Annotated in this window: 50 protein-coding genes and 1 tRNA gene (2 of these 51 cut by a window edge); 26 read left to right on the top strand and 25 right to left on the bottom strand. The window is 70.0% G+C overall.

Going from position 1 to position 57,348, the window contains the following annotated elements:
* Positions 1-603: the 5' portion of a class E sortase gene (locus OPF83_RS10020; RefSeq protein WP_309297768.1), read on the bottom strand. Its footprint begins 252 nt before the window's first position; only the first 603 of its 855 coding nucleotides appear in the window; it begins with the start codon at positions 601-603; the stop codon falls past the left edge of the window.
* A 149-nt stretch (positions 604-752) separates the two neighbouring features.
* Between OPF83_RS10020 and OPF83_RS10015 the strand changes: the two genes are divergently transcribed.
* A complete protein-coding gene (locus tag OPF83_RS10015) occupies positions 753-1,613 on the top strand; it encodes a SurA N-terminal domain-containing protein (RefSeq protein ID WP_264887292.1) in 861 nt (286 codons plus the stop codon).
* 35 nt (positions 1,614-1,648) lie between these two features.
* Positions 1,649-3,430 (top strand): hypothetical protein, encoded by a 1,782-nt coding sequence (locus tag OPF83_RS10010; RefSeq protein WP_264887291.1) that lies wholly within the window; start codon positions 1,649-1,651, stop codon positions 3,428-3,430.
* Between the two features lie 329 nt (positions 3,431-3,759).
* Here OPF83_RS10010 and OPF83_RS10005 read toward each other — a convergent pair whose 3' ends face one another.
* Positions 3,760-4,638 (bottom strand): universal stress protein, encoded by an 879-nt coding sequence (locus OPF83_RS10005; protein ID WP_264887290.1) that lies wholly within the window; start codon positions 4,636-4,638, stop codon positions 3,760-3,762.
* A gap of 228 nt (positions 4,639-4,866) precedes the next feature.
* Between OPF83_RS10005 and OPF83_RS10000 the strand changes: the two genes are divergently transcribed.
* Both OPF83_RS10000 and OPF83_RS09995 read left to right on the top strand, forming a co-directional pair.
* Positions 4,867-5,313 carry a Fur family transcriptional regulator gene (locus OPF83_RS10000; protein ID WP_264887289.1) on the top strand — a complete coding sequence of 149 codons (447 nt, stop codon included), beginning with the start codon at positions 4,867-4,869 and terminating at the stop codon, positions 5,311-5,313.
* A 77-nt stretch (positions 5,314-5,390) separates the two neighbouring features.
* A complete protein-coding gene (locus OPF83_RS09995) occupies positions 5,391-6,917 on the top strand; it encodes a catalase (protein ID WP_264887288.1) in 1,527 nt (508 codons plus the stop codon).
* 143 nt (positions 6,918-7,060) lie between these two features.
* Here the strand turns inward: OPF83_RS09995 and mgtE are convergent, their stop codons facing one another.
* From mgtE to mbhE, 7 genes are read right to left on the bottom strand one after another with little or no spacing between them, the layout of a single operon-like run.
* Positions 7,061-8,425 carry a magnesium transporter gene (gene mgtE, locus OPF83_RS09990; RefSeq protein ID WP_375546245.1) on the bottom strand — a complete coding sequence of 455 codons (1,365 nt, stop codon included), beginning with the start codon at positions 8,423-8,425 and terminating at the stop codon, positions 7,061-7,063.
* Position 8,426: 1 nt separating this feature from the next.
* Positions 8,427-8,777, bottom strand: coding sequence for a monovalent cation/H(+) antiporter subunit G (locus OPF83_RS09985; RefSeq protein ID WP_264887286.1), 351 nt, complete (start codon positions 8,775-8,777; stop codon positions 8,427-8,429).
* Between the two features lie 5 nt (positions 8,778-8,782).
* Positions 8,783-9,055: a monovalent cation/H+ antiporter complex subunit F gene (locus tag OPF83_RS09980; protein ID WP_264887285.1), complete on the bottom strand. Its 273-nt coding sequence runs from the start codon at positions 9,053-9,055 to the stop codon at positions 8,783-8,785.
* Positions 9,052-9,378 (bottom strand): Na+/H+ antiporter subunit E, encoded by a 327-nt coding sequence (locus OPF83_RS09975; protein WP_264887335.1) that lies wholly within the window; start codon positions 9,376-9,378, stop codon positions 9,052-9,054. Before OPF83_RS09975 ends, OPF83_RS09980 begins: the two co-directional genes overlap by 4 nt.
* A 2-nt stretch (positions 9,379-9,380) precedes the next feature.
* Positions 9,381-10,973, bottom strand: a complete 1,593-nt coding sequence (locus tag OPF83_RS09970) for a proton-conducting transporter membrane subunit (protein WP_264887284.1) — start codon at positions 10,971-10,973, stop codon at positions 9,381-9,383.
* Positions 10,970-11,353, bottom strand: coding sequence for a sodium:proton antiporter (locus OPF83_RS09965; protein ID WP_264887283.1), 384 nt, complete (start codon positions 11,351-11,353; stop codon positions 10,970-10,972). The genes OPF83_RS09970 and OPF83_RS09965 overlap by 4 nt, the downstream gene beginning before the upstream one ends.
* Complete coding sequence (gene mbhE / locus OPF83_RS09960) at positions 11,350-14,409, bottom strand: hydrogen gas-evolving membrane-bound hydrogenase subunit E (protein WP_264887282.1); 3,060 nt, start codon at positions 14,407-14,409, stop codon at positions 11,350-11,352. The genes OPF83_RS09965 and mbhE overlap by 4 nt, the downstream gene beginning before the upstream one ends.
* Positions 14,410-14,615: 206 nt before the next feature.
* Here mbhE and OPF83_RS09955 point away from each other — a divergent pair, with 206 nt between their 5' ends.
* Positions 14,616-16,208 (top strand): hypothetical protein, encoded by a 1,593-nt coding sequence (locus OPF83_RS09955; RefSeq protein ID WP_264887281.1) that lies wholly within the window; start codon positions 14,616-14,618, stop codon positions 16,206-16,208.
* Positions 16,209-16,356: 148 nt separating this feature from the next.
* On the opposite strand, the gene OPF83_RS09950 is transcribed toward OPF83_RS09955, so the two are convergent.
* From OPF83_RS09950 to OPF83_RS09935, 4 genes are all read right to left on the bottom strand, one after another.
* Positions 16,357-18,441 (bottom strand): acyl-CoA dehydrogenase, encoded by a 2,085-nt coding sequence (locus tag OPF83_RS09950; RefSeq protein WP_264887280.1) that lies wholly within the window; start codon positions 18,439-18,441, stop codon positions 16,357-16,359.
* Between the two features lie 119 nt (positions 18,442-18,560).
* Positions 18,561-18,634: transfer RNA gene (locus OPF83_RS09945), tRNA-Pro, on the bottom strand.
* Between the two features lie 51 nt (positions 18,635-18,685).
* Entirely contained in the window at positions 18,686-19,678 is a 993-nt protein-coding gene (locus tag OPF83_RS09940; RefSeq protein WP_264887279.1) for a metallophosphoesterase, read from the bottom strand.
* A gap of 28 nt (positions 19,679-19,706) precedes the next feature.
* Positions 19,707-22,088: a transglycosylase domain-containing protein gene (locus tag OPF83_RS09935; RefSeq protein WP_264887334.1), complete on the bottom strand. Its 2,382-nt coding sequence runs from the start codon at positions 22,086-22,088 to the stop codon at positions 19,707-19,709.
* A gap of 269 nt (positions 22,089-22,357) precedes the next feature.
* Here OPF83_RS09935 and OPF83_RS09930 point away from each other — a divergent pair, with 269 nt between their 5' ends.
* A complete protein-coding gene (locus tag OPF83_RS09930; RefSeq protein WP_264887278.1) occupies positions 22,358-22,735 on the top strand; it encodes a WhiB family transcriptional regulator in 378 nt (125 codons plus the stop codon).
* Between the two features lie 257 nt (positions 22,736-22,992).
* On the opposite strand, the gene OPF83_RS09925 is transcribed toward OPF83_RS09930, so the two are convergent.
* Positions 22,993-24,102 (bottom strand): ArsA family ATPase, encoded by a 1,110-nt coding sequence (locus tag OPF83_RS09925; protein WP_264887277.1) that lies wholly within the window; start codon positions 24,100-24,102, stop codon positions 22,993-22,995.
* Between the two features lies 1 nt (position 24,103).
* Entirely contained in the window at positions 24,104-25,129 is a 1,026-nt protein-coding gene (locus tag OPF83_RS09920) for an ArsA-related P-loop ATPase (protein ID WP_375546247.1), read from the bottom strand.
* Positions 25,130-25,313: 184 nt separating this feature from the next.
* Here OPF83_RS09920 and OPF83_RS09915 point away from each other — a divergent pair, with 184 nt between their 5' ends.
* The 4 genes from OPF83_RS09915 to OPF83_RS09900 all read left to right on the top strand — a co-directional run bounded on the left by OPF83_RS09915 (position 25,314) and on the right by OPF83_RS09900 (position 28,213).
* Positions 25,314-25,484 (top strand): DUF4177 domain-containing protein, encoded by a 171-nt coding sequence (locus OPF83_RS09915; protein ID WP_264887275.1) that lies wholly within the window; start codon positions 25,314-25,316, stop codon positions 25,482-25,484.
* A complete protein-coding gene (locus OPF83_RS09910; RefSeq protein ID WP_264887274.1) occupies positions 25,484-25,963 on the top strand; it encodes a RidA family protein in 480 nt (159 codons plus the stop codon). The genes OPF83_RS09915 and OPF83_RS09910 overlap by 1 nt, the downstream gene beginning before the upstream one ends.
* Before the next feature lie 5 nt (positions 25,964-25,968).
* A complete protein-coding gene (locus tag OPF83_RS09905) occupies positions 25,969-26,802 on the top strand; it encodes an MBL fold metallo-hydrolase (RefSeq protein ID WP_264887273.1) in 834 nt (277 codons plus the stop codon).
* Positions 26,803-27,145: 343 nt separating this feature from the next.
* Positions 27,146-28,213 (top strand): type IV toxin-antitoxin system AbiEi family antitoxin, encoded by a 1,068-nt coding sequence (locus OPF83_RS09900; RefSeq protein WP_264887272.1) that lies wholly within the window; start codon positions 27,146-27,148, stop codon positions 28,211-28,213.
* A gap of 145 nt (positions 28,214-28,358) precedes the next feature.
* Here the strand turns inward: OPF83_RS09900 and OPF83_RS09895 are convergent, their stop codons facing one another.
* Positions 28,359-29,063: a Crp/Fnr family transcriptional regulator gene (locus tag OPF83_RS09895; protein WP_309297767.1), complete on the bottom strand. Its 705-nt coding sequence runs from the start codon at positions 29,061-29,063 to the stop codon at positions 28,359-28,361.
* A 397-nt stretch (positions 29,064-29,460) separates the two neighbouring features.
* Here OPF83_RS09895 and nth point away from each other — a divergent pair, with 397 nt between their 5' ends.
* The 4 genes from nth to OPF83_RS09875 are packed head-to-tail and all read left to right on the top strand — an operon-like array spanning position 29,461 to position 33,078.
* Entirely contained in the window at positions 29,461-30,255 is a 795-nt protein-coding gene (gene nth / locus OPF83_RS09890; protein ID WP_264887271.1) for an endonuclease III, read from the top strand.
* On the top strand, positions 30,252-30,941 hold the full coding sequence (locus tag OPF83_RS09885) for a TlpA disulfide reductase family protein (RefSeq protein ID WP_264887270.1): 690 nt from the start codon (positions 30,252-30,254) through the stop codon (positions 30,939-30,941). The genes nth and OPF83_RS09885 overlap by 4 nt, the downstream gene beginning before the upstream one ends.
* On the top strand, positions 30,938-31,885 hold the full coding sequence (locus OPF83_RS09880) for a CoA pyrophosphatase (protein ID WP_264887269.1): 948 nt from the start codon (positions 30,938-30,940) through the stop codon (positions 31,883-31,885). Before OPF83_RS09885 ends, OPF83_RS09880 begins: the two co-directional genes overlap by 4 nt.
* A complete protein-coding gene (locus OPF83_RS09875) occupies positions 31,882-33,078 on the top strand; it encodes a MarP family serine protease (protein WP_264887268.1) in 1,197 nt (398 codons plus the stop codon). The genes OPF83_RS09880 and OPF83_RS09875 overlap by 4 nt, the downstream gene beginning before the upstream one ends.
* 54 nt (positions 33,079-33,132) lie before the next feature.
* On the opposite strand, the gene OPF83_RS09870 is transcribed toward OPF83_RS09875, so the two are convergent.
* The 4 genes from OPF83_RS09870 to OPF83_RS09855 all read right to left on the bottom strand — a co-directional run bounded on the left by OPF83_RS09870 (position 33,133) and on the right by OPF83_RS09855 (position 37,756).
* Positions 33,133-33,945, bottom strand: coding sequence for an alpha/beta fold hydrolase (locus tag OPF83_RS09870; protein WP_264887332.1), 813 nt, complete (start codon positions 33,943-33,945; stop codon positions 33,133-33,135).
* 203 nt (positions 33,946-34,148) lie between these two features.
* Positions 34,149-34,664: a phage holin family protein gene (locus OPF83_RS09865; protein WP_264887267.1), complete on the bottom strand. Its 516-nt coding sequence runs from the start codon at positions 34,662-34,664 to the stop codon at positions 34,149-34,151.
* A 104-nt stretch (positions 34,665-34,768) separates the two neighbouring features.
* On the bottom strand, positions 34,769-36,739 hold the full coding sequence (gene acs, locus OPF83_RS09860; RefSeq protein WP_264887266.1) for an acetate--CoA ligase: 1,971 nt from the start codon (positions 36,737-36,739) through the stop codon (positions 34,769-34,771).
* Between the two features lie 156 nt (positions 36,740-36,895).
* Positions 36,896-37,756, bottom strand: coding sequence for a PRC-barrel domain-containing protein (locus OPF83_RS09855; RefSeq protein WP_264887265.1), 861 nt, complete (start codon positions 37,754-37,756; stop codon positions 36,896-36,898).
* Between the two features lie 173 nt (positions 37,757-37,929).
* Between OPF83_RS09855 and OPF83_RS09850 the strand changes: the two genes are divergently transcribed.
* Positions 37,930-38,688, top strand: a complete 759-nt coding sequence (locus tag OPF83_RS09850; RefSeq protein ID WP_264887264.1) for an oxidoreductase — start codon at positions 37,930-37,932, stop codon at positions 38,686-38,688.
* A 504-nt stretch (positions 38,689-39,192) separates the two neighbouring features.
* Here the strand turns inward: OPF83_RS09850 and OPF83_RS09845 are convergent.
* Positions 39,193-40,017 (bottom strand): HAD family phosphatase, encoded by an 825-nt coding sequence (locus OPF83_RS09845; protein WP_264887263.1) that lies wholly within the window; start codon positions 40,015-40,017, stop codon positions 39,193-39,195.
* A 333-nt stretch (positions 40,018-40,350) separates the two neighbouring features.
* Here OPF83_RS09845 and OPF83_RS09840 point away from each other — a divergent pair, with 333 nt between their 5' ends.
* The 7 genes from OPF83_RS09840 to OPF83_RS09810 all read left to right on the top strand — a co-directional run bounded on the left by OPF83_RS09840 (position 40,351) and on the right by OPF83_RS09810 (position 45,538).
* Entirely contained in the window at positions 40,351-41,457 is a 1,107-nt protein-coding gene (locus tag OPF83_RS09840; protein WP_264887262.1) for a chromosome partitioning protein, read from the top strand.
* Complete coding sequence (locus OPF83_RS09835; RefSeq protein WP_264887331.1) at positions 41,450-42,676, top strand: TadA family conjugal transfer-associated ATPase; 1,227 nt, start codon at positions 41,450-41,452, stop codon at positions 42,674-42,676. The genes OPF83_RS09840 and OPF83_RS09835 overlap by 8 nt, the downstream gene beginning before the upstream one ends.
* On the top strand, positions 42,673-43,614 hold the full coding sequence (locus OPF83_RS09830; RefSeq protein WP_264887261.1) for a type II secretion system F family protein: 942 nt from the start codon (positions 42,673-42,675) through the stop codon (positions 43,612-43,614). Before OPF83_RS09835 ends, OPF83_RS09830 begins: the two co-directional genes overlap by 4 nt.
* On the top strand, positions 43,615-44,319 hold the full coding sequence (locus OPF83_RS09825) for a type II secretion system F family protein (protein ID WP_264887260.1): 705 nt from the start codon (positions 43,615-43,617) through the stop codon (positions 44,317-44,319).
* Between the two features lie 288 nt (positions 44,320-44,607).
* Positions 44,608-44,799 (top strand): DUF4244 domain-containing protein, encoded by a 192-nt coding sequence (locus OPF83_RS09820; RefSeq protein ID WP_264887330.1) that lies wholly within the window; start codon positions 44,608-44,610, stop codon positions 44,797-44,799.
* On the top strand, positions 44,799-45,137 hold the full coding sequence (locus tag OPF83_RS09815; RefSeq protein WP_264887259.1) for a TadE family type IV pilus minor pilin: 339 nt from the start codon (positions 44,799-44,801) through the stop codon (positions 45,135-45,137). Before OPF83_RS09820 ends, OPF83_RS09815 begins: the two co-directional genes overlap by 1 nt.
* Complete coding sequence (locus OPF83_RS09810) at positions 45,134-45,538, top strand: Rv3654c family TadE-like protein (protein WP_309297766.1); 405 nt, start codon at positions 45,134-45,136, stop codon at positions 45,536-45,538. Before OPF83_RS09815 ends, OPF83_RS09810 begins: the two co-directional genes overlap by 4 nt.
* Here the strand turns inward: OPF83_RS09810 and OPF83_RS09805 are convergent.
* Entirely contained in the window at positions 45,495-47,831 is a 2,337-nt protein-coding gene (locus OPF83_RS09805; protein ID WP_264887258.1) for a DEAD/DEAH box helicase, read from the bottom strand. The genes OPF83_RS09810 and OPF83_RS09805 overlap by 44 nt on opposite strands.
* 306 nt (positions 47,832-48,137) lie before the next feature.
* Here OPF83_RS09805 and OPF83_RS09800 point away from each other — a divergent pair, with 306 nt between their 5' ends.
* From OPF83_RS09800 to OPF83_RS09790, 3 genes are all read left to right on the top strand, one after another.
* Positions 48,138-48,341, top strand: coding sequence for a cold-shock protein (locus OPF83_RS09800; protein ID WP_264887257.1), 204 nt, complete (start codon positions 48,138-48,140; stop codon positions 48,339-48,341).
* 97 nt (positions 48,342-48,438) lie between these two features.
* Positions 48,439-49,017, top strand: coding sequence for a hypothetical protein (locus OPF83_RS09795; protein WP_264887328.1), 579 nt, complete (start codon positions 48,439-48,441; stop codon positions 49,015-49,017).
* Positions 49,018-49,074: 57 nt separating this feature from the next.
* Positions 49,075-49,938 carry an NRDE family protein gene (locus OPF83_RS09790; protein WP_264887256.1) on the top strand — a complete coding sequence of 288 codons (864 nt, stop codon included), beginning with the start codon at positions 49,075-49,077 and terminating at the stop codon, positions 49,936-49,938.
* 76 nt (positions 49,939-50,014) lie between these two features.
* On the opposite strand, the gene OPF83_RS09785 is transcribed toward OPF83_RS09790, so the two are convergent.
* Entirely contained in the window at positions 50,015-51,085 is a 1,071-nt protein-coding gene (locus OPF83_RS09785; protein ID WP_264887255.1) for a 2-oxoacid:ferredoxin oxidoreductase subunit beta, read from the bottom strand.
* A 26-nt stretch (positions 51,086-51,111) separates the two neighbouring features.
* Positions 51,112-53,094: a 2-oxoacid:acceptor oxidoreductase subunit alpha gene (locus OPF83_RS09780; protein ID WP_264887254.1), complete on the bottom strand. Its 1,983-nt coding sequence runs from the start codon at positions 53,092-53,094 to the stop codon at positions 51,112-51,114.
* A gap of 719 nt (positions 53,095-53,813) precedes the next feature.
* Between OPF83_RS09780 and topA the strand changes: the two genes are divergently transcribed.
* Positions 53,814-56,783 (top strand): type I DNA topoisomerase, encoded by a 2,970-nt coding sequence (gene topA, locus OPF83_RS09775; RefSeq protein WP_264887327.1) that lies wholly within the window; start codon positions 53,814-53,816, stop codon positions 56,781-56,783.
* A gap of 358 nt (positions 56,784-57,141) precedes the next feature.
* Here the strand turns inward: topA and OPF83_RS09770 are convergent, their stop codons facing one another.
* A protein-coding gene (locus OPF83_RS09770; RefSeq protein ID WP_264887253.1) for an adenylate/guanylate cyclase domain-containing protein crosses the window boundary here: on the bottom strand, positions 57,142-57,348 show its final stretch. It continues 1,371 nt past the right edge of the window; only the last 207 of its 1,578 coding nucleotides appear in the window; its start codon lies off the right edge, out of view — the gene reads right to left on this strand; its stop codon occupies positions 57,142-57,144.

Below are 57,348 nucleotides of genomic sequence, written 5' to 3'. Positions count from 1 at the left end.
GAACCGCTCGACCTGCTCCGGCGACAGGCACTGACCGGCGGTCGCCCGGCGCGCGGCGGGCTCGACCTCGTCCGGCACGAGCCGGTACGTCAGCCACTGCGTCGCGGTCTCCATCACCACGGCGTCGCACGGGGCGAGCCGGTCGAGGTGCTCGAACACCCCGCCGGAACCGTTACGGTGCCCGGCCAGTGCAATGTTTCCAGGCTCGCCGGGCAGCTGCGTCTCCTCGTAGTGACCGGGTCCGGTCCGCAGGTCTTCCGGGCGGGTGCCCTCCACCACGACGTAGTGGGCATCGGTACCCAGCGCGGGAAGGTGCACGCGGGCGAACGCCTCGCCGAGGACCGGCGGCGGGAGCGGAGCCGGGGTCGCCGCCGCGGCCGGGTCGGTCTGGTCGTGACGTCCGGCCCATCGCTCGTCGAGGTCGGTGGCGGCGCGTGCCTGGAGGCGGGCCGAGGTGAGGTCGGTCCAGTGGAGCTCGTAGACGACGAACAGGGCCAGGATCGCACTGATCGTCAGCAGGATTTCACCGGAGATCTGGGCCACCGACGGCCTGGTGGCGTGACCGTCCCCGTGGCCTTCCCCGCGCGCGTGCACCCCGGCCACCTCCACGTCCTGTGCTGGTCCGACGCGCGAACGGTAGCACGGGCGAGGCCCTGTGACCTCGGGGTTCGCGCGCCTCGGCGCACAGCTCACGCTTATCCGCGGTGTGTAGCCTCGGCGGACCAACGCACCCGTCAACGTGAGGAGAACGAGTGTCGCGAAGGAACTGGAAGTCGGTGACGGTCGCCGTCGGTGCCGTGCTGCTGGTGGCAGGGTGTGGTGCCGGTGGTGGGGGCGACGACGACGCCGTGCCCGCCGCCGAGCAGCAAGCCGCCGCTGAGCAGGACGGGCCCGGCTCGGACTCAGATCCGTCGGCCGGGGAGCCGCAGGGCCCCGGGGCGTCCGGAGAGAAGCCCGGTGAGAAGTCGGCCGCGGAGGCCGAGGGGCCGGACCTGTCGGGCATCCCGGACCCGGTCGCCGTGGTGAACGGCACCGAGATCTCCCGCGACGAGTTCGTGTCGGTGTTCGAGGGCCAGTACCAGCAGATGTCGATGCAGGCGCAGATGACCGGGCAGCCCGTCGACGAGGAGCAGCTCAAGAAGATCGCATCCGACGGACTGGTGGGCACGGTGTTGCTCGAGCAGGAGGCCGGGAAGCGGGGTCTGGAGGTGAGCGATGCCGAGATCGACGCCGAGCTGGAGGAGTTTGCCGAGACCAACCAGGTCAGTCCTGACGAGTTCGTCGCGGCCATGGGCGAGCAGGGGCTGGACCGCCAGGGCGTGCTGGACCAGATCGCCAAGCAGTTGCGCGTCGACAAGCTGATGGTCGACGAGTTCGGGGAACCGGAGATCACCGATCAGCAGGTCGAGGAGGCCTACGCGACGATCGCCGAGCAGCAGGCGTCGGCTGGCGGCCAGCCGGGCGCGGGTATGCAGGGCGGTGGTCAGGTCCCGCCGCTCGAGGAGGTCCGCGACCAGGTCGCCGAGCAGCTCCGGGACGAGAAGCAGGCGGCGAACATGGAGTCGATGTCGCAGAAGCTGCGTGAGGGCGCGGACGTCACGGTCCACATCTGAGCCCATGGCCGCCGGAGTCGTGATGGGATTGCCACATGACTGTGGCGCGGAGAACTCTGGCGGCTCGGGCGACGGCGGTCGTCACCACGATGGTCACCTCGGTCGCGGGGGCGGTCCTGCTGGCCGCGGCGTCACCGGCCGCGCCCGTGGCGCTCGCCGACCCGGGCGAACCTATGGCGCCCGCTGATCCTGCAATTTCCATGACGGCCGCTGATCCGGCCGCCCCCACGGCGTGGCCACCGGGTCTCGGTCCCGCGGGGACGTCCGTGGTCCACGGCGATCCCGCGTCGACGGACACACTGCCGGGTCGCGGCCCCGGTTTGCACCCGGCCGTCGCCTCGTCGCTGACCGGCGCCACCTGCTCGACCGTGTTCCTCGGATCGGACGGGATGCCGGTGGCGCTGTGTACCTCGTACCTGAGTCTGGATCCGCCGACGCCGCTCGCGCCGACGGTCAAACTGTTCCACCCCGACACCGCTGACGTGTTGGCCGAGGTGCAGCTCGCCAAGGGGGCGCTGCTCGGCGGGGTGTACGGGTACCTCGGCGACCGCGACCGGGTGGTGGTGGCCGACGGCAACCGGCGCCTCCTGGCCGTCGGGCACGAGCGCACCGCGGCCGGGCCGTGGCGGATGACCGTCGAGGTGCTGGCCGACCTGTCCCCGGCGGTACCGGTCGGAGACGCCATCACCGGGCTCATGCCCGCGTTCGACGGGCGCGTGTGGTTCGCGACGTCCGAGGGCGTGGTGGGGACCGTGCGGCCGGAAGGTGGCGGCGGATATGACGACGACAACGACCCTCAGCTCCGGTTCCTCGCACTCCCCGCCGGCGAGCGGATCACCAACGGACTCACGGTCCGGCCCGGCGGGGCATCCGTCATCACGTCACGGGCACTCTACGAGGTCGACCTGGCCGCCGACGGGACGCCGACCGTGCGCTGGCGACACGGTTATGAGGTGGGGCCGGGTCGTAAGCCGGGACTGCTCGCCCACGGGTCGGGCACCACGCCCACCTACTTCGGTCCGCGTGGTGGACTGATCGCTATCACCGACGACGCCGAGCATCCCGACCTGATCGTCCTCCGTCAGTCCGACGGTTCCGAGGTGTGCCGGATACCGGCGTTCGCCACGACCCTCCGGCCGGACTCGGCCGCGCCGGACGGGGTGCTGATCGACGGACCGGCCGCGTCGGAGAACTCGATCATCGCGGTGAGCCGCGGCTCGGGTGGGGCTGCCGGCACTGGCACCGGCACCGACAGCGGCACTGGCACTGGTACCGGCACCGGCACCGGCACCGGCGCAGCATCGTCCACCGCGTTGGTGCTGGTCAACACGTACGGGTTCGAGTATCCGCCGTTCGCGGTGGACGGTCCGGCCGTCCCCGCCGGTGCCCCGTACACCGGTGGGATGACCCGGGTCGACGTCCACTCCGACGACTCCGGCGCCGCCACCTGCTCGCGGTCATGGACCAACACCGCCCGCACGGCGTCGTTGCCCAAGCTCACCACCGGCGACGGGCAGATCCACGCGATGGCCTACGGCCCCGCCGCGGGCGACGCGACGCTCGGGCCGGCGGGCTCGCAGGTCGGCCCGCTGCCCGGTCAGGAGTTACTCGACCACGGCCTGGCGCAGAAGGTCGGACCGGTGTTCGTCACCTCGACGGATGTCGAGACCGGCCACGAGGTGGCGCGCACCTTTGTCGGACACGCGCCGCTGGACGAGCCCATGGAGCTCACGGGCACGCTGGCCTCCCGCGGCGACGCCCCGGGCGTGCTGTGGCAGCCGACCCTGACCCGCATGCTCCGCATCGGCCCTACATGACCCGCATTCTCCCCAGTGGCTCACCCCGACCGGGATGCTCCGAATGATCCGCATCGGCCTTACCTGACAGCTGCAAGACATCGGACCCCAGCTGCAAGACATCCGGTGCGACGAATCGGCCCCAGAACGCGCGAGATGTCGTGCCACCGCGTACCGATGTCGTGCAACCGCTGGGCGGGTGGGGGTCGGGCGTTGGTCGTGGCGTTGGTCGTGGCGTTGGCGGTGGTGGTGGGGCAGGGGCTGCGCGTTGGCGGTGGTGGTGAAGGGGTCGCGCGTGTTGGTCGCGCGTGTGGGCCGCGCGTCGGAGGGCTGGCGGCGTGCGCGGCGAGTCAGTCGGTCGGCCGGACCACCGCGACGGCGCAGGGCGCGGTCTGCAGCAGGCGACGGCTGACGGAACCCAGCAGCATGCCGGCGACGCCGCCGTGGCCGCGCGACCCCGTCACCAGCAGCGGTGCGCCGGTGGCTTCCTCGGCGATGGTGACGGCGGGCTCGCCCACGACCAGGATGAGCTCCAGGTCGACGCCCGGATGGCGATCGTCGTGCGGCGACAGGGCCTCGGTGACGTCCTTCTCGTCCTCGGCTAGCACGCTCTCGGCAAGTCTGTCCAGGTCGAACAGGGACGCCCCCGGCAGCTTGGGGACCTCGACCGAGTGCACGGCTCGGACCCCGGTGCCAAGCCGCTCGGCCTCGGCGAACGCGAACGCCGCCGCGGGGTCGTTGGCCGGAGAACCGTCGGCGGCCAGCACGATCGGGCCGTCGCCCGGCTGATCCGGGGTGCGGGGCGTGATGACGATGACGGGGCAGGGCGCGTGCTCGGCCACCCCGGCCGACGTCGACCCCATGGCGAAGTCCTCGCGCGCGGTGAGTCCGCGGCTGCCGACGATGATCGCCGACGCGCTGCGGCCGGCCTCGACCAGGGCACGGACCGGGGTATCGGCGATCACGCGGTAGGTGACGTCGAGATCCCCCACGAGGTCGGCGACCTGATCGCGCATCGCGCCCTCGACATTGGCGCGCGCGGTCTCGTCGAACGCGACCACCCGGCCGACCGCGCGATCCGCGGAGATCACCTCGAGGCCCGCGCCGTGGTCGCGGGCCCAGGAGGCCGCCCACGCCACTGCACGGAGGGAGTCCCGGGAGCCGTCGTATCCACAGATGACGGGTCCCGTGGTGGGCTGCGACGGGGTGCTCGGTGCGGTCTCCGACATGGCTTCCTCCTGCGTGACGGTCGTTTTCTGTCAGCTTATCCCGCCCCGGGAGTGGTGCGTGTCGAGGCGCTCACCGGGAGCGGGCGGTGCCGACGAGGCTGCCAGCTGCGCCGGGAGTTGGTGGCGCGACGAGGCTGCCAGCTGCGCAGAGGCTGCCAACTAAGAGTTCCTAGAACTTAATCTATCGTTTTCTGGACTAATTCCAGATTGCCGACTATGGTCAGTGCCATGACGACGGCAACGGAAGGCCCCGAACAAGCGCTTCGGGACGCGGGATTGAGGGTCACCTCACCGCGACTGGCCGTCCTCGTCGTCGTCGGAACCACTCCCCACATCGCGGCGGAAACCGTCGCCACCAAGGTGCGGGAGCGGCTCGGCACCGTCTCCACCCAGGCCGTCTACGACGCGCTGAAGGTGTGCACGGCCGCCGGCCTGATGCGTCGCATCGAACCTGCCGGCTCACCCGCCCGCTACGAACGGCGGACGGGCGACAACCACCACCACCTCATCTGCCGCCAGTGCGGCCGGATCGAGGACATCGACTGCGCCATCGGGCACGCCCCGTGCCTCACTGCAGACGACGACCACGGCTTCGCCATCGATGAAGCCGAGGTCAACTACTGGGGCGTATGTCCCGAATGTCGGGCGAGCGAGGCCCTTCTCGTCGCAGACTAAGGACAACGACCACTCCCGCCCCGGACCCGGGGCCCGACCGTACTTCCCACCCACCCAGCACATGAGGAGCACGTGACGTGACTACGCATCCCGCAGACCGCGGAGTACGCAACATCGAGCCCAAGGCGCCCACCACCACCGACGGTGGCGTCCCGGTTCCCGACGACGAGAAGAGCGCCCAGATCGGCCGCCAGGGACCGCAGCCGATCCACGACTTCTACCTCATCGAGAAGCTCGCGCACTTCAACCGCGAGAACGTCCCCGAGCGCATCCCGCACGCCAAGGGCTCCGGCGCCTTCGGCGAGTTCGAGACCACCGAGGACATCTCCGACATCACCCGCGCCGCCCTCTTCCAGAAGGGCGTCAAGACCCCCATGGTCGCGCGGTTCTCCACCGTCGCCGGCGAGAAGGGCAGCCCCGACACCTGGCGCGACCCCCGCGGCTTCGCGCTGAAGTTCTACACCACAGAGGGCAACTACGACATGGTCGGCAACAACACGCCGATCTTCTTCATCCGCGACGCCATCAAGTTCCCGGACTTCATCCACTCGCAGCGGCGCAAGAACGGCTCGGGCCTGCGCAACAACGCCATGCAGTGGGACTTCTGGACCCTCAGCCCCGAGTCCACCCACCAGGTCACCTGGCTCATGGGCGACCGCGGTATCCCCAAGACCTGGCGCCACATGGACGGCTTCAGCTCGCACACCTACCAGATGATCAACGCCGAGGGCGTGCGCCACTGGGTCAAGTTCCACTTCAAGACCAACCAGGGCATCGAGTTCCTCACCCAGGACGAGGCCGACACCCTCGCCGGGACCAACGGTGACTACCACCGCGAGGACCTGTGGAACTCCATCCGCGACGGCCAGTACCCGTCGTGGGACCTGTACCTGCAGGTGATGCCGGTCGACGAGGCCGAGGGCTACAAGTACAACCCCTTCGACCTCACCAAGACCTGGTCGCAGAAGGACTACCCGCTGCGCAAGGTCGGCACCATGACCCTGAACCGCAACCCGCAGAACCACCACGCTCAGATCGAGCAGGCGGCGTTCGCGCCGACCAACATCGTGCCCGGCATCGGGTTCTCGCCCGACAAGATGCTGCTCGGCCGTGTGTTCGCCTACCCGGACATCCACCGCTACCGCATCGGCGCCAACTACCAGCAGCTGCCGGTCAACATGCCGCTTTCGCCGGTGAACTCCTACTCCAAGGAGGGTGCCATGGCGTACGAGTTCAACCACCCGGCGATGCCCGAGTACCACCCCAACTCGATCGACGGCCCCACCGCCGACCCGGCCAAGGCCTACGACTTCGGCGCCTGGGACACCGAGGGCTCGGACGTCTACCGCGGCCCCATCAAGAAGCACGCGGAGGACACCGACCAGGTGCAGGCGACGATTCTGTACCGCGAGGTCATGGACGACGCCGCCCGCGAGCGCCTGCACGGCAACATCGCCGGCCACGTCAGCGCGATCGACCCGTCCGAGACCGAACTGCTCGAGCGCGTCTACGCGTACTGGACCGCCGTCGATCCCGACCTTGGTGCGGCCGTCAAGGCCAAGGTCGAGGCCGGACCCCGCGGAAACCACAAGCTGCGCGACTGATCGAGGCGGCTCTCCCGGACTAGATCCGGCTCTCCAGACTGATCCGCTACTCCTCACGCGGATCCGCTACTCCCTTTGGGGTAGCGGATCCACTGGGGGAGTAGCGGATTTCGTGGGGGTGGGGGCGGATGCAGCGCTCGCCGCTACAGTCCCAACACCGCGCGGGCGATGAGGAAGTACACGATCAGGCCCGTCGCGTCGACAAACGTGGAGATGAACGGGTTGGAGAACACGGCCGGGTCCGCGCGCACGGCGCTGGCGAGTAGCGGCATGATCCCGCCCACCGACGCGGCCATCGTGCACAGCGCCACCATGGTCAGCCCGATCACGAGCCCGAAGTCCATGCCGTAGACCAGGCTCGCCACCGCGAACGCGACGCCGCCGAGGATGACGCCGAGCGTGAACCCGGTGCGGGCCTCCTGCCAGAGGACCCGCGCGACATCCCGCTTCCGCACGTCACCCAGGGCGAGCGCGCGGGTCACGGTGGTGGCGGCCTGGTTCCCGGTGTTGCCTCCGGTGCCGATGATCAGCGGGACGAACAGCGACAGCGCCACCACCTGCTCGAGGGTGGACTCGAACACCTCCAACACCTGGACGGTGAGCGTGGCGCCCAGGGCCAGCACGAGCAGCCAGACGACGCGCGAGCGCACGAGGCTGCGCAGCGGAGTGGACAGGTACGGCCGGCGCAGCGGCTCAGCACCACCCTGGCGGGCGGAGTCCTCGGACTCGGCGTCCTCGAGGATCTGCAGGGCGTCGTCAAAGGTGAGGATGCCGACCAGGCGGTGTTCGGCGTCGACGATCGGTAGCACGATCAACCGCTCATCAGCAGATCGGCGGGCCGCCCGCTCCTCCGACTCGGTCGCCCGCGCGGACACCGCGTCGTTCATGAGGTCGTGGATCGGAGTGTCCGGGTCGGCCTTCATCACCGACCGCAGTCCGACGATGCCGACGAGTTTCCGGTCGTGGTCGGTGACGGGCAGCGCGTAGATCGTCTCGGTCTGGTCGATCCGCTGCCGGACCCGCTCGAGGGTCTGCCCGGCCGTGGTGTCGGGGTGGGTGGACAGGTACTCGGGACTCATGCGGCGCCCGACGGATCCGTCCTGATAACCGAGGACCTCGGCGGTGAGGGCCTGTTCCTCGGGATCGAGCTCCCGCATCAACCTGGTGGCGACCCTGGCGGGCAACTCGTCGATGAGTCCGGCGCGATCGTCGGGGTCGAGCTCGGCGAAGATCTCGCGCACGCGCTCGTCGTGCAGGTCGTGGATCAACTCCGACTGCAGGGGCGGGTCGAGGGCCTCGAACGCGGCGTTCGCGGTTTCCTTGGACAGGAGGCGGAACATCACCGCCCGCTCCCTGGCCGGGGTCCGCTCGAGAACGTCCACGACCAGCCACGGCGGCATCGCGTTCAGTGCTCCGGCGGCGGCGTGGAGGTCGCCGGTGTCGATGAGGGAGTCGACGTGGTGTTCCGCGAGCGCGGGATCGCGGAACCCGCTCGGCTGGTCGCTCAAGTCACCCCTCGTCGGCGAGGTCGTCGTACGCGGTCCGCGGATCGAGATGCGGGTCGGCACGGTAGGCGGCGCGGGCCAGGGTGATCGACGCGACGGTGGTCACGACGACCGTCGCGGACAGGGCGACCAGCGCCATGATCAGCCCGATCCAGCGGAAGCCGCCTGCGAGTTCGTGCACGTAGGCGGTCACGATGAACAGCATCATGCCGAGCCCGGTGGCGACGGACAGGATGTTGATGCGCGTCAGCGCATCGCGGGCACGTGTCATAGACATCGCCGCCACCAGGAAACACAGCGACCCGAGGAGTGCGGGGACACCGATGAGCAGGTCCGTGAGGAGCGTCGAGTCCACGGCGGTCACCTCCGGCCTCTCGACAGCAGCCGCGCCAGGGCGACGGTCGACAGCACGCCGATGAGCGAGCCGAGCATCACCACGTCCAGAGCGACGGCCGAGCCCGACCGGATCACGAACATCACGAACAGGGCGACGGCACAGAAGTAGGTGAGGTCGGCCATCACGGCCCGGGTGGCGTCGCCGGGCCCCCGTAAGGCGCGGAACGCGGCGACCAGCATGCTGGCGGCGACGATCACGGTCGACACGGCGAGCAGCACGGTGAGCAACGGACTCATGGGGTGCCTCCTCGGAGCACGGCGAGCGTGCGGTCCTCGGTCTGGGCGAGCATCTCGATCATCTCCTCGCGGGGTCCGCCGAGCACGACGTGCACCCACAGGTCCGTCTCGCCGATGACGGTCACGAGCGTGCCCGGCGTGAACGTGATGGCCCACGCCAGGACGGTCACCTCGAGATCGGTCCGACTCCGCATCGGGTACCGCACGAGGACGGGTGAGCCGACGGGGCCGGGGCCCAGAGTGGCGACGGCCAACGCCCACGACGACAACACGACGTGCCACAGCAGCCACCCGAGCAGCAGGGGTGCCCGCAGGATCCGCATGATCACGACCGACCTCCGATCGTCGTCTCGGTGAACGCGTCGGGGCCGCCGAGCACCGTCTGCACGTAGGTGTCGGTGTCGACCAGTCCCGCGACCGCGCGGTCGATCTCCGGGGCGATCGCGCCGTAGCCGAGGAACATGGCGACCGACACGGCTACCAGCACTCCGCCCGGAACGAGTAGGCGTGCGGGGATCCGCGACCGTTCGGCGGGGTGGGTGTCCGGGCCGACGGTGTCGTCGTCCTCGTTGTTCTTCCGGTCTTCGTCGTCTGGGTCGGCGGTGCTGCCGCCACTGGGCTCGTCCGCGGCGTCGCGCCACATCGTGCCGCGCCACAACCGCAGCATGGCGACCAAGCCGATGAGGGACGACAGGAGGACGACGACGACGGTGACGACCCCCCACGGTGTGCCGGGGTCGAGGGCGGCGGACAGGACCTCGAGCTTGCCGACCAGTCCCGAGGTGGGAGGCAGTCCGACGAGGGCGGCGATCGCGAGGACCAGGAGCACGGCCAGCGGTCGCTCGAGGCGCCACAGGTCCCGCAACCGGCCGAGTCGGCCGCTGCCATAGACGTGCTCTGCGGCGCCGACCAGCATGATCAGCGCCCCCATGGTGACCATGTGGTGGAGCATGTAGACGATCGACCCGCCGGGCGCCGAGGCCACCGCGAGCGCGGCGAGGATCACGCCGATACCGGAGACCATCTGCCAGGCGAGGATCTCGCGGACGTCGCGCGGGCCGGCGGAGGCAAGCGCTCCCCACAGGGTGGTGACGAGCGCGACCACCAGCAGGACGCGGCCCCAGGCCGGGTCGAGGTCGAAGGCCGTGGACCAGATCCGGATGATCGCGTACAGGGCGACCTTGGTGTGCAGCGCGGAGAACAGTGCCATCACGCCTGCCGAGGTGCCGGGGTAGGCGCGCGGCAGCCAGCCGTGGACGGGTACGGCGCCGGCCTTTATGCACAGCGCCATGATCACGATGCCCAGCGCTGCGGCGACCCGGCCGTCCTCACCCGCCGCTCCGGCCAGGGCCGCGAGGTTCACCGCCCCGGCGGTCGCGTAGACGAAGCCCACACCTGCGAGCAGAAGGGTGGAGGTGAGGAGGTTGACCACCACGAACAGTCGACCCGTGCCGAGTCTGCGCCACGTTCCTGTCATGGCGATGAGGGCGTACGAGGGCAGGAGCATGACCTCGACAAAGACGAAGAGGTTGAACAGGTCCCCGGTGAGGATCGCGCCGTTCGCGCCGGCGAGCAGGAGCAACGCGAGCGGGGCAAAGTACCGGTTGCGGGCGAACTCCCCGGTCACGAGGCAGAAGGCGAGGGCCAGCCCTGCCACGAGGCTGGTGGTGATGAGCATGATCGCGGTGAACGCGTCGGAGACCATCGGGATCGACACGCCGGGGATGAACCCGCCGACCTGCGCGACCACCACGGGCTCGTCCCGGTGGAGCAGGAGCAGGCCGAGTCCCGCGAGCGCGGTGGCGAGGGGGACGGCCAGGGCGAGCACCCGGCCGACGGAGCGCCACGGGGACACGGCTGACACGGCCGCGGACATGACCGGGATCGCGGCGAGCAGGGGGAGGAGCAGACCGATCATGCTTCGCCCTCCCTGTCGTCGCGGTGCGTACCCATGGCCACATCAGCGCCGGGCGAGGCGTCCGTTCCGGTGTCCGGGATGAGGTGCGTGTCGTCGTCGCGCCCCACCACCGCCAGCGAGAGCATGAACACCGTCACCGCGAGCGTGATGACGATCGCGGTGAGGACGAATGCCTGCGGTAACGGGTCCGCGGCGACGGCCGGGTCGTTGAACTGGGTCAGCGGCTCGCTACGCCACGCGCTCACCCCGGCGTTGAGCAACAGGAGGTTGACGGCATGACTGATCAGGCCGAGGCTGAACACCACGCGGACCATGCCGCGCTGGACCAGCAGGTAGACGCCACCTCCGGTGAGGATGCCGATCGTGATCGCGAGGGTCATCGGCTCGCCTCCTCGGTCAGGTCGGTCTCGGGCACGGCGTCAGCGGCAGTCCCGCTGGAACCAAGGGTGTTGAAGGCGGTCATGACCAGGCCCACCACGCCGAAGAAGACACCGAGGTCGAAGAACAGGGCACTGCTGATGTGCTGGCCGAGCACGTGCCATTGGGCGGGCTCGAGGAACTCGCCCAGGGCGTAACCGCCGATGCCGGTGAGACCGGCCAACAGGAGCCCGCCGCCGATGTATGCGACGGGGGTGGAGGGCTTGCTCACCGGGGAGTCCGATTCCCGCGAGAGGTAGTAGATGGCGAACGCGCACGACGCGACGAGCGCGGCGATGAAGCCTCCGCCGGGTTCGTTGTGCCCGCGCCACAACAGGAGTAGCGAGACCACGATGAGCACCGGTGACACGGCTCGGGACAACATGCGTAGCGGCACGGTGTTGCGGGTGGCGTCCTCGAGGGCGGACTCGGCCTCACCGGCCGCCCGCGCGATGCCGGGCAGGAAGTCGTCGTCTTGATTGTGTGGCGTGTCCCCACCGGCGCGGCTGCGGACCGAACCGAGCACCGCGAGGATCGCGATGCCGGCCACGCCGAGCACGGAGACCTCGCCGAACGTGTCGAGCGCACGGAACTCCACGAGGATCGTGTTGACGACATTGCTGCCGCCCGTGATCTCCGGTCCTTGCTCCAACAGGTACGTGCCGATCGGCGACCGCTCGCGGCGGCCGCTGAACACGAGGACGGCGGCCGTCGCGGCGATCCCCGAGGCCACACCCAGCACGATCGCGGCGGTGTGCCGGGCCCGCGTCGGTTCGATGAAATCCTTCGGCAGCCGCCTCAGGACCAGCATGAACACGATGATGGTCAACGCCTCGACCAGCAGCTGGGTGAGGCCGACGTCCGGGGCGCCGAGGCCGAAGATCTGGATGGTCACTGCGATGCCGACCGCCGAGAGAAGGACGACAGACGCCAGTCGGGAGCGCGCCGCGCACAGGCCGATGACGGAGACGGTCACCACGAGCAGCAGGACCAGGTCGATCGTGCGGTTGAGGTTTCCGACCTGCGGCGGCAGTACGGTGCCGGTGACCGCGGACCACGCCCCGATCCCGGCGCCGTAGAAGCAGACGGTGGCGATGAGCGCGCCGGCGTGTCGGGCGGGGGAGTCCGACGCGGTGGGGCGGCGCAACTGTCGACCGGCGCGAGCGGTGCCGCGCACCAGGGACTCGAGCAGGCCCGCGCCGGTGAACGGCAAGAGGTCGCGGGCGAGCGCCCGGTCCAGGATGCGGCGCTGCCAGACGAGAAGAGCGCCGACGATCAGAATGAGCGCGGTGAGCCCGAGTTCGAGGTTGAGGCCGTGCCACAGTGCGAGGTGCGGCTCGTACTCGAGTTCCGCCGGGTCGACATCGGCGGGCAGGGCCCGGTACTCGGCGAAGCCTCGCTCGAGAGGCGGCCACCCGAACGGTCCGGCTGCAGCCTTGGCGATGGCCGCCATCGGAGCGTCGAGGATCCCCACGACCAGCGCGATCGGCAGTCCGATGACCGCGGGCAGCGCGGCCGGGAGCCACAACCTGACCGGGGCCTCGTGGACATCGGCAACGGACGCGGATCCGGCGGCACCGTCCTCGCGGCGGTAGAAGCCGAGGAACCCGCCCGTGATGATGCGGGCGCAGTAGAGGAACGTGAGGATTGCGCCGATCACGGCCGCGACCAGCAGTGCGGTGGCGGCGCCGGCATGACCGCCCGCGACCTCGCCGAACGCGGTGAGCATCGACTCCTTGGACACGAACCCCAGGGTGGGTGGGATGCCGGCCATGGCCGCCGCGCCGAGAACCGTGGCGCCGAAAGTCCACGGCATGCGCCGCCAGATCGGACCCAGGTCCCGGATGTCCCGCGATCCGGCTTCGTGGTCCACCACGCCGACCAGCATGAACAGGCCCGACTTGAACAGGGCGTGCGCGAGAGTGTGCAGTGCGGCCGCGGCGAGCGCGGCCTGTGTGCCGATACCGATCGTGGCGATGATCCAGCCGAGCTGGCTGACCGTCGAGTACGCCATGAGCTGCTTGAGGTCGGTCTTCTGGAGCGCGAAGAGTGCCGCCATGACCGCCGTGCCCATCCCGAAGGTCACCAGCAGGACGTTCCACACGGCCACGTCGTGGAAGATCGGCGAGAACCGCATGAGCAGGAAGATGCCGGCCTTGACCACCGCCGCGGCGTGCAGGTACGCGCTCACCGGAGTGATGGCGGCCATCGCGTCGGGCAGCCAGAAGTGGAACGGGAACTGGGCCGACTTGGTGAAGGCGGCCACCGCGATACAGACCGCGATCGCCGAGGTGAAGCCCGGATCCGTCGCCCACACCTCGTGCACCCGGATCTCCGAGATCGACGTGGTGCCGGTCCGCAGCCACATCGCCACCACTGCGGCGAGCAGGACGAGCCCGCCGGCGAACGTCACGATCAGCGTGCGCAGGGACGGCGCGTACGCGGTGCGCCCGGAGTTCGCGATGAGCGCGAAGGACGCCAGCGACGTCAGTTCCCAGCAGACGAAGAGCAAGATCAGTGAGTCCGTGAGGACCAGTCCCAGCATCGACACCGTGAACAGGGTCATGAGTTGGTAGAAGCCGTAGTGGGTGGGACCGCGTCCTCGGTCGCCGCGTCCCCGCTCACCCGGTTCCCGCTCGCCTGGTTTCCGCTCGCCGGGTCCACCGGGTCCACCGGTTCCACCGGCTCCACCGTCGTGATCTCCGGTGCGTCCGGGCAGATACGCGGTGGAGTAGATGAGCACGATCGCGCCGATCAGCAGCGCGAGCATCGCGAAGAACAGTCCGGTGGGATCGGCGAACAGGTCCAGGGTCCAGTCGCGGGCGGGGACCCAGGGGATGCGTTCGATCTCGACCGGCTCATCCATCAGTGCCAGGGAGAGCGGCGGCATCAACGCGAGCGCGCCGAGGAGATACAGGGCCGCGAGCGGCCACCCGGCGCCACGTCCGAGCCACCGCGTCAACGGCCAGGCGAGCAGGGTTGCCGATCCGGCCGAGGCGATCGCGAGGGCGGCGCTCATGAGCTCCTTCCGATGGCCACGTCACACGGGCTCGGACGCCGAGGGCGCGTCAGAGTTGGTCGTGCGCGTCACACCTGGGCGGCTCCGGGGCGAACCGTCCGAGTGTGACCTGTCGTGCAGTAGTTTAACAGGCGGCTCTGACATCGATCTCAGGGCATGCCGGGTGACCTGCGGCGATGCTGGGCAGCAGGCGTTACGCTCCCGGCATGAGCCCCTCGGAGACCCCGTCGACCACGCCGTCCGCGAGCTCCCGCGCCACGGACGCCGGCACAGATCCCGCCTCGGGCGCAGGCACAGACGACGCCACGGTCGCAGGCACAGGCGCCGCCACCGATCCGGCCACGGATGTCCTCCCCGTGGTGGACGCCGGAGAGCGCGAACCCGTGGTGGAATCCGGCAAGCGCGAGCCGGTAGCGGAAATCGGCAAGCGCAAGCGCGAGCACGAGCGCACCGACGCCGGGCCGGCCACCACCTCCCGCTCCGGTCCGGGCATCGCGTCGCGCCTGATCGGACTGGTCCTCATCGTCCTGCCGCTCGCGCTGGCGGCCCTGTGGGCGGTCGTCGGCCCGACCCCGCAGCACGATCCCGGCACCGACGCCGCGAGCAGTCCACTGCGGTCGGCGCTGTCCGAGGCCTCCGCGAACTCCTCGTTCACCGTCGCCGGCACCAACCAACTCCGTGACGGGTCGTCGGAACTCGCCGACGGCAGCGTCCAGCTCCGTGACGGGGCCGCCGAGCTCGCGACCGGCATGGAGCAGCTCCAGAACGGGATGGGGCAGGCCGGCACCGGCGCCGACGAACTCGCGGGCGGCGTCGGCGAGTTGGTGGGCGCGGTCCGCGGCGTCGCCGTGATCCAGGGGCAGGTCCTCACCGCGATCGACGACGCCGTCGGCCGCCTGCAGGGCGATGCCCCCGAGACCGTGCAGGCCCGCGATGCCCTGGTCGGCCTCAAGGGGCAGCTCGAGTCCCAGGGCATGAACCAGGACATGCTCAACAACCTCGACCAGCTCGAGGGCGGCGCCAACGAACTGGCCCGCCAACTCTCCCAGCCGGGCGCCCCGATGCGTGACGGCATCTACGAGGCCACCCGCGGCTCCCGCGAACTGGCAACGGGCGCGGCCACTCTCGCCGATGGCGCCGGCACCCTGCGTGATGGCGCCGCGAGCGTCTCCGACTCGGCCGGCCGCACCCAGGACGCCATCTCCAAGACCGGTCGCGCCCTGGCCGCCGAGCAGGGTGACGTCGGGCTCGAGGCCGCCGCGGCGGCGCGGGACACCCAGCGCCGGACGTCGGCGGGCATCCTCGGCGTGGCCGCCGCCGCGGTCCTCGGGGCGCTAGTGGTCCAGCTGATCCGCCGGCCCGGCTCGGGGCTCGCCGAGCAGGTGTTGGCCCTGGGCCTGCTCACCGCGGGTCTGTCCGCGTGGGCGCTGGCCACCGCGGAGGACCGGTCCGTCGCCTCGGCCGCGGCGGTCGTGGCGGTGGTCGGCCTCGTCGTCGTCGCCTCTTCCCTGTTGTGGCGCGCACTGATCGCCGTGTTTGGGACCTGGCCGGGTCGGATCGTCGCTACGGTCCTCGCGGCCGCATCCGCCGGCGTGGCGTGGTGGGTGTGGGTGTCGGGCGGCGCGCCGTCCGCGGTGGTCACGGCCACTTCGGCGACGACGACGGGGCAGGCCACCGCAGCCCTGGACGCACTCCTGCTCGCCGGTTCGGGCGCCGTCGTGTGGACCGCGGCGGCCGTCCTGGTGGCGGTGGCCGTGTGTTCCGGTCTCGCGGTGCGACTCGCCGGCCGCACCCGCTGAACCGCCGTCCGCTCAGACTCGCCGAAATCCGCTACTCCCCCTGGGGATCCGCTACCGCTCTAGGGGTAGCGAATCCGGAGGGGGAGTAGCGGATTCCTGAGGCCTGCGGGTGGCTCGGGATGCTGGGCGGGGACCGGCGTAGCCAGGGTCAGAGTCCGGCGGGTTCCCCGGGCTTGTCCACGCCGCCACCGTTGAGCATCGGCACGGCAAAGACGAACTCGGGCACCGCGAACCCGTCCACGAGCGTGCGTGCCTGACCGGCGAGCTTGGTGCACAGTCGGTTGTACGCGGCCGTGGCGGCCTTCGTGCGCTCGGTCGTGAGGCGGTTGTGCTCGAGGAACCAGCCCTTGTCGCCGTCGATGATGTCGAGCACGTAGAGATCGCACAACGTCCCGAGGAGCTTCTTGGCCTCCGGGTCCTCGCACTCGTCCACGGCTTCGGCGAACCGGGCGAACACCCAGCTGTCCATGTGCGCGCGACCGGCCGCCAGGAGGTGGTCCTGCGCGGAGTTGAACACCTTGAACGCGGCCGAGGCGTCCTCGCCCTGCGCCTTGCGCAGGCGCCGGGCAACCGTCTCGAGCAGGTGCTCCTCGCGGTCGACCAGTATCTCGAGCTGGTTGCCGCGATCGAGGAAGTCCGTGTGCTCGCGGTCGGTCACCGCGTCGACCACCTTCTGCCACAGCGTCGACGCGCGGACCTTCTCCTGCACCACGTCAGCGACGGTGTTGATGGCGAACCCGACGGTCTCGAGCTGGTCCATGTTGCCGAACTCCGCCGCGTAGGCGCCCATGAGCTCCTTGCCGACGAGCTGGGTCAGCACCACGTTGTCGCCCTCGAAGGTCGAGAAGACGTCGCAGTCCTTCCGCATCTCCGTCAGCATGTTCTCCGCCATGAAGCCCGCACCGCCACACGCCAGACGGGCCTCGGTCAGGGTGTCGTTCGCGAAGGCGGTGACCGTGGCCTTGATGCCGGCCGCGTGGGTCTCCATCTCGCGGCGGCGGACCTCGTCGAAGGCGTCCGGGTCCTTCTCGAACTCGGCCAACTCCGCCACGATCGCGTTCTGGGCGCACGCGTACGCGTACGCACGGGCGACGCGCGGCATGAGGCGACGCTGGTGCTCGCGGTACTCCAGCAGCGGGATGCCGCGGCCGGTCTCGGGATGCTCGAACTGGCGGCGGACGAGGGCGTAGCGCACGGCCAGCGCGAGGGCGGTGCGGGCGGAGGCACCCGAGGCGGCGCCCACGGACACCCGGCCGCGGATCAGCGTGCCGAGCATGGTGAAGAACCGGGCGCCCACCGACTCGATGGGGGAGGAGTAGCGGCCCTGCTCGTCGACCGAACCGAAGCGGTTGAGCAATGCCTCGCGGGGAACGCGGACATTGTCGAACCAGATCCGGCCGTTGTCCACGCCGAGCAGGCCGCCCTTGTGACCGTGGTCCGTGGTCGTCACGCCCGGGAGGGTGTTCCCGGCCTCGTCGCGGATCGGGACCAGCAGGCAGTGCACGCCGTGATGCTGCTCCTCGCCGTCCTCGATCGTGATGAGCTGCGCGAACGTGGCGGCCAGTCGGCCGTCGCGTCCGGCGTTCCCGATGTAGGCCTTCTCGGCGCTCGGGGTGGGGGTGTTGACGACGAACTCGCCGGTCGCGTTGTCGAACGTCGCGGTGGTCTCGAGGTTCTGCACGTCCGAGCCCTGGCCGATCTCGGTCATGGCGAAGCAGCCGAGCAGCTTGAGGGACATGACGTCCGGAAGGTACTTCTGCCGGGTGGCGTCGTCACCGAGATTGGCGATCGCGCCACCGAACAGTCCCCACTGCACGCCGGCCTTGACCATCACCGACAGGTCCAGGTGGCCGAGCATTTCGAACGAGGTCAACGCGGCGCCCGTATCTCCGGTGCCGCCGTCCTCGGCGCGGAAGCCGAGCTTCGGCATCCCCGAGTCGGCGAGACGCTGCAGCTGCTCCAGCGTGTGGTCGCGCTGCTCCTCCATGGTGAGGCCGAGCGGATTGAGCAGCTCCGGGGTCAAGGCCGCACGGGTCTCCGCGCGGGACTCGGACCAGGCCCCGTCGAGAACCTTCTGCAGGGCGGCGGCGAGCGCGGAGTCGCCGGCGTCCCCGGCGGTGATGCGGCCGAAGTTCGGGTGGCGCGAGGAGAGGCCGCCCGCGGCGGCGTCGGCGGATACGCCATCCGTGGACGTCGAGGCTGAGTCGGTGGTTGCGTCGGTCTCAGAGGTCATACCCAGACCTTACGGATGACGCGGGAGGCAGTGGGTCGGAAAACTGCCGAGAGGTGGCCGACGCCACGATGAAAAAGCAGAAGTCCCAGGTCACTGAAGTGACCTGGGACTTCTCATTGTCGGGGTAGCGGGATTTGAACCCACGACCTCTTCGTCCCGAACGAAGCACGCTACCAAACTGCGCCATACCCCGGTGACAACGATGGATACTCTAGCGCCCTCGTCCCTGAATCGCGAAATCGGGTCAGGCTGGTTGCGGGACGCGCTCGTGGATCGGCGGCACCGGCACCTCCGCCTCGTGGTCCCCGCCGCCCGGCACGGCTATCAGTTCGAGCAGCGTGGCCTCGGGCGGGCAGAAGGTCCTGAGCGGGACATACGGTGAGGTCCCGAGTCCTGCCGACACGTGCAGCACGAGGTTCCGGCCCCATGCCGACAGGCCCGACACCCGTGAACGGTCGATGCCGCAGTTGGTGACGATGGCGCCTGTGGGCAGGCACAGCTGACCGCCGTGCGTGTGACCGGCGAAGGCGAGGTCGTAACCGTCCTCGTCGAACCGGTCGAGGACGCGCGGCTCGGGGGAGTGCACGAGGCCGATCCGCAGATCGAAGGCGGGCCCGGCGGGTCCGGCGATCGCGTTGTAGTGATCCCGACCGATGTGGGGATCGTCGACACCGGCCACCAGGATCCGGCGTCCGTCCGCGACGATCTCCGCGCGGCGGTGCGTGGCGTCGACCCAGCCACGCTCGGTGAACGCCGCCTTGAGATCTCGCCACGGCAACGGGACGGAAGAGTGCTTCTTCGTGCCGATTCCGATGTAGGGGAGGGGATTCTTCGGGACCGGCGCGTAGTAGTCGTTCGAGCCGAACACGAACGCGCCCGGCCGGGAGAGCAGAGGGCCGAGAGCCTGGACCACCGACGGCACTGCCTTTTCGCTGGACAGGTTGTCCCCGGTGTTGATCACCAGATCTGGCTCGAGCTCCTCCAACGCGGCGACGAACTGTTGCTTCCGCTTCTGTCCCGGCATCATGTGCAGGTCCGAGATGTGCAGGATCGTCAGCGGCTGCGATCCCGGGGCCAGCATGGGGAGGGTCTGTCTGCGCAGGACGAAATTGTTGCGCTCCCACCCGCTGGCGTACGCGGTTCCGGCCACGGCGACACCGGCGAGGACCGCTGCCGCGCGGGCGGCCGACGACGACGAGGGTGCGGTGAATCGGGACTTTCGAGGCGGGCGCTGCATCTGGTCAGCTTACCGTCGAAGCGCCGACCTATCTGGGCGGCGAGATGGTGATCGGCGCTAGGCCGGGCACCTCGAGCACGATCGGCTCGTCGCCGACCGGTGCGCCCGGGCCCGTCGCGCCCCGGCCACCTGCGCCGGCTCCACCGCCGCCGCTGCTGCCCGAGCCGTCGGCGACCTGCAGCGTGATCTGGGACCCGGGGATCCCGGATCCGCCGATGGTGCCCAGCACCGTGCCGTAGGGGCGTCCGCTCCCGGCCACGAACTGGGTGTCGACGATGAAGCCGGCGTTGGTGAGCAGAGACGTCGCGGCCGACTGGCTCATGCCCTCGACGTCGGGGACCCCGTTACCGGACGTTCCGCTCTGGTAGGCGGGGTCAGGCGCGGGCAGTTGGACGGGGCCGAAGACGTCGGAGATCGGGGAGAAGGCTGAGTACCAGGTCTGGGCCGGTTCCATACCGCCGTAAAGGTTGCCGTACGAGCACTGGCGGAGCGGGCTGGTGCACAGTTCGGTGGTCGTGGTGCCGTCGTTGAAGGCGTAGACGGCGGCGGCGTAGGTGTTCGTGAACCCGAGGAACGCGGAGGAGCGGTTGGCCTCGGTGGTACCCGTCTTGCCGGACATCGGTTGGCCCCAACCCGCACCGGCCGCGGCGTCCGCCGCCGTACCACCGGCTGCCGAGTCCTTGGACATGGCAACGGCGAGAGTGTTGGCGAGGCCCTCTTCCACGACCTGCTCGCATTCCGGCTCGTTGAGTTCGACGGGGCTGCCGCTGCGGTCGGTGATCGACTCGATGGGGCTCGGGGGACACCACACCCCGCCGGAGGCGAGCGTGGCGCCGACGTTGGACAACTCGAGCGCGTTCACCGCGGTGGGGCCGAGAGTGAACGACCCCATGTTGTTCTTCTTGACGAAGTTGGCGAGCGAGTCACCGTCGGCGGCGGTGCCCTTGCGCTCGTACGAGCGCATGCCCAGGCGTACGGCCATGTCCACTGTGGGGGCCACGCCGACGTCCTTGATCAGGTTGACGAACGTGGTGTTGGGGGACTGGGCGAGCGCGTCGGTGACCGACAGGGAGGACGGATAGGAACCGGCGTTCTCGACGCAGTACATGCCGGGCGGGCAGCCGCGCGCGCCGCCGACACCCAGGCCCGAGACCTGGACCCGATTGGGGACGGCGAGGGAGGTGTTGGTCCCCATCCCCTTCTCCATCGCGGCAGCGACGGTGAAGATCTTGAACACCGAGCCGGCGCCGTCGCCGACCATGGAGAACGGTTGCGGCTGCACGGTCTGGCTGTCGCCGAGCTCGAGTCCGTAGTCGCGGCTCGAGGCGATGGCGACGACCTTGTGCGAGTCCTTGCCCGGTCGCACGACGCTCATCACCTCGGCCACACCCTCGGCGCTCGGATTGCCGAAGGTGTCGAGCGCCCGCTCGACGTTGGCCTGCACGTTCTCGTCGAGAGTTGTGCGGATCGTGTACCCGCCCTCCTCGACCATGGTGCGACTGAGTCCGTTCTCGTCGAGGTACTGCAGCACGTAGTCACAGAAGAAGCCGCGGTTTCCGGCGGTGATGCATCCGCGGGGCAGCGACTTCGGCGTGTCGAGGACGCCGAGTGGCTCCGCCTTGTACTGGTCTCCCTCGGAGGCAGTGATCGCACCGGTGTCGACCATCGTCTGGATGACCGTGTCCCGTCGGTTCTTGGTGTCCTCCGGGTTGGTGTAGGGGTTGAATCTACTGGTGGACTGCACCATGCCCGCGAGCATCGCGGACTGGGGGACCGTCAGATCGGCGGCGTTGACCCCGAAGTAGGTCTGGGCGGCGGTCTGGATCCCGAACGCGCCGTTGCCGAACGAGATGAGGTTGAGGTACTTGGAGAGGATCTCGTCCTTGCCCATCTCGCCATCGAGGGTGAGCGCCATCCGGATCTCTTTGAGCTTCCGGGCGGGAGTGGTCTCTACAGCTGCTCTGCGCTCCGCGTCGTTCTGGGCGGAGACGAGGAACTGGTAGTTCTTCACCAGCTGCTGGTCGATCGTCGAAGCGCCCTGCTCGACATCGCCTGAGGTGAAGTTCGTGAGGGCGGCACGCACGGTACCGCGCCAGTCCACCCCGTTGTGGTCGGCGAAGCGCCGGTCCTCGATCGCGATGATCGCCAGCTTCATGTTCTGCGAGATCTCGTTGCTCGGGACGAGCACCCGCTGCTGGTCGTAGAGCCAGGCGATCGGCTCCCCGTGGACGTCGGTGACGGTGGAGATCGAGGGCAGGTCGCCCTTGATGAGGTCGGCTGAGGTCCCGGCGAGGGAGTCGGCCATCTTGTTCGACGCGAGTCCCGCGGCCCCCGCGAGGGGGAACATCGCCCCGGCCGTCACCACTCCGGCCGCGACGCAGGTCGCGACCAGCTTCCCGAGCGAACTCATAGCTGACACGCGCCCAAGGGTACGTGACCACCCCCACGTGGCCACCCGTCGCGGCCGGTTCCGGATCCAACTCTTTACTTCCGTAGTGTGACTGCGGTAACAATATGAGGGAACGCGCGGGTTTTCCCCGGAAATGAGACCGGCATCACAGTGTCGGTCCCGAGGGAGACCCGGCGGACACGGTGGGCCTGCCGCGCCGGGTGGGTCCAGAAGGCCGGAGCCGTGTGCGAGGAGATCGCTCGCGGTTCCATGCAGACAGGGGTAAATCGATGACGGCCACCCTTCCCGGGACTTCCCGCTCCTCCGACAACGGGGTCCGCCCCGGAACAAGCAATCCACTGGGCTCCGAGGAGACGATCATCGGGGAGGGGCGCCAGGAATGGGTCTCTCAGGCCCGGTGTAAGGACATCGATCCAGACGAGCTGTTCGTCCGTGGAGCAGCTCAGCGCAAGGCCGCGTCAATCTGCCGTCACTGCCCGGTACTGCTCCAGTGCCGTGCCGACGCGCTGGACAACCGCGTGGAGTTCGGCGTGTGGGGCGGTATGACCGAGCGTCAGCGTCGCGCCCTGCTCAAGCAGCATCCCGAGGTTCGGTCCTGGGCGGACTTCTTCGCCCAGCAGATCGAGCGTCACTCCACGGTCTACTGACCACCGGCATCCACCGTCGTCGGCGCCAGTGCCGGCGCCAGTGCCGGCGCCAGCGCCGGCGCCGGCGCCGGCCGACTGACCTGTTGTGACCGCACACGCGGTCCGCAGCTGACGCTTGGGGCCGCGTCCGGCATTTCGGCACGCCTCGGGCGGTCAGCCCGTCCCGGGCCGGGCCAGACCCGACCCCGACCATGCCGGGTCAGAACCCAGCCCGGCCAGACTGCCCGGCCAGACCCCGACCCCAGCCCGGCCCCCGCTCAGCCGCAGAGCTGGTCGCCCACCGACCGCAGGGCCTCCAGATTGGAGATGTCGAACGGCAGCGACGGCACACCGACGATCTTCACGTCCGGGTGCGTGTCGGTGAACGACTCGAGCAGTCGCAGCTCCTGACGTGCGGTGCGCGCGCGGTCCTCGTGGATGCGGAGCACCGCCCCGGCCTCGGGATGGGCGTCGGCGATCCGGTCCGCGGCCGACCCCGCCTGCTCGGCACTGAGGTCGGACAGTCGCGGGTGCGTCCGGTTGATCACGACGCCCGAGAGCGGCATGTTCTCCTCGGCCAGTCGCTCGGCGAAGAACGCGGCTTCCCGCAGTGCGGGCCGCTCGGCGGAGGAGACCACCAGGAACTCGGTGCCCTTGCGGCGCAGGATGGCCTGGGTGCGGGCGGCGCGGGCCGTGAACCCGCCGAACGTGGAGTCCAGCGCCACCACCACCTCGGAGGCGTCGGCGAGCATGGAGGACCCCACGACCGTGGACACGCCGCGCATCGCGGTGCTCATCGCGCCGGTCACCAGCCGCCCGACGCCGCGTCCGGGCGCGGACAGCAGCCGCATGAGCCGGCTGTCGAGGAACGCCCCGAGTCGGCTTGGGGCGTCGAGGAAGTCGAGTGCGTTGCGGGACGGAGGGGTGTCGACGACGACGAGGTCCCAGGTCGAATCGTCGAGCAGCTGCCCGAGCTTCTCCATGGCCATGTACTCCTGCGTCCCGGCGAAGGAGGTGACCATCGTCTTGTAGAAGCGATTACCCAGGATCGACTCGGCCTTCTCGGGCGTGGTGTTGGCGGTCACCAGCTCGTCGAAGGTGCGGCGCATGTCGAGCATCATCGCGTGGAGTGATCCGCCGGCCTCGGTGTACTCGGGGTCCAGGTCGACAGGCGAGGGCTCGTTGGACAGCTCGTCGATCCCGAGGGCCTGGGCGAGCCGGCGGGCAGGGTCGATGGTGAGCACCACGGTCTGGCGGCCGAGTTCGGCGGCGCGGAGTCCGACGGCCGCGGCGGTGGTGGTCTTACCCACTCCGCCGGCGCCGGTGCACACCACCACTCGGGTCTTGGAATCGGTGAGCAGTGCGGCGATATCGAGACGGCCGGCCATATCAGCGGACTCCCTGGTCGACGAGGGCGGAGGCGAGGTCGTACAGGTCGGTGACCTCGACACCGTGGGGCAGTGCGGGCAGGACGAGCGTGGGGCATCCGGCCGATGTGAGCGTCTGGCCGGCGTTGAGCTGACCGCGTGCGACGCGCGCGTGTTCGATGGTCTCCACCAGGAGTCCCTGCAGTCCCTCGTCGTCGACCTCGACACCGGCGGCCTCCAGGCCCGCCAGTACGGCTTCGGCGTCGACGTCCTCCTCGGCGACGCGCTCGAGCGCGGCGTCGTCGAGGTACCGGGTCGCGGCGCGGTTGATGATCACCTGGCCCAGGCGCAGCCCGTGGCCCTCGAGCTCGGCGATCGCCTCGATGGTCTCCTGCACCGGCAGCGCCTCCAGGAGCGTCACCAGGTGCACCACGGTGCGCTCGGAGTGCACCAGAGCGGACACCGCCTCGGCCTGGCGACGGATCGGACCACCACCTCCGGCGAGGTCGGCCATCGCGGTGGTCACGTCGAGGAACTTGCCGATCCGGCCGGTCGGCGGGGCGTCCACCACCACGGCGTCGTAGACGACCTCCTTCTTGGACTTCTCGCGGGAGACGACCTCGTAGATCTTCCCCGTCAGCAGCACGTCCTTGAGGCCGGGCGCGATGGTCGTGGCGAACTCGATCGCGCCGACCGACTTCATGACCTTGCCCACCACGCCGAGGTGGTAGAAGGTGTCGAGATAGTCGAGCATCGCGGCCTCGATGTCGATCGCGAGGCCGTAGACCCGGCCACCTCCGTCGACCCGGGCGACGAGCTCCTCGCGGTACGGCAGCGGGGAGCGGTCGAAGATCCGGGCGATGCCCTGCCGCTCCTCGACCTCCACGAGGAGCACCTTCTTGCCGGTCGACGCCAGCGAGAGCGCGAGTGCGGCAGCGACCGTCGTCTTGCCGGTCCCGCCCTTCCCGGACACGTAGTGCAGGTCGGCACGCGCCGCGTCGGCGGACCAGCCGGTCGACAGATCGTCAGCGATGGTGGGCCGGGGCACCTGGCGGCCCGGACTCTCAGTGGTCGGCATACGCTCCAGCCTAAGGTCATCACCTGCCGCGCGCGGGGGACTCCCTGTGTGCGGTCGAATGCTGCTCGGGTCGCGACGCTCGCTGGAGGTCCGGTCCCCGGTCCCGCCGGAGGTCTGGTCGCAGGTCCGGTGCGGCTTACCTACAGTGGTGGGTATGAGCGAAGCCACTGACCGTCCCCGGTTCGAGTACTCGACCGTTCCCCTTCTCACGCACGCCACCAAGCAGATCCTCGACACCTGGGGTGCCGACGGCTGGGAGCTGGTCTCCGTGCTGCCCGGTCCCACGGGCGAGCAGCACGTCGCCTATCTGAAGCGTCAGTTCTGATGGGCGAGACCGAGGCGGGCGGCTACTGGTCCCGCAAGCTCGAGCAGCTGGGTCTGGAGCTGCCGACGGTCGTGCCGCCGGTCGCCAACTACGCGCCTGCGGTGCGGACCGGCGCGTACGTGTACACCTCGGGCCAGTTGCCCGTGATCGACGGTGCGCTGGCCGCGACGGGCAAGGTCGGTGCGGAGGTCACGCCGGAGCGTGCCGCCGAGCTGGCGCGGGCCTGTGCGCTCAACGCGCTCGCCGCGGTCGACGGACTCGTGGGCATCGACGCGGTGGTACGGATCGTCAAGGTCGTGGGCTTCGTGTCCTCGGCCCCGGGATTCAACGGACAGCCGGCCGTGATCAACGGCGCGTCCGATGTGCTGGGGGAGATCTTCGGCGACGCCGGGGTCCACGCCCGGTCGGCCGTCGGGGTGTCGGAGCTGCCGCTCGATGCCCCGGTCGAGGTCGAGTTGATCGTCGAGGTCGAGGGGTAGTCACCGTGTCTGCAGGTCTGTCCCCGATCGAGTTCCCGGCGTACGAGACGCTGCGCCCGGTCACCTCTCTCGCGGGGGTCATCCTCTGCGACAACCCGTCGGAGATGACGTTCGAGGGCACCAACACGGTCGTCCTGCGGGCGCCGGGGTCGACGACCTGTGTGGTCGTGGACCCCGGGCCCGACGACCGCGCGCATGCCGAGCGCATCGCCGCCATCGTGGGCGAGATCGAACTGATCCTCGTCACGCACCGTCATGGCGACCACACCGACGGCATCGACCTGCTGCGCGAGTTCACCCCGGCGCCCGTGCGAGCCGTCGAGGAGCGCTTCTGCCGTGATGCCGAACCACTGGTCGACGACGACGAGGTGCACGCCGCCGGTCTGGACATCATCGTGCTGGCCACGCCGGGTCACACTGCTGACTCGGTGAGCCTGGAGGTTCGCTCCGCGGGGACCGGCTTCACCGCGCCGGCCGACTGTGTGGTGTTGGGCGACACGATCCTGGGCCGGGATTCCACGGTGCTCGACTCGACCGACGGCGACCTCGGCGATTACCTGGATAGCATGGACCGCCTCGCCGCCCGCGCCGACGGGGTCATCGGGATCCCCGGTCACGGGCCGGACGTCGAGAACACCGGCCGCGCCGCCCAGGTCCTCGGCCAGCACCGGCGGGATCGGCTGGACCAGATCATCGCCGCGCGCGCAGAGTTGGGCCGCGATGCCGACGCCGAGGCGATCACGCAGCACATCTACCGCGACGTCTCGCCGTTCCTGCTCAAGGTCGCGGAGCAGTCGACCAAGGTGGCGCTCCGCTACCTCGACCGCCGCGACCCCTAACTCCCTCCCTCCCTCCCTCCCCGAATCCGCTTCCCCGGAATCCGCTACTCTCCCTGCGGATCCGCTACCCCTAGAGCGGTAGCGGATCCGCATTGCGGGTAGCGGATTTTTCAGATCTGGCTGCCGCTGGGGCGCCTGTGAGTCCTGGCGGTGTGCGGCGCTGGCAGTGCGCGGCGCGGAGGCCAGGCGGTGCGCGGTGCCGCGTGCCATTCGTGAGCGCCGTCGAGTCCCGCCCGGTGAGCGTCGCCGACGAATTCCACAGGCCCGCACACCTCCACAGACCAAGGCAAATGCACCCCGATTTGCGCCGAAGCTGTTAGCAGGATCGGGAACACTGCCGACCATGACCGGATCCAACTCTGACGCGCCCTCATTCCCCGAGTTCTCGACGTTCGCCGATCTGGAGAGGGGAGGCCTGACGCACGCTGACATCGCTCGCCTCATCTCCACCGGGGATCTGATCAGGTACCGCCACGGTGTCTATGCGCGCACCGGCCAGGTAATCAGCACCGGCCAGGTCGCCAGCACCAGCACCAGCACCGGCGCCGACGGCAGAAGCGGCGCAGGCCAGAACACCGGCACCCAGGCGGAGGCGGTCTCGGGCGACGGCGTGCCCCCGTACAAGCGGCGTGAAAATGAGTTCCTCGCCCGCACCCGGGCGGCGGCACTGTCGATCCAGCCGGGAACGGTGTTCTCCCATGGCTCTGCGTTGGCGCTGCACGGCCTCCCGCTTCACGGAGTGCCGCTCGAGCTGCCCACCGTGACCCGGCATCGGCCGGGCGGAGGGTCCCGCCGTAGTACGGCGCTCACCTGCTCGAACCTGCCGCTCGACGGCGTCGTGACCGAGGTCGACGGCGTCCCGGTGACGTCGCCTGCCCGGTCGGTCATCGATGTCGCTCGGACCGTAGGCCTGGACAGTGGAGTGTGCGCCGCCGACGCGGCGATCCGAATGCAGCTGTGTACCACGACTGACCTGCGGCGAGAGGCGGAAGCAGCACGCGGCCGGACGGGAGTGGCCCGGGCTCGTCAGCTCCCCGACCTCGCCTCCGGGCTCGCCGAATCGGTGCTGGAATCGCTCCTTAGACTCATCATCGTCCTGGGCGGACTCCCGGCGCCTGAGCTGCAGGTCGGGTTGGGTGTCCGGACCGGGCAACGGTTTCGCGTTGACTTCTACTGGCGCAAGTGGGGATTGATCGGGGAGGCCGATGGGTTCGGCAAATACGGCGGCAGCCCGGAGGAGATCCGCAAGAACTGGATCGCGGAACGGCACCGACAGGCACAGTTGGAAGCGGAGGGCTATGTCGTCCTCCGGTGGACCTGGGAGGACATCTACCGGCCGGGCAATGTCATTCGGCAGGTCAGAGCGGCGATGCGCCAGCAGGAGCGCCTCGGTTCGGTGCGCGCGGCCTGAGTTAACGCCCCGTGTCCGCCCGCAAAATCACGAAATCCGCTACTCGGAATCCAGATCCGCTACGTCAATAGGGGTAGCGGATCCGCAGGGAGAGTAGCGGATTTCGGGGTGGGGCCGGGGTAGCCGGGGTGGAGCCGGGGCTGGGTCAGCGGGCGCGGCGGGCCAGGCGCTCGGTGTCCGAGATGATGACGCTCTTGCCCTCGAGGCGCAGCCAACCGCGGTGCGCGAACTCGGCCAGAGCCTTGTTCACGGTCTCGCGGGAGGCGCCGACGAGCTGGGCGATCTCCTCTTGCGTGAGGTCGTGCGTCACGCGGATGTTGCCGCCCTCCTGCGTGCCGAAGCGCTGCGCCAGCTGGAGCAGTGCCTTGGCGACACGACCGGGGACGTCGGTGAAGATCAGGTCGGCGAGGTTGTTGTTGGTACGGCGCAGACGACGAGCCAGCACGCGCAGCAGCTGATCGGAGATCTCCGGCCGCTCCGCGATCCAGCGCTTGAGGGCCGACCGGTTCATGGCCTGGACCGTCACGTCGGTGACACACACGGCCGAGGAGGTACGGGGGCCCGGGTCGAAGATGGAGAGCTCGCCGAACATGTCGGACGGGCCGAGGATCGACAGCAGGTTCTCGCGACCGTCCGGCGCCTTGCGGGAGAGCTTCACCTTGCCGGAGGTGACAATGTACAGGCTGTCGCCCTGCTCGCCCTCGCGAATGATCACGTCACCCTTCGAGTACTCCTCGCGGGTCAGGTCGTTACGCAGAGCGGCGACGGCCGAGGCCTCGACACCCTGGAAAATACCTGCCCGGGTGAGGACCTCGTCGGCAGACTGGTCCGTGCGGCGATCAATCGTCACAGTCTGTGACCCTCCGTTCGGGCGCGGACATGCTTGTCAGCGCCATGGCGTGCGTGTGGCGAATGCCACTGTAGCCGTATAAGCGTTACCGGTGTAGTCAACGCGCGGCAACAGCGGCCCTCAGGCCTCGATCTTCTCCGGCTCCGCCAGGATCGCGGCCTCGAACCTGTCCATGAGCAGGGCGAAGCCAGCGAGGAGAACGGGGACCAGTACAACGAGGATTCCCTGCATACCCACGATTATCCACGCCCACGCCTCCCGGCGGGCAACCGGTGCGGGAATTGCCCACGCCAGGTGTCCGTGAGGCCGTTCGGTGCCGGATCCGCCGAGCTAGTCACCGTCCCCCCGACGGAGCGTCCCGCGCCCGGCACCATGGGAACACCCGTAATGTGGACCCATGCCCGACCGCGCTCCCGCTTCCCCGAAGCGACGTAGGCGAGGGGCGGCCGCCAGGGGAGTGGAGACCGACCTCGGGCGCACGCGCCGCGCCCGTCGCATGCTCCGTACACTTGAGACCGCGTTCCCGCACGTCTACTGCGAGCTCGACTTCACCAACCCCCTCGAGCTGAGCGTGGCCACCATCCTGTCAGCGCAGTGCACGGACAAGCGGGTCAACGAGGTCACTCCCGCCCTGTTCAGGCGCTACCGCACGGCCGCCGACTATGCGGGGTCGGACCGGGAGGAACTGGAGTCCCTCATCCGGTCCACGGGGTTCTACCGGAACAAGGCGCGGAGCATCCAGGGACTCGGCGCGGCCCTGGTGGAGAAGTACGACGGCGAGGTGCCGCCGCGACTGGAGGACCTGGTCACCCTCCCGGGAATCGGACGGAAGACCGCCAACGTGGTCCTGGGCAACGCGTTCGGGATACCCGGCCTGCCCGTCGACACGCATGTCATCCGGTTGGTCAACCGCTGGAAGTGGGCCGAGGGCACGGACGCGGTCCGCATCGAGCGTGAGCTGATGCAGATGCTGCCCAAGGCAGGGTGGACCGACGCCAGCCACCGCATCATCTTCCACGGACGCCGGGTCTGCCACGCGCGGACCGCGGCGTGCGGGGCGTGTGTGCTCGCCGACGACTGCCCGTCCGCGGGTGTGGCCGGGCCACTCGACCCTGTCGCGGCCGCGTCCCTGGTGGCGGGACCCGAACGCGATCACCTCCTGGAACTGGTGGGACTGGGGGAGCCGGCATGAGCACGTCGATGAGATGGACGCTGGTGGCGTTCGTGGTGCTGGTCGGCGTCGTCGTCGCCCTGTTCTCCACCCTCGGCGGCTCCGACGGCGAGCCGTCGTCCCAGGCCGGGGATGGCAGCCAGGTCCTGTCGCCCCAGGCCGCGCCGCCCGTCGGCGGTCCACCCGCCGACGAGCCGGTCACGGTCGTGGACGACCAGACCCGCGCCACGATGGACCTCCCCGCCTGCCGCGACGCCGGCGCCGCGGCCACCACCGACGGCCCCGTCGCCGGACTGATGGTGCGCTGCATGGACGACGGTTCCACCACCACACTCGGCAAGATCCAGGCCGGCAAGCCCATGGTCGTCAACATGTGGGCCTACTGGTGCGAACCGTGCCGACGCGAACTCCCCGCGATCCGGGACGCCGCGGCCACGCTCGGCGACGACGTGCGGTTCGTGGTCTCCCACACCGACCCGTCCGAGACCAAGGGCTTCGACACGCTCGGCGCGCTCGGCATCGACCAGATGATCTCCGTGTCCGACCAGGAGGAGGAGCTGCCCGGGATCCTCGGCGCGCCACCCGTGCTGCCGTTGACCGTGCTCGTGCGGGCCGACGGGACGGTGGCGCAGGTGCTGATCCAGCCGATGTACAGCGAACAGGACGTGCTGGACGCCGTCGAAGAGCACCTGGGGGTGACCGCATGAGCGCGACGGTTCCGAGGCCGGGTGAGAAGACCGGCGTGCCGTACCCCGGCTGGATGGACTCGCTGCTCGCGGCGTGCACCGACGGCAGCTTTGACGGCCTCCTGCCCAAGCGGCGCCCGCCCGAGGACCGCGGTCCCAACGAGGTCGGTCGGCCGCACCGCGACGCCGCGGTGCTCGTGCTGTTCTCCGGCTCGCCCGATGCGCCCGGTCCGCGCCCGCCGAAGGACGCCCGCGTCCTGCTCACGCACCGCGCGCCCACCCTGAGCAGCCATTCCGGGCAGGTCTCGTTCCCCGGCGGCGGAGTCGACGACACGGACTCCGGACCCGTCGAGGCCGCCCTGCGCGAGGCATGGGAGGAGACCGGACTCGACCCCGAGAGCGTGGACGTCCTCGCGGTTCTGCCCGAGCTGTACATCCCCGTCTCCAACTATTCGGTGGCGCCGGTGGTCGGGTACTGGCGCGAGCCGGGGGAGGTCGACGTGGTGGACCCGGGCGAGACGTCCCGGGTGATGACCGTCTACGTCGACGAACTGCTCGACCCCGCCAACCGCTTCCTGCTGCGGCACACGACCGGCTGGACTGGGCCGGCGTTCCGCCACGAAGACCTGGTGGTGTGGGGATTCACCGCCGGCATCCTCGCCGCAATGTTCCACTCCGCCGGCTGGGACCTGGACTGGGACACCACCGACATCCGCGACCTCGAGACCACCCTCGCTGCCTCCGGGAACGGCGAGCGGCACGGGATCTCCGCCGAGGAGGCCCGACGCGAGCACTCCGATCCCCGGGCCGACCGGACCGTCGCCGGCGTGCCCGGGGTGAGGTCCGGGCATGACGACGACCGTGACGACGACCGTGACGACGACGGTGACGGCGCAGGTGCTGACGCTGATGCCGACGAGTCCCTGGACCTCCCGGCCGACAATCCGCTCCGGGGGTACCGGTGACGGGGTCGCAGTGGCTCGACATCGCGCTCTTCGCCCTCGCCGCGGCCGCGGCCATCTCGGGCTGGATCAACGGAGCGGCGGCGTCGGGCTTCGCGCTGCTCGGCGTGGGCATCGGTGCCACCTCGGGACTGCTGGTCGCGCCGCACCTGGTCCGTGAGATCGACTCTCCGCCCGGCAGACTGGCAGCCGGCCTGGCGATCATCGCGGTGATGGTGATCATCGGGCAGATCGCCGGTGTCACGATCGGTCGCGCCGCCAGGAGGTACATCGCCGGCACCGGCGCCAGACTCCTCGACTCCACGGTGGGCGCCGTCTTCCAGGCCGCCGCTATGCTGCTGGTCGCGTGGCTGGTCGCCGTGCCGATCGCCGCTCAGGAGGGCACCTCCGTCGGCAAGGCGGTCCGCGGCTCGACCGTGCTGGCCAAGATCGACGAGGTGGCCCCCGATCAACTGCAGCGGGTCCCCTCCGCGTTCACCGCGGCGCTCGGCACGACCGGGTTCCCCGACATCCTCGGGCCGTTCGGGACGACCCCGATGCAGGAGGTCGCCCCACCCGATCCGGTGCTCGCCGGGTCGGAGGTCGTGAACCGTGTCGAGCCGTCCGTGCTCAAGATCCTCGGCCGGGCGGAGTCGTGCAGCCGGGCGCTCGAGGGCTCCGGCTTCGTGGCCGCGCCCGGGCTCGTGATGACCAACGCCCACGTCGTGGCCGGCACCGACCAGGTGACGGTGATGTCCGACGGGCAGGAACTCGACGCCGACGTGGTGGTCTACGACCCGAACGTGGACGTGGCCGTGCTGCGGGTCGCCGACCTCGCCGCCCCCGTCCTGCCGTTCAAGGACGAGTACGCGACGACCGGCGACGACGCGATCGTGCTCGGCTACCCGGGCAACGGCCCGTACCGTCCGGATGCCGCCAGGGTCCGCGAGCGCGTGACACTGCGTGGTCCGGACATCTACCGTGCGCAGACCGTCGAACGTGAGGTGTACATCCTGCGTGGCACCGTCCGCGAGGGGAACTCGGGCGGTCCGCTCATCACCCCGGACGGCGAGGTCGTGGGCGTGGTGTTCGGTGCCGCGATGGACGCCGAGGACACCGGCTACGCCTTGACGGTGGATCAGGTGCTGCCGCAGCTCATGGCCGCGGTGGAGTCGTGGCAGCCGGTGGCGACCGGCAGCTGCGTGGGTGCCGGCTGACGGGCTCGGACTGGTCAGGGACCAGCTGACGGGCCGCGGCCCGGGTCCGGTGCGTCAGCCCTCGGTGACGCTTCGCGCGAAGTCGACGATGAGGCGCGAGGTCTCCTCGGGCGCCTCCATCGCCGGGTAGTGACCGGCGCCCGGCACCAGCGCTGTTCGGAAGTCACGCGCCCACGGCGCCGACGCGCGGACGGTCTCGGGCAGGACGAACCGGTCCTCGGCGCCGCTGATGCCCAGCACGGGCTGGTCCAGCACGCCGGCGACGGTGCGGCGGAAATCGCGGCCGTCGGGCCGGAACTGGCTGCGCACCATCCAGCGTCGGCTCTCGAGTGACAGGTGCGCGACCTTGGGGATCAGCATCGCCTCGCGCAGGACGTCGGCGGACTCCCGGAACGCGTCGGTGTCCGCCCAGCCGGGCGCCGAGCGGGTGCGCAGCATGTCCTCGACGGCGACCGCACCGTCCCTCGTCAGTCTCCGCTCGGGGACCCGGGGAGCCTGGTCGGCGAGCAGGCGGGGGACGATCGCGCTGCGTTGGGTGCCGTCGCGGAGCGCCGCGCGGCGCATGGCCAGTGGGTGAGGAGATCCGACGACGACGAGCCCCCGCACCGCTCGTGGCCGGCGGTAGGCGGCGGTCCACGTGACGAATCCACCCTCGCCCTGGCCGATGATCACGGCTGTGGAATGACCGAGCGCACGGATGAGATTCGTGATGTCGGAGGCCAGAGTCCAGGCGTCGTATCCCCGCGGGGGTTTGTCGGAGTCGCCGTGGCCGCGTAGATCCACGGCCACGGCGTGGAATCCGGCGTCCGCCAGGGCGACCATCGGGGCCCGCATCGTCCACCAGATACCACTGAGGCCGTGGACCAGAAGCGCCAGGGGCGGGAGTTCGCCCGGGCGGGTGTCGCCCGGCCGGGTGTCGCGCGGGAACGCCTCGGCGACGTGGAGTCGGATGCCGTTGGCCGAGACATCACGATGCCGCCACGACCCGTCGATCCTGACGATCGACGGGTCGGGCGGCCTGCGTGCGGGAGTCTTCAGAGGTCGTGCCCGTTCCAGGAGTACCGGGTCCTCTACTTCTGCGAGGACGGAACGGGCGTCTCGGTGGTCCGGACGGTGCCCGGACGCGGGCTCGCGCCGGTCGGCATGGCCAGCTTGAGGTCCGACACCGAGTCGATGGTCCGCTGGGGCTTCCGGATCTTCTTGACCTTGAGGTAGCCGAGCAGCGCGAACACCGCCGCCAGGAGCACGAGGACGACGAAGACGACGAGGAAGCCCATCCAGTCCCACGTCTTGGTGCCGAACCACATCGAGATGAGCTTGGCCCACATGAACACGAACGGGAAGAACGACATCAGCAGGAACAGGAGCGCCGCCACGAAGAAGCCGGAGCCGGTCGCGGCCTTCTTCACCTGCTCGGTGACCTCGGCCTTGGCCAGTTCGATCTCGGCACGCATGAGCGTCGAGACATGTGTCGAGGCGTTCTTGACCAGGGTGCCGATGCTGGCATCGCCACGGCCGATCGAATCGGCGTCGTGCATGGGGATAGAGGCCCCGGTCGGCTTGTGGGTTCCCTGGGCGTGGCTCACGGTTGTTCCTCCATTGTCCGGCGACGGATACACCTTCTTCTCAGGCGCGAGGTGCACCGTCGTCTATCGTGCCACGACACGTGGCTGCGTTCACGCGGTACCCGTCAGCCGCGCGTGCCCTTTGACCGGATCTGCTCCATGATGGTCGGGTCGGCGAGAGTCGAGGTGTCGCCACCCTCACGCCCCTCGGCCATGTCCTTGAGCAGACGACGCATAATCTTCCCGGACCGCGTCTTGGGCAGCTCGGGGACGATCGTGATGTCACGCGGCTTGGCGATCGGGGAGATTTCCGTGGACACGCGGGCACGCAGCTCGTCGATGAGGGCCTTGTGGTGATCGGTGTCCTCCGGGGCGCTCTCGCGCAGGATGACGTACGCGACGATCGCCTGACCGGTGGTGTCGTCCGCGGCACCCACGACGGCCGCCTCCGCCACGGAATCGTGACCGACGAGGGCGGACTCGACCTCCGAGGTGGAGATGCGGTGGCCGGAGATGTTCATGACGTCGTCGACCCGGCCCAGGACCCACAGCGCGCCGTCGGAGTCGAACTTCGCGCCGTCCCCGGCGAAGTAGTAGCCCTCCTCGGCGAAGCGGGACCAGTAGGTGTCCCGGTAGCGCTCCATATCGCCCCAGATGCCGCGGAGCATGGACGGCCACGGCTCGGTGATGACGAGGAAGCCCTGGTCTTCGGCAGCGACCTCCTTCGCGTCGCCGTCGACGATCGAGACGCTGATTCCGGCTAGTGCGCGCATCGCGGAGCCGGGCTTGTTCTCGGTGACACCCGGCAGCGGCGAGATCATGATGGAGCCGGTCTCGGTCTGCCACCAGGTGTCGACGATCGGGACGGCGTTCTTGCCGATGTGGTCGTTGTACCAGCGCCAGGCCTCGGGGTTGATCGGCTCTCCGACGGAGCCGAGCAGCCGGATCGAGGACAGGTCGTGGCTCAGCGGGATCTCGCGCCCCCACTTCATGAACGTGCGGATGAGCGTCGGCGCCGTGTAGTAGATGGTGACGCCGTACTTCTCGATGATCTCGAAGTGACGGTGCTCATTCGGCGAGTTGGGCGTGCCCTCGTAGAGGATGCAGGTGGCGCCGTTGGCGAGTGGACCGTAGACGCCGTAGGTGTGGCCGGTGACCCATCCGACGTCGGCGGTGCACCAGTAGACGTCCTTGCCCGGCTTGTGGTCGAACACCACGTGATGCGTGTACGCGGACTGCGTGAGGTAGCCGCCGGTGGTGTGGATGATGCCCTTGGGCTTGCCGGTCGTCCCCGAGGTGTACAGCACGAACAGCGGGTGCTCGGCATCGAAACCCTCGGGTGTGTGATCGCTGGACTGGGAGGGGATGACCTCGTCCCACCACACGTCCCGATCGTCCTGCCAGTCGATGTCGATGCCGGTGCGGCGGACGACGATCACCTTCTCGACGGACGTCGCCGGGCCGTCGACCCCGGGGAGCGAGTCGCCGAGTGCCTCGTCCACGCCCGCCTTGAGGGGCGCGGGCTTGCTGCGGCGGAACTGGCCGTCGGCGGTGATGACGACCTTCGCCTCCGCGTCGTCGACACGCGAGCGCAGGGCCTGCGACGAGAAGCCGGCGAACACCACGGAGTGGGTCAGTCCGAGACGGGCACATGCGAGCATCGCGATGTAGGTCTCGGGAAGCAGCGGCATGTAGATGGCCACGCGGTCACCGGCGACCAGGCCGAGGGAGGTCAGGTAGTTCGCGGCCCGGCTCACCTCGTCCTTGAGCTCGGCGTAGGTGATGTCGCGGGCGTCGTCGGTGGGCTCACCGATCCAGTGGATCGCGACGCGGTCGCCGTTGCCGGCCTCGACATGGCGATCGACACAGTTGTAGGAGGCGTTGAGCTTGCCGTCCACGAACCACTTGGCGACGGGAGCGTCGGACCAGTCGAGGACCTCGGACCATTCGTTGGTCCAGTCGAGGCGTCGGGCCTGCTCGTCCCAGAACGCCAGTCGGTCCTCGGATGCGCGGGTGTACTCGTCCGCTCCGACGTTGGCCTGCGCGGCGAACTCGGCGGACGGGGCGAAGGTCTCGTTGGGATCGTGAGCGGTCATGAGCGGCTACCTCTCGGGGAATGACGGGGTCCACGGTGACCGGATCGACACGGAGGTGCCGACCGGTCCGATGCTGTGAGCGTAGTCACATACTCACCGGTGTGTTTGGGAACCCACCCCACCGGGGGACAGGTACTTCACCCCCGAGCGAGACGCTCAGTCGTCCGTGGAAGCAGACGTGCTCCCGCCGTTCTTCGAGGTGGTGGGCGTTCTCGCGCCTGAGTTTCCCGGGGTGCCTGCGGGTGGGCGGGACGGGGAATCGGTGGGTCCGGCGGGGGTGGACGGACTCGTCGTCGTCGTCGAATCCTTTCCGTCTTTCCCCTTCGGCGCGGTGGTGCCCGCACCATCCTTCGGCGCGGTGGTGCCCGCACCTTCCTTCGGCGCGGCGGAGTCCGTGTCACCCTTCGGTGAGGCAGTGCCCGCACCGGTCCTGGGTGCGGTGGTGCCCGCGGCGTCCTTCGGCGCGCTGGCGGTCGTGCCGCTCGTCGACGGGGTCTCACGACGCTCCGTCGGCGCACCGCCTGACGTCGCGTCACGGGAGGCGCTCCCACGTGCGGCGGGGGTGCCACCAGTCGACTCGCCCTTCTTGGCGCCGCCCGTGTCGTCGTTCTTGCCGTCGTTCTTGGCGTCCTTCTTCTCGGGCTTCGACGTGGGCGACTTCTGGGTCGGGGCAGGCGTCGCTGCGTCACCACGACGGCGGGTCTGCGCCTCGATGCCGTAGTACTCCAGGAGCTTGATCTCCTGCTCGGGCGACAATCCGTCCTCGGTGTCGTCGGGGCGGGGAGAGTCGCGGATCACGGCGCGGGTGTGGTCGACGTGCAACTCGCGGTCGAGGAGGCGGGCTCCGTGGAGGGGGACGATCGCGTCGGCCGAGAAGATGCCGGTCGAGACGGTGGCGAAGGTGATCTTCCCGCTGGCGTCGTCAACGTAGACCTGTCGTACCGCACCGACCTTGGTCCCGGTGGAGTCGAAGGCGGTCGCGTCGAGCAGTGCGTCGAGCTGTTCCTTGAGATTCACGGGGCCTCCGTGGGTCGGGGATGGACGGCACCGGCCGACTCGGCCAGCAGCATGGTCCTGATTACACCAGCTCAACAGCAGTCGAGTTGGCTGAAATTTACCTGTGTCGTGCGATTCGTTGACGCGCACACCACGATCCCGGGACGGGAGGACGTGTCGGTAACCTCGACCTCGTGAACTCCCCAGCCGTCGATCCGCTCGCCCCACTGCTGGCGCTGCCCGGTGTGGCCGAGGCCGCCGAAACCGCACGTGAGGCGCTCGCCAAGGTGCACAGGCACCCGGCCAACCGGCGGGGATGGCCCACCACGTCGGCGGAATCAGTTCTTCGTGGGGCACGGGCGTCGGCCGGTGTCGAAGGGGCGTCCGTGCGCCTGGATTCCGACTCGGGTCCGGACGAGGTGCTGTCCGCCACGCTGCGCGTCGCCGGTGAGCTCACCGGCGAGTCGCTGGACCGGGCGGTGGGCGTGTGGACCCGGTCCCCGCTGCAGGAACTCGCGCACCTGCACCTGCTGGCGGCATCCGGTCCCGACGTGGATCCCGAGAGTCTCGGTCGTCCCCGCCCCGATGCGGGCGTCGCGGAGCGGCTGCAGGGGCTGGCCGAACTCGTCACCGGCGGGACCCGTGTGCCGGCGCCCGTCCTGGCAGCCGTGGTGCTGGGGGAGTTGTCCGGTCTCGAGCCGTTCGGATCGGCGGACGGGATCGTCGCCCGCGCGGCTTTCCGGCTGGTGGCGGTGTCGACGGGCCTGGACCCGCACTGCCTCGGGGTCCCGGAGGTGACGTTCTATCGGGATCCGCAGGCGCTGCGGTCCGCCGTGGACGGATACATGACCGGCACCGAGGACGGCGTCGCAAGCTGGATCATCTACTGCTGTAAGGCGCTCGATGCCGGTGCGGTGGAGGCGACGTCCATCGCGGAGGCCGCCGGTACCTGACCGGCTGTTAGGGCCAGCATCTCGGGGGACTCGTCCGGGACTCGCCGGCCCCGGCACAGCCCGGCATGCCCGGGACAAGCGAATGGCGGGCCGACCTGGGGTCGACCCGCCAACTCACTGCGGTTCCATCGAGAGATCCGGGTACCAAGCGTCCTGTGGTCCGCCGTGTGTCCGGTCCGGGACAACCGCCGATAGCGGCTGGCGCGGACCCACGGCTGGGGTTGCCTCTCGGGCGTCATCCGTCGCGTGGGTTCCGGAATGTCGATGTCGATGGATCAGGCGGGGGGCCGTGACTTCTCTTCCGTCCCGGTCCTGGCGTCGGTTCCACCGTGCCTGCAGATTGCCGTTCCGAGGGGTCCGGTAGCGATGGTGGATCCCTCTAAGAATTCCGGCGACTCGTAGGTCGGTTCTTCCATCGCCAAGAGGGTGCCCGGAGGCCGACGATGACTGGTTGGGGCGTGTTACCCCGACGGGCCCGGGAACACGCGTGTCCGCGCGGAAACCTCAGCGATCCACGCCGCGGGCGAAGGCGAGTGCGGATGCCACCACTGCCACGGCGATCGCGCCCACGCCGATGATCGGGCCGGTGGCCCGCTCCAGGGTCGGCAGCAGCGGCGTCGGATTGGAGAACGTGAGGATCGGCCAGCCGCGCTCGAGCGCCTCGCGCCGCAGGACACGGTCGGGATTGACCGCGGTGGGGTGGCCGACCTCGGAGAGCATCGGCAGGTCGGTGGAGGAGTCCGAGTAGGCGTAGCAGGACTCGAGGTCGTACCCGTAGCGCTCGGCGAACGCGCGGATCGCCACGGCTTTGCCGGGTCCCTGGCAGTAGAACTCGATTTCACCCGCGTAGCGGCCGTTCTCGTCGCGGGACATGCGGGTGCCCGCGTAGTGGTCGGCGCCGAGCATCCGGGCGATCGGGGCGATGAGCTCCTCGCCGGAGGCGGAGACGATCACCAGGTCGTGACCGAGCGCGCGGTGCTCGGCGAGAAGCTCCTGGGCCTCGGCGTAGACGGTGGGGGAGACGGTCTCGGTCAACCCCTCGGTGACGATCCGCTCGACCGTTGCGGGCTCCCATCCCTTGGTGGCCGTGGCCATGGCCTGGCGCACCTTCTGCATCTGCTCGTCATCAGCGTCCGAGAGGCTGAACGCCAGCTGCGTGTAGGCCAGGTCGATCACGGATCGGCGCGAGAGCATGCCCTCGTCGAGGAACGATTTGTTGAACGCGAACACTGATGACGTGGCGATGATCGTCTTGTCGAGGTCGAAGAACGCGGCGACCCGGCGACGGCGGTGCGGCGGCCTGGGGCCCGGACGGCTGGGGGCGGACACGTCCCAACCATAACTGCTTGCGCATTGGGTACAGGTCAGCAATAATGATGACGCCCAACTATTGGGCATCCCCCCAAAGGTGCTCAGTTACATCCCCCCGAGAACTGAGACTTTAGAGAAGCCGCGACATCCCCCTGTCGCGGTTTCTCGCATTTCGGGGGTTTTGGGTTATCGGCCAGTAACCCGGGTTCTCCCGCATCGCCAGCGCCCGCCCGGGACATTCCCATCGCACTCCGCCGGTATTCCACACCCCGTTCGCCCCGTCCACAGGGTCGGCCGCCAGCACGCCTTTCCGCAGGGTTTCGGCTCATCGCGTGAGCCAGGGTGGGACCCGTGAACACGACTGTGAGAGCGGCGCGACCCGAATCCCCGCCGTACGGTGCCGGCAGGTCCGGCGTCGGTGCGACGGGGCCGGTGGCGGGTGTCGGCGCGACGGCGACCACGGTCCGGGTCACCGTGTCCGATCCGGAGCTGGAGGCCGACGTGCGCGCCGTGCTCGCGGCCCTCGCGATCGAGGCGGTCGCCGCCGGCGAACCGTGCGACGTGGAGGTGACCGACGGCGCCGGCGTCGGCAGGGGCCCAGGTGGTGCGCGCGTCGTGCGCGTCGTGGCCGACCGGGACGGGGTCGACGACGACAAGGCAATCCCCCTCCCGTCCCGGACCGGTGACCTGGTGGCGCGGCTCATGGCGCCGATCCCGTCCCGCTCTGGCGGTCAGCTGGTCGTCGTGGGCGCTGTCGGAGGGGGTGGCGCCAGCACACTCGCCGCGGCGTTGGCGGTCCGGGCGGCCCGGTCACGGCGTACCCTGCTCATGGAGACGGACCCGCGTGGGACCGGGGTCGACCTGGTCCTGGGCATCGAGGGCGAGCCCGGTCTGCGGGTCGAGGATGTGCGCGCCGAACTCGGCGGGCCGGATCCGGACGCGCTCTGGGCGGCGGTGCCGAGGCCGCTGCCGGAGCTCGGGGTCCTGGCGAGATCGAGGACCCCTGCCGAGACGGGCTCTCCCGGGGCCGGGGATGGCGGTTCCAGGGACGGCGGGTCCGGAGCGGCGCGCTCACACCGGGGAGCCGGGGGACTGGTGGTGGTCGATGCCGGCGACCCCGCTGGCGCGGGGCTTGTGATCGGAGAGGGCGAGGTTGTCGTCGTCACCAGGGCGGACCTCCCCGGCGCGGTGGCGGCCGACAGGGTGGTGCGCGAGGTCTCCGGCGCGGTGCTGGTCGTGCGCACCGGGCGAGGTGACCCGCTCCACGCCGCTGACGTGGCCCGATTCGTCGGAGCTGAGCGGTGGTACGTCCTGCCCGAGCTGGCGGGAGTGCGGCGGGCGGTCGGCTCGGGTGGCCTGGTGGAGGCGCTCGGCCGGGGTCGGGGTGGGCGGGTTCGAGGGCTCGCGTCCGTGGCCGATGCGGTGCTGCGGGAGGTGCTCGCCGGTGAGTATGCCTGAGGCGGATGGTGGCGCCCTTTCAGCCCATTCCGCTCATTCCGCCCTCCCGTCGGACCTGACAGGGCTCGTCGACCGCGTGCGGGACCGACTCGCCGGGCTCGGCGTGGAACCCGAACCTGACGAGGTGGTGCGCGCGGTGCGTGCGGAGTCCGGGGTCCTGCACGGTCACCTCGACCTGCTGCGGACCGCGCGGGTCGTGCGCGAACACCTCGCGGGGGCCGGGCCGCTCGAGGCCCTGCTGGCGAGTCCCGGAGTGACCGATGTCGTGGTCGACGGACCCGGGCCGGCTCTGGTGGATCGTGGTCGGGGGCTCGAGGAGACGAGTGTCGTGGTGCCGAGCGAGGCCGAACTCCGCGCTCTGGCGGTGCGCCTGGCCGGGCGCGCCGGGCAGCGGCTCGACGATGCGCGGCCGTGGGCCGACGGCGTGGTGCGCTCCCGTGACGGCATCTCGTGGCGGCTCCATGCAGTACTGCCGCCGGTGTCCGTGGACGGGACCTGTCTCTCTCTACGCGTGTCGAGGCCGGCGCAGGCGACCTTCGATCACCTCGTCAGCTCCGGCACGGTGCCCGCGGAGTCCGAAGCCCTCCTTCGAGACCTGGTGGCGGCCCGGGTGGGATACCTGGTGGTGGGCGGCACCGGCTCGGGCAAGACCACGCTGCTCGCGGCGCTGCTCGGCCTCATACCTCACGGCGAGCGGCTGCTGTGCGTGGAGGATTCGCCGGAGCTGCGACCCGCGCATCCGCACGTCGTGCGCCTGGTGGTGCGGCACGGGAACGTCGAGGGCGCCGGTGAGGTGACCATGTCCGAGCTCGTGCGGCAGGCGCTGCGGATGCGGCCGGACCGGATCGCCGTGGGGGAAGTCCGCGGCGGCGAGGTCGCCGACCTGCTCGCCGCGTTGAACACCGGACATGATGGGAGCGCGGGCACGGTCCACGCCAACTCACCCACCGAGCTGCCCGCCCGGCTCGAGGCGCTCGGTGCGCTCGGAGGACTCGAGCGGACGGCACTGTCGGCGCAGGTCGCGGCATCACTGCGGGTGGTGGTGGGCATGCGTCGTCGCCCCGACGGCAGCCGTGGCGTCGACTCCATCGGGGTGGTGCGCCGCGGCACCGACGGGATCGAGGTGGATCCGGCCTGGCGTGCGGACGGCGGCGTCACGCCCGGGCGCGCCGCCCTGGCGGCGCTGCTCCGCGACCGGGTGGCGGAGCAGACGCGATGAGCACCGGACTGCTCCTGGCCGCGATCGCACTGCTCACATGGCCGACGTCCGTCGCATCGCAGCGGCTCCGTTACCTCGACGGCGGCAACTCGCACAGGGCGGGGGCGTGGTCGGCCCGGATACGCGGCGTGGTCTCCAGGCTTCCCGTGCGGGTGGCGCTGCCCCTGGGACTCGGAGTAGCGGCCGGGCTCGCCGCGGGCCCGCTACACGCCTGTGCCACGGCACTGGTGTCGGGAGCGGTCATGGAGCTCCGGGTCCGAGCCGGCGCACGTCGACGCACCCTCGCGGCGATCGGCGCATGGGAACGGGCGCTGGACGACGCTGCCTCCGTGCTGCGGGCCGGCGCGGGGCCCGCACTCGCGCTTGAACGCGCCGCAGAGGGTGCAGCGGCTGCTGATCCGGCGGTGATGAGCACCCTGGACATGGCCTCGTCGCACGCGCGTCTGGGTGGTGATGTCAGCTCGGTTCTCGGCACGGCTGCGCGCGCCACTCCCGTGGTCGGACCCTATCGCGGGACTTCTCGCGCGGCCTCTCGCGCGGCCGCAGCCCGGGAAGGCGCTGGGACCGTCGCAGGGACGGCCGCCGATGCAGTTCCTCCCGTGGTGGGCCGGGTTGCCGGCGAGCTCGCCGGGGCCTGGATGCTGTCGACCAGGCACGGGGTGGTCCTCGCCGACGCGGTCGACGGCCTGCGCGCCGACGTGGCGTCCAGGCGCGAGCGCGCCCAGCGCGTCGACGCCACCCTCGCCGGTCCCCGCGCCACCGCCGTGATCCTCACCGCCCTCCCCGGCTTCGGGGTCCTGCTGGGTTCCGGGTTCGGTGCGGATCCTCTCGGCGTCCTGCTCACCGGGACTCTCGGCGGCGTCCTGTGCCTGGCAGGAGCGGTGTTCCTGACGGTCGGGCTGCTGTGGACGGACCGGATCGCGGGAGGTGCACTCTAGATGGCGCTCGCACTCCTGCTCCTCGCCGCGGCCGTGGTCGTTGCGCCGTGGACACCGGTCGCATCGCACCGACTGACCACGATGGCCGAATCGTCGCGACCACCGTCCACCGGGACACACTCACGAGGTTCGACCCTTCTGACGACGGCGGCCTCCGCCATCCGGGCGGCCTCGTGGCTCCCGGCGGGGATCCGGCATGCGTTGATCCGCCTGATGCACGGCTCGGGTGCCGCGCCGGATCCGGGAACTCTCGCACAACTGGTGGACCTTCTCGCAGCGGCTCTGACCGCGGGGCTTCCCGCCGCAGATGCTCTCGCCGCCGTGGCCGACGCGCTGGAGTCGTCCCACCCCGACCTCGCGGACCCGCTGCGGTCGGTGTCGGCGCGGATGCGTCTGGGGGCCACACCAGACGATGCCTGGCGCGACGTGCCCGGGTCCGGCCCCCTCGCCCCGGTCTCGGCGGTGCTTGTGCGGGCCTGCCAGGGCGGAGGGTCGGTGCGCTCGGCACTTCACCATGCCGCTGACCGGATGCGCTCGGAGGCGGATGCCGCGGCCACGGCCCGCGCGGAGCGAGCCGCGGTGATGGTCGCCGGTCCGCTCGGTCTGTGCTTCCTCCCGGCCTTCGTCTGCCTCGGGGTGCTCCCCGTGGTGATGGGACTGGCCGACGGGATGCTGCCGGGATCCGGCGCCGGCCTGGCGCCATGAACCCGCCTACGGGCCCCACGAACTCCGGGTCGGAGACACCGACCCGGTCAACGAAAAAGGAGAACACCGATGATCACCGACACCGCGATCCAGAGCCCGACCGAGATCGAGATCCCGGCGGACACCGAGACAGACACCCTGACCGAGATCCCGGCGGACAACGACACCGAGGCCGAGACCGAGCCCACTTCTGGCGAGATCGCCCCAGCCGGTACGTGGTCCCTGACCTCCCTGATCTGGGCCGCGGTTGTCCTGGCGAGAGAGGGTATCGCCACCTCGGCAACCCGGATCTGGTCGTTGCTCAGAGAGCGTTTTAGCAGGTCAGTAGGGGCGGATGCTGGAATGTCGACGGTTGAATATGCCGTGGGCACGATCGCCGCTGCGGCCTTCGGGGCAGTGCTCTACACCGTGGTCAGCGGCGACTCGATCCCGGACGCGCTCAGCGGGATCATCGAACGCGCCCTCTCCACTTCGGTGTGATGACGCGCAGCGGCGATTCCGGATCGGTGACGGTCGAAACCGCGTTGGGGATCGCCTCCCTGATCGTGGTGCTGGCGATCGCGGCCGCCGGGGTCGCCGCCGCAGCGGGCCAGGTGCAGGTGGTCGATGCCGCGCGCGAGGCCGCACGGGTGGCCGCGATGTCCGATCCGGGCCGGGGGCGCGCCGCGGGGCTGGAGGCGGCGCCGGGCGCGGAGGTCACCGTCGAGGCCACCGGTGAGACCGTCACCGCCGTGGTGAGCGCGCCGGCTCGGGGGCTACCCGGACTGGAACTCACGGCCCGGGCCGTTGCCCGTGCCGAGGCAGGAGCTCACCCGTGAGCCGCGCAGGGCGAGGTGGGGTGAGGCACGACGACGACACCGGCGCCATGACCGTGACCACCGCGTTCACCGTGGCCGCGGTTCTCGCGGTGACCGTGTTGGTGTTGCTGTTGGGCCGGGCGGTGCTGGCATCGCACACCGCCCGGTCCGCGGCGGACCTCTCGGCGCTCGCCGGAGCACATGCGCTGCGCGAGGGCCGGGACGCGTGCACGGAGGCAGGGCGGATCGCCGGCGCGAACGGCGCGGACCTGGCGGTGTGCACGATCGATGGTCAGGACGTGGTGACGCGCACCGACGTGACGGTCCGGCTCGGCGTGCTCGGGGCCCGTTCGGCGTCGTCTGTGGCCCGCGCGGGGCCTACGGACCGGCCGCCGTCGAGAGCTGACCCACCACCTCCATGAGAAGGGCGATCGCCCCCGGCTTGGACAGCGGGTCGTTGCCGTTTCCGCATTTGGGGGACTGGATGCACGACGGGCAGCCGGACTCGCATTCGCACGAGCGGATCGCGTCCAGTGTCGCCCGCAGCCAGGCCTTCGCTCGCCGGTATCCACGCTCGGCGAACCCGGCGCCTCCCGCGTAGCCGTCGTAGACGAACACGGTCGGCAGACCAGTGTCGGCGTGCAGAGCGGTCGAGACGCCCCCGATGTCCCAGCGGTCGCACGTGGCCACCAGGGGCAGCAGGCCGATCGCTGCGTGTTCGGCGGCGTGCAGCGCGCCCGGCCAGTCCGCCTCCTCGAGGCCGGCGACCCGGAGCAGTTGCGGGGTGACGGTGTAGATCACCGCGCGCGTGGCCAGGGTGGTCTCCGGCAGGTCGAGGGGGGTCACGTCGAGGATCTCGCCGCCGCGCAGCCGCCGCTGGTAGCCGGTCACCAGGGTCGTCACCTCGACGTCGGCGAAGGACAGGGTCACCGGACCCGCCTCGACGGACTCGAGGGTCTCGATGAGGTCGATCGACACCTGCTCGCGCGCCGACGTGGTCCACTCCGGCTCCTCGGGGCGGCACAGCGCCAGACCGTCGTCGAGGTCCAGTTCGTCCACCACAAATGACTGCCCCTGGTGCAGGTACAGCGCCCCGGGGTGGACCTGCGAGCGTGCCCGCACGGAGTCGATCGTGCCGAGCATGCGGCCGTCGGTGGTGTCGACGATCATCACCTCGGCGCCGCCCGTGCCGCGGATGTCGACCTCCGCGTGCGGCGCATGGTCGTCGGCGGCCGGGTACCAGCCCGCAGGGCGACGGCGGACCAGCCGGCGCGAGGCGAGATCCTCGAGCACCTCGGTGGCGCCCCACTCCGCGGCCTCGGCATGCGACATGGGCCGCTCGGCCACCGCGCACCGCAGCTGTCCGGCGAGCAGCACGGGGTTGCGCGGGTCGGTGACGGTCGCCTCGACGGGCCGACCGAGAAGGGCCTCGGGGTGGTGGACGAGGTACGTGTCGAGCGGGTCGTCGCGCGCCACGAGCATCACGAGCGCCCCCTGACCTCGACGCCCCGCCCGCCCGGCCTGCTGCCAGAACGACGCGATGGTGCCGGGGAAGCCGGCGCTGACCACGGCGTCGAGCCCGGAGATGTCCACGCCCAGTTCGAGCGCCGAGGTCGACGCCACGCCCACCAGCGCACCTTCCGCGAGGTCCCGTTCGAGTCTGCGCCGGTCGTCGGCGAGGTATCCCGCGCGGTAGGCGGCGATCCGCCCGGCGAGCTCGCGGCCCCGCGCGCCGCGCTCGGTGGCGAGCTTCTCCCGGGCGCGCAGGGCGGTGGCCTCGGCGCCGGCCCGGGAACGTACGAAGGTGAGTGTCCGCGCGCCCTCGGCGACGAGCTGCGCCATGAGCGCCGACGATTCCACGGGCGCCGGCCGGCGCACCGGGGCGCCGTTCTCGCCGGTCAACCCCTCCATGAGCGGTGGCTCCCACAGTGCGACGGTGCGGCCGCCCTGAGGCGAGCCGTCGTCGGTGACCTCGACGCAACCGCGCCCGGTGAGGGTGCTCGCCGCGGCCGCGGCGGCGGAGGTGGTGGCGGAGGCCAGGACGAAGGTGGGGTCGGCGCCCATCGCGCGGGCCAACCGGTCCAACCGACGGAGGACGAGCGCGACGTTCGAGCCGAACACGCCGCGGTAGGAGTGACACTCGTCGACGACGACGAAGCGCAGCCCCCGCAGGATGCGTGTCCACTGGCGGGCACGTCCCAGCAGTGACAAGTGGAGCATGTCCGGGTTGGTGACGATCCACCGCGAGTTCTCCCGTATCCACGGGCGGGCGTCGGTGGGCGTGTCCCCGTCGTAGGAGGCAGGGGCGACGTGGGCCAGGTCCGGGACCGCGTCGACCAGCGAGATCACCGAGGAGAGCTGGTCCTGCCCGAGCGCCTTGGTGGGGGACAGGTACAGCACGCAGGCGTTCTCGTCAGCGGCCAGTGCACTCAGGGCCGGCAGCTGATAGCCCAGCGACTTCCCCGATGCGGTGCCGGTGGCCACCACCACGTCGCGGCCAGCGTGAGCGTGCTCGGCGGTGGCGACCTGGTGGACCCAGGGTCGGTCGACGCCGCGCTTCTTCCATTCGGCGACCAGTCCGGAGTGCGCCCACTGTGGCCAGTCGCTGTGGCGGGCCTGACGGGCGGGCAGGTCCTCGGCGTGCGTGAGCGGGGACGGGCCGGCCGGGAGCTCGGAGAGCAGGTGGTCGAGCAGTTCGCGTCCGTACGTCGTCACCCCTTGACCGTAGTGGTGACAGCCGCGGATCTGCCTGCGGGACCCGTGGTGACGGGCCGGGAAGCAGACCGTCATGTCGACGACTACGTCACCGCGTACCTCACCGTGCCGGACCGTTCGCCGAGAGTAACTCCACCTTCATCTGACAGACCTGCGGAGATCAGTTCTCCGGCGGCTGCTTCCGTGATCTACTGGACGCGGTCGTCGGCGCCCTCCGCGGAATCCACCGCGGCGAGCCGCCGGCCCGACGCGCGTGGTCAACCCGCGAGTCGCACCTGGCAGCACGGAAAAAGGAACACAGAGAACATGGCACAGGGCACCGTCAAGTGGTTCAACGCGGAGAAGGGCTACGGGTTCATCGCACCCGAGGACGGTTCCGCCGACCTCTTCGTTCACTACTCGTCCATCGAGGGCAGCGGCTTCAAGTCGCTCGAGGAGAACCAGCGCGTCGAGTTCGAGGTGGGAGAGGGCCAGAAGGGCCCCCAGGCGCAGTCGGTCCGCGCTCTATGACCCAGTAGGACTTCGTCCGCGAGGCCCCTACCGTCATCCGACGGTGGGGGCCTCGCGGCATGTCGGAGGGCGGCCGTAGTCTCGAGTCGTGACGCAGATGTCGTTCTTCTCCGCGGACGACCATGTTCCGGAACCCGCCGATCTCGAGGGCGCCCTGGCAGCACGCGGTCAGTCCACCCTGACGGCCGCGGCCGGCCAGGTGTCGGTCGCGCTGGATGCCGCCTGGCGCGCGGACGTGTTCGAGACCCTGCTGTCGGAGGCCGGGCTGGATCCGGTCAGGTCAGAGGCCGATCCGGCGGGCAGGTGCACGGTGTCCACGGCCAGGTCCGCGGAGCTCGCGCCGGTGGTCCGTCGGTGGCGGCGCGGGGCGGTCTCCGCGGTGCCCGAGAACTGGACCCCCAGCGCCGGCGCGCTCCGCGTGTGGTTCCTGACCGCCGGACAGATCGCACCGGGTGGGGTCATCGAGCTGGGGATCGACGCGGGGACCGAGCACCACGCTCCCCGTCGCGATGCGTTGCGGTCCGCATTGGTCCGGGTCGGCATCAAGTCGACCTTTGTGGGGTCCAAGGGCGGGGGACCGCTGCTGCGCCTGGGGACGGCCCGCGCTCGTGCGCGGTTGGCCGAGAACCTCGGGGCCGCGCCCGCCGGGATCCCGGAGGACTGCTGGCCGGTCTGACCGCGCAGCCCGTCGGCGCGTCCCGAAGCCATTCGGGTCGGTCAGTAGATTGATGGCATGTGCATGCTCGTCGTGGCTCGTCGGGTCCATCCCCGCTATCCACTCATCGTCGTGGCCAACCGCGACGAGGTCCTCGATCGCCCGACCGAGCAGATGCATGAGTGGCACCGAGCTGGTACCGGGTCGAACGGCGACGGGTACGCAGGTAACAGGACCGTCGGAAACGGGAACTCAGGCGGCGGGATCACCGGCGACGGAGTCGGCGGCATCGTCGCCGGACGAGACGTCACCGCCGGCGGGACCTGGCTCGCGCTGGGGTCGGGCGCACGGTTCGCCGCCGTCACCAACGTGCGCGAGGTCCTCCCGGACCCGCCGCAGCCGCCCAGGTCACGGGGGGAACTGCCCGTCGATGCCCTGACCGGGCCGGTCCCGGTCACCGGGTTCGCTGGCCATATCGTCGATCAGCTCGACCAGTACGGCGCCGTCAATCTCCTGGCCGGTGACCTCGACGAGATGTGGTGGGCGTCCAACAGATCGACCCGCGGGCCGCTCCGGCTGGGAACCGGTGTGCACGCGTTGTCCAACGCCGCGCTGGACACACCGTGGCCGAAGGTCGTGGGTGCCGCCCGCGAGGTCCGCTCTCTCCTCGGGACTAATGCCCTGGAGGGTCCGGGCTGGTCGGGCAGGTTGCTCGACCAGCTCGCCGATCGCCGCAGGGCCCCGCTGACGCATCTTCCGAGAACTGGCGTCCCGTTTTGGCAGGAGTGGCAGCTGTCCTCGAGGTTCGTCCGCATCGGCTCGTGGTACGGCACGCGGTCGACCACCGCGATCCGGATCGACGAGCACGGCACGACCGACGTGGTCGAGCGGACGTGGGACGCGCGCGGCCGCATCTCGGGAACGGTCGCCCGGACTCTGTGACAAGGGCCGCCGCGCAGGAATTCCTGTGCGGCGGCCCTCGCGTGTGCTGGCCGGTTTGAGGTCGGCGTGTGTTGTGTCAGGCGACGGTCCAGGTGTTGGTGCCGTCGAGGAGGGTTTGGAGGTCTCCGGGGGTGGTTTCCTTGGCGTTGGTGACCTGGGCGCGGGCCTGGTCGTCGTAGGTGGGGCGGTGGACCTGGCGGATGACGCCCATGACCGTGTACTCGAGGTCCTGGCTGGACAGGTTTGCCAGGGCGTGGGCGTAGGCGGGGTCGTCGGTGTGGGCGTCGTGGACGATGATGTCGGCGTCGTCTACGTCAGCGGTGGCGGCGACGGTGAGGGAGAAGCCGGACCGGATGACGCAGTGCTGGCCCTCGTCGCCGAAGATGATCTTCTCACCGTGACGCACGTGGATGAGGTGGTCGGCGGCGTTCTCCTTGCGCAGCAGGTCGAAGGAGCCGTCGTTGAAGATGGGGCAGTCCTGCATGATCTCCACGAAGCTCGTGCCCCGGTGGAGCGCGGCGGCTTGGAGGACTTCGGTCAGGCCTTTTCGGTCGGAGTCCAGGGCGCGGGCGACGAAGGTGCCTTGTGCGCCGAGTGCCAGGGACAGGGTATTGAAGGGGTGGTCGAGTGAGCCCATGGGGCTGGACTTGGTGACCTTGCCCGTTTCGGAGGTGGGGGAGTACTGGCCCTTGGTCAGTCCGTAGATGCGGTTGTTGAACAGCAGGATGTTGAGGTTGACGTTGCGGCGCAGCGTGTGGATCAGGTGGTTGCCGCCGATGGACATCGCGTCACCGTCACCGGTGACGACCCAGACCGACTGGTCGGGGCGTGCGGTGGCCAGGCCGGTCGCGATGGCAGGGGCACGACCGTGGATCGAGTGCATCCCGTACGTCTCGAGGTAGTACGGGAAACGGCTCGAGCAGCCGATGCCGGAGATGAAGGTGATGTTCTCCCGCTTGAGCCCGAGCTTGGGCAGCAGGGCGCGGATGGTGGCCAGGATGACGTAGTCGCCACAGCCGGGGCACCAGCGCACCTCCTGGTCGGAGGTGTAGTCCTTGGGCTTCTGCGGAGCATCCGTCTTGGGCACGGACGCCAACGCGTCCAGCGGCAACTCGGTGCCGACGAGTCCGGAGTCTGTACTTGTCATGGGTGATCCTCTCCTCGCTCGTGACGTCAGCGGCGGTTGGCGGTGGTGGTGCCGGTGGCGGTGGTGCCCAGGCGATGATTGCTGGTCGCGGGCTCACCGGTGGTGGTGGCCACGCCGTCGAGTGCGACGCGGTACTTGTCATGCTCGGCATGGGTCAGTCGGCCGGCGAACTCCGCCTCGATGGCCTCCTGGAGCTCCTCGGCGGAGAACGCCATGCCCTGCACCTTGGTGATGGGCTGGATCTCTGCCGGGAACCGGGCCTTGAGCAGCATCGACAGCTGGCCGAGATTCATCTCCGGCACCAGCACACGGCGGTATTTGCTCAGGACGTCACCGATGTTGGCGGGAAGCGGGTTGAGGTGCCGGACGTGGGTACGGGCCACACGGTGACCGTTGGCCCGCGCACGACGGACGGCCTCACCGATCGGACCGTATGACGAGCCCCAGCCGATCACCAGGACGTCGGCCTTGCCGGACGGATCGTCGACCTCGAGGTCGGGGACCTCGATGAGCGCGATCTTCAGGGCGCGGATCCGCGTCATCAGTGCATGGTTGTCGCCCGTGTAGGAGATGTTGCCGGTGCCGTTGGCCTTCTCCAGTCCGCCGATCCGGTGCTCCAGGCCCGGGGTTCCGGGCACCGCCCAGTCGCGGGCGAGGGTCTGTGGATCGCGGGCGTAGGGCAGGTACTCGGTGGCCTCGTCCCCCTCGGCGGGGGCGACGGCGAAGTTCTTGTCGATCGCCGGCAGGTCGGCGACCTCTGGCAGCAGCCACGGTTCGGAGCCGTTGGCGATCGCGCCGTCCGAGAGCAGGATGACCGGGGTGCGGTAGGTGACCGCGATGCGGGCGGCTTCGCGGGCGGCGTCGAAGCAGTCGGCCGGCGACTGCGGCGCGACCACCGCGACGGGAGACTCGCCGTTGCGGCCGAACAGGGCCTGCAGCAGGTCGGACTGCTCGGTCTTGGTGGGAAGTCCCGTGGAGGGGCCACCACGCTGGACGTCGACGACCACCAGCGGAAGCTCGGTCATCACGCCCAGGCCGATCGCCTCGGACTTCAGAGCCAGGCCAGGTCCGGAGGTGGAGGTGACGCCGAGGGCACCGCCGTAGGAGGCGCCCAGTGCCGCGGCAACGCCGGCGATCTCGTCCTCGGCCTGGAACGTCGTGACGTCGAACTGCTTGAGCTTGCTCAGCTCGTGCAGGATGTCCGAGGCCGGGGTGATGGGATAGGTGCCCAGAAACACCGGCATCTCCGCGGACATGCCGGCGGTGACCAGACCGTAGGCCAGGGCGGTGTTGCCCGTGACCTGGCGGTAGCGGCCCGCGGGCAGTGTGGCGGGCTGGATCTCGTACTCCGAGGCGAACGCCTCGGTGGTCTCGCCGTAGTTCCACCCGGCCCGCAGCGCGAGGACATTGGCTTCGAGGATCGCCGGCTTCTTGCCGAACTTGCCGGCCAGGAACTTCTCGATCGACTCGACCGTGCGGCCATACATCCACATCAGCAGACCGAGAGCGAACATGTTCTTACACCGCTCGGCGTCCTTCTTGCCGATGTCCACCGACTCCACGGCGCCGATGGTGAGGGTGCCCATCGCGACCTCGTGGACCTGGTAGGCCTCGAACGCGGGCGAGCCCAGCGGGTTGGACTCGTAGCCGACCTTGGTGAGGTTGCGCTTGGTGAACTCGTCCGAGTTGACGATGAGGATCCCGCCCGAGGGCAGGTCGGCGATGTTCGCCTTGAGCGCGGCCGGGTTCATCGCCACCAACACGTCGGGGCGGTCACCGGCGGTGAGGATGTCGTAGTCCGCGATCTGGATCTGGAAGCTGGAAACGCCATGGATCGTGCCCTGCGGGGCACGGATCTCGGCCGGGTAGTTCGGCTGGGTCGCCAGGTCGTTTCCGAACGCAGCGGCCTCGGAGGTGAACTGGTCACCTGCGAGCTGCATGCCGTCACCCGAGTCACCCGCGATCCGGATGACCACCTTGTCCAGCCTGGTCTTGGACGCATTGCCCACCGCTGCTGACCTCCACTACATCGAAATTGTCGGGCTCGTCACGACACCCCTGCGCTGGCCGAAGTTACGCCGGGTACGACGTAGCCCGCGACCACTAGCCCGCGCGCAAACTGTAACAGGTTGCACTTCCATCTGGGGGTCGCTTCCCCCAACCATAGACCGATCTGTCTATTTGGGCTACTCGTGGATGTCGGGGGTCGATTTTTTTCCACCGGAACTGCTGGTATGAATTACTCATCACCACGCACGCGGTTGTCACGAGGGCCCGGCGCGTTGTCGTCGTCATCGGTCTGGTCGTCCTCGCGCCTAGTGCCTCGTGCCTCGTGCCTTGTGCCTCGTGCCTTGTGCCTCGCGCCCGCTGGCCTGAACGTCGACGCACCGGATCTGTAGCGGCGCCGTGGGGGCAACGGCCATTCCTATAAATGGGGACGTGAAAGGTGACGACGCGCTCGCGGAGACCACGCGATGGACACCTGGCGACACATAACCAACACTGCACGGAACAGGCTCCCTGACCAGCACGGGGACACGTTTCGGTGTGGAGAGCGTTTCTCGCCGCCGGCCGCATGCCTGGTATGAATTCCTATAGAAGGACCCCGGCACGCGTACCGTAACCGGGGATCGAGGGATCGGTGGCAGGCGTCGTCGACGCATCAGCGCAGGTTGGGAGCACTCCAGTGGCGAGCAAGCAGACAGCATCGGGCGGTAAGCGGAGCCTGGTGATCGTCGAGTCCGCCACCAAGGCCCGCAAGATCCAGCCGTACCTGGGCTCCGACTACGTGGTGGAGGCCTCCGTCGGGCACATCCGCGACCTGCCCAAGGGCGCCGCCGACATCCCCGCCAAGTACAAGAAGGAACCGTGGGCGCGCCTCGGCGTGAACCCCGACGCGGACTTCGAGCCCATCTACGTGGTGAGCACGGACAAGAAGAAGAAGGTCGCCGAGCTCAAGAAGGAACTCGCCGGGGTCGACCAGCTGCTGCTCGCGACAGACCCCGACCGTGAGGGCGAGGCGATCGCCTGGCACCTGCTCGAGGTGCTCAAGCCCAAGGTGCCGGTCAAGCGGATGGTGTTCCACGAGATCACCAAACCCGCGATCCTCGCGGCCGCGGAGAACACCCGCGAGCTGGACACGGACCTGGTGGACGCGCAGGAGACCCGCCGCATCCTCGACCGCCTCTACGGCTACGAGGTCTCGCCGGTCCTCTGGAAGAAGGTCATGCCGCGACTGTCCGCCGGGCGTGTGCAGTCCGTGGCCACCCGCGTGATCGTCGAGCGCGAGCGCGAGCGCATGGCCTTCGTCGCCGCCGACTACTGGGACATCACCGCCTCGCTCGCCACCCAGGGCGTCACAGGGGGCGACGCCGGCGAGCCGACGAGCTTCACCGCCCGCCTGTCGGCGGTCGACGGTGCCCGCGTGGCGCAGGGCCGCGACTTCGGCCAGGACGGGAAGCTCAAGGCCTCCGGCGCCGCGAAGGACGCCGTGGTGCTGGGCGAGAGTGCGGCCAAGGCGCTGGCCGGCGCGCTCGAGGGCGCCGACTTCGTGGTGGACTCGGTGGAGTCCAAGCCCTACACGCGGCGACCCTATGCGCCCTTCATGACCTCCACGCTGCAGCAGGAGTCCGGTCGCAAGCTGCGCTACACATCGGAGCGGACGATGCGCATCGCGCAGCGGCTGTACGAGAACGGCTACATCACCTACATGCGAACCGACTCCACGACGCTGTCCGAGTCGGGCATCGCCGCCGCCCGGGCGCAGGCGGCGGAGCTGTACGGCAGCGAGTACGTCTCGCCCTCGCCGCGGCAGTACAACCGCAAGGTCAAGAACTCGCAGGAGGCACACGAGGCCATCCGCCCCGCCGGCGAGACCTTCGCCACCCCGGGTCAGCTCCACAGCGTGCTGGACGCCGAGGAGTACCGCCTCTACGAGCTGATCTGGCAGCGCACCGTCGCCTCCCAGATGGCCGACGCCCGCGGTACCTCCGTGAGCATCCGCATCTCCGGGCAGGCCGGTGCGAACGACTCCGGCTACAGCACGGCCACGTTCGCCGCCTCCGGCCGCACCATCACCTTCCCGGGCTTCCTCAAGGCCTACGTCGAGGCCGCCGACGAGCCCGCCGAGTCCTCTGACAAGCCCATGGCCGACGACGCCGAGCGGCGCCTGCCCCGACTCGACGAGGGGCAGAAGCTCACCGGCACCGACCTCGTCGCCGACGGCCACACCACCAGCCCGCCGGCCCGCTACACCGAGGCCAGCCTCGTCAAGGCGATGGAGGAGATGGGCATCGGCCGCCCGTCCACCTACGCCAGCATCATCCGCACTATCCAGGACCGCGGCTACGTCTACTCCCGCGGCAACGCGCTCGTGCCCAGCTGGGTGGCGTTCGCCGTGGTGGGGCTGCTCGAGCAGAACTTCGGTCGACTCGTCGACTACGACTTCACGTCCCTCATGGAGGACGAACTCGACGCGATCGCCGAGGGCCGCGAGAACCGCGACGACTGGCTGCGTCGCTTCTATTTCGGTGCCGGTGCCGGTGCCGGGTCCGCCGGGTCAGGCTCCGGCTCGGGCACTGCCTCCGACGACTCGGCGTACGCGCTCGGACTCAAGAACCTCGTCGACGTGAACCTCGAGGCCATCGACGCCCGCAGCATCAACTCGATCCGCGTGTTCGACGACTCCGAAGGGCGGCCCGTCTACGTGCGCGTCGGCCGCTACGGCCCGTACCTCGAGCGGATGGTGACGGGCGAGTCCGGAGAAGAGCAGTCGCAGCGCGCCAACCTGCCCGAGGGCATGAGCCCCGACGAGCTCACCCTGGAGGTGGCCGAGAAGCTCTTCGCCACCCCGCAGGACGGGCGTCCGCTCGGCACGGACCCGGCCACCGGCCACGAGATCGTGGTCAAGGACGGCCGCTACGGCCCGTACGTGACCGAGAAGCTGCCCGAGGCCACCGACGAGGAGAAGAAGGCCTGGGCCGAGAAGGTCATGGCCGAGGCCGACGAAGAGAAGAAGCGGATCGACGCCGAGCGCGAGGCCGCGATCGCCGCCGCGAAGAACGACGCCGAGGTGGCCGAGGCCAAGAAGGCCGCCACCAAGGCCAAGGCCGCGGTGACCCGCAAGGCCAAGAAGGACGCCGACAGCCCCACCGGGCCCAAGCCGCGCACCGGCTCGCTCATGCAGTCCATGGAGCCGGCCACGGTGACGCTGGAGGACGCGCTCAAGCTGCTCTCGCTCCCGCGCGTCGTGGGCGTGGACCCGACGAGCGGCGAGGAGATCACCGCGCAGCTCGGCCGCTACGGTCCGTACCTGCGCAAGGGGACGGATTCACGCACGCTGGACTCGGAGGACGCCGTCTTCACGGTGACCCTCGACGAGGCGCTGAAGATCTACTCCGAGCCGAAGCGTCGGGGTCGCCAGGCCGCCGCCCCCAAGGCCCTGCGCGAGATGGGCGTCGACGAGGTCTCCGGCAAGCAGATGCTCGTCAAGGACGGCCGTTTTGGCGCGTATGTCACCGACGGCGAGACTAACGCCTCGCTGCGTAAGGGCGACACCGTGGAGACGCTCACCGATGCGCGGGCCTCGGAGCTGCTGTCCGAACGGCGGGCCAAGGCGCCGGCTAAGAAGGCTCCTGCGAAGAAGAAGGCGCCGGCCAAGAAGAAGGCGCCGGCCAAGAAGAAGGCGTCTGCCAAGTAGGACCCCGGCTCGGCTCGGCTCGGGCTGCCTCCCGCCAAGGGCCTCTGCGGGCTTCCGCAGGCCAGCGTGGGCCGCCTACCGCCGTGGGCTTCCGCAGGCCTCTGCGGGCTTCCCTCGGTCAGCCGTCACTCCGGTCAGCCGTCACTCCGGTCAGCGTTTGCCCAGGACGCTGGCCGCGAAACCGTACCGGACTGACGGCTGACCGGTCCCGGGAGCGGGAGCGAGGGCGCGGGAGGAAGCGACAGCCCCGAGAGGCGCAAGACCCCGGCAAGGCGCAAGACCCCGCGTGGTGCGAGGCCTCGGGACGGCGCGAGGCCCCGGGAAACGCGAGGCCCCGGCGCAGGCTGCTCGCTGCTGGTCAGCTGCTGAGATCGTCGGCCGGCGCGGGCCGGAGCGGGACCTTCCCCGCCTGCCAGCGGTCCGCCAACGTCGGGCGCAGCGGGCGGGCGAGCTGCGTCATGACCCCGCGACCCCGCAGTTCCACGCTCCGACCGAGGACCCAGCGGGCCGCCTCCGTCGCGTCGGCGTGGCGGATCGTCGCCGCGGAGGCCAACACGTGGCCCTG

The sequence above is a fragment of the Dietzia sp. NCCP-2495 genome (genome assembly GCF_026011735.1).
Classification (GTDB): domain Bacteria; phylum Actinomycetota; class Actinomycetes; order Mycobacteriales; family Mycobacteriaceae; genus Dietzia.
This window is presented reverse-complemented; position numbering and strand designations above follow the sequence as displayed.

What these genes read in the sequence shown, in the direction of transcription:
- OPF83_RS10010 (WP_264887291.1), top strand. Translation starts at nt 1,649, where the DNA reads ATGACTGTGGCGCGGAGAACTCTGGCGGCTCGGGCGACGGCGGTCGTC.
- OPF83_RS10005 (WP_264887290.1), bottom strand. Translation starts at nt 4,638, where the DNA reads ATGTCGGAGACCGCACCGAGCACCCCGTCGCAGCCCACCACGGGACCC.
- OPF83_RS10000 (WP_264887289.1), top strand. Translation starts at nt 4,867, where the DNA reads ATGACGACGGCAACGGAAGGCCCCGAACAAGCGCTTCGGGACGCGGGA.
- OPF83_RS09980 (WP_264887285.1), bottom strand. Translation starts at nt 9,055, where the DNA reads ATGAGTCCGTTGCTCACCGTGCTGCTCGCCGTGTCGACCGTGATCGTC.
- OPF83_RS09975 (WP_264887335.1), bottom strand. Translation starts at nt 9,378, where the DNA reads ATGCGGATCCTGCGGGCACCCCTGCTGCTCGGGTGGCTGCTGTGGCAC.
- OPF83_RS09970 (WP_264887284.1), bottom strand. Translation starts at nt 10,973, where the DNA reads ATGATCGGTCTGCTCCTCCCCCTGCTCGCCGCGATCCCGGTCATGTCC.
- OPF83_RS09965 (WP_264887283.1), bottom strand. Translation starts at nt 11,353, where the DNA reads ATGACCCTCGCGATCACGATCGGCATCCTCACCGGAGGTGGCGTCTAC.
- mbhE (WP_264887282.1), bottom strand. Translation starts at nt 14,409, where the DNA reads ATGAGCGCCGCCCTCGCGATCGCCTCGGCCGGATCGGCAACCCTGCTC.
- OPF83_RS09955 (WP_264887281.1), top strand. Translation starts at nt 14,616, where the DNA reads ATGAGCCCCTCGGAGACCCCGTCGACCACGCCGTCCGCGAGCTCCCGC.
- OPF83_RS09950 (WP_264887280.1), bottom strand. Translation starts at nt 18,441, where the DNA reads ATGACCTCTGAGACCGACGCAACCACCGACTCAGCCTCGACGTCCACG.
- OPF83_RS09940 (WP_264887279.1), bottom strand. Translation starts at nt 19,678, where the DNA reads ATGCAGCGCCCGCCTCGAAAGTCCCGATTCACCGCACCCTCGTCGTCG.
- OPF83_RS09935 (WP_264887334.1), bottom strand. Translation starts at nt 22,088, where the DNA reads ATGAGTTCGCTCGGGAAGCTGGTCGCGACCTGCGTCGCGGCCGGAGTG.
- OPF83_RS09930 (WP_264887278.1), top strand. Translation starts at nt 22,358, where the DNA reads ATGACGGCCACCCTTCCCGGGACTTCCCGCTCCTCCGACAACGGGGTC.
- OPF83_RS09925 (WP_264887277.1), bottom strand. Translation starts at nt 24,102, where the DNA reads ATGGCCGGCCGTCTCGATATCGCCGCACTGCTCACCGATTCCAAGACC.
- OPF83_RS09915 (WP_264887275.1), top strand. Translation starts at nt 25,314, where the DNA reads ATGAGCGAAGCCACTGACCGTCCCCGGTTCGAGTACTCGACCGTTCCC.
- OPF83_RS09910 (WP_264887274.1), top strand. Translation starts at nt 25,484, where the DNA reads ATGGGCGAGACCGAGGCGGGCGGCTACTGGTCCCGCAAGCTCGAGCAG.
- OPF83_RS09900 (WP_264887272.1), top strand. Translation starts at nt 27,146, where the DNA reads ATGACCGGATCCAACTCTGACGCGCCCTCATTCCCCGAGTTCTCGACG.
- nth (WP_264887271.1), top strand. Translation starts at nt 29,461, where the DNA reads ATGCCCGACCGCGCTCCCGCTTCCCCGAAGCGACGTAGGCGAGGGGCG.
- OPF83_RS09885 (WP_264887270.1), top strand. Translation starts at nt 30,252, where the DNA reads ATGAGCACGTCGATGAGATGGACGCTGGTGGCGTTCGTGGTGCTGGTC.
- OPF83_RS09880 (WP_264887269.1), top strand. Translation starts at nt 30,938, where the DNA reads ATGAGCGCGACGGTTCCGAGGCCGGGTGAGAAGACCGGCGTGCCGTAC.
- acs (WP_264887266.1), bottom strand. Translation starts at nt 36,739, where the DNA reads ATGACCGCTCACGATCCCAACGAGACCTTCGCCCCGTCCGCCGAGTTC.
- OPF83_RS09835 (WP_264887331.1), top strand. Translation starts at nt 41,450, where the DNA reads ATGCCTGAGGCGGATGGTGGCGCCCTTTCAGCCCATTCCGCTCATTCC.
- OPF83_RS09830 (WP_264887261.1), top strand. Translation starts at nt 42,673, where the DNA reads ATGAGCACCGGACTGCTCCTGGCCGCGATCGCACTGCTCACATGGCCG.
- OPF83_RS09825 (WP_264887260.1), top strand. Translation starts at nt 43,615, where the DNA reads ATGGCGCTCGCACTCCTGCTCCTCGCCGCGGCCGTGGTCGTTGCGCCG.
- OPF83_RS09815 (WP_264887259.1), top strand. Translation starts at nt 44,799, where the DNA reads ATGACGCGCAGCGGCGATTCCGGATCGGTGACGGTCGAAACCGCGTTG.
- OPF83_RS09800 (WP_264887257.1), top strand. Translation starts at nt 48,138, where the DNA reads ATGGCACAGGGCACCGTCAAGTGGTTCAACGCGGAGAAGGGCTACGGG.
- OPF83_RS09795 (WP_264887328.1), top strand. Translation starts at nt 48,439, where the DNA reads ATGTCGTTCTTCTCCGCGGACGACCATGTTCCGGAACCCGCCGATCTC.
- OPF83_RS09790 (WP_264887256.1), top strand. Translation starts at nt 49,075, where the DNA reads ATGTGCATGCTCGTCGTGGCTCGTCGGGTCCATCCCCGCTATCCACTC.
- OPF83_RS09785 (WP_264887255.1), bottom strand. Translation starts at nt 51,085, where the DNA reads ATGACAAGTACAGACTCCGGACTCGTCGGCACCGAGTTGCCGCTGGAC.